A 57201-nucleotide genomic window follows, 5' to 3' on the forward strand; every position below is an offset into this window, starting at 1 on the left:
GCCCTGCCTGACCATCGCGGCGCTGAACGGCACGCTGGCCGGCGGTGCCTTTGGGATGGTGCTGGCCTGCGATCTGCGCCTGGCAGTGCCGGAGGCGAAATTCTTCTACCCGGTCATGAAGCTGGGCTTTCTGCCGCAGCCGAGCGACCCGCAGCGCATGGTGGCACTGACAGGCCCATCGCGGGCGAAGATGATCCTGATGGGAGGAGCGAAGATCGAGGCATCCGAGGCCCTGGCCTGGGGCCTGATCGACCGGATCGTTCCGGCAGAGGATCTGATCGCCGCGGCACGGGGTCTGGCAGAGGACAGCAGGGCTGCCGCGCCGGATCACGCTGCGGCGATCAAGGCAATGATCGATCAGCCATAGACCGATTGCTTGCCGAAATGCTTGCACAGCATGTAATAGATGACCGGCCGATACTTGCTGCGGTTCGACCGCCCGTATTTGTCGATGACTGAATTGATCGCTTCCATCAATTGCGGGCCGTCAGCCAGCCCCAGCTTCTTCATCAGGTAGTTCTTACGAACCCGGTCCAATTCCGAGTCGTCACTCGACGCGATGGTCTCTGCATCGGTATTGTAGATCGACGGACCACAGCCGATGGTGATCTTGGTCAACAGATCCATATCCGGCGTTTCGCCCAGCTTGTCCTTGATATCTTTTGCATATTTGGCAATCAAATCGTCACGTCTACTCATCTTCACTCCCCCAATTGGTTGATGTTGGACAAATGGAGGATGCGGCGATGCGCGGCATTTGGCAACCGCTTAGGAAATCGGCACGATTCATCACCGCGAGAACCCGCCAAGGGCGGTCAACCGGATCATGGGTGCAATATGCCACCCCGTCAGCCCGGAGCAGGGAATCCGCTCCAAAATAGCGGGCAGGGACACTCCGGCCGGCAACCACCGCCATCAGCGCCAGCCAGCGATGACACGGCACGGTAATAGCTGTCCTCGGCAAGCGCGTGCAGCGGCAGCCGGTGCGGCAATGACGGCAAGAAATGCGGTTGCATCGCACTGCTTCATGTGACCTCCTCCCTGTTTGGCGTAGTCTCTGCGCAGCTCGGCGCGCGAGCGCAATCACCCGATGCGGAAAGATCGGATCAGGCGATTTCCGGGACTGTGTTCTTCCCGCAACAAGTTTACCGTTCGGCGGCGGAACAATGTCGCTCTTGTCAGGCTATTGCACGGAAATTTTTTCGCTTCCTCCTGCCTGCCGTCGATGCGATCCTTATTTCCGGCAACCGTTCCCGTTGATATTGTGGTCGCCATCGAAAGGCCCGATCTAGTCAGCCGAACCATGAAGGAGTCCATCATGCGCAAGACCATTCTTTCGGCGATCCTTGCCCTTGGGGCATTCACCGCCCCCGCCCTGTCCGAGACGATCCGCGTCGGCATGTCGGGCGGCTATTTCCCCTTCACCTTCACCCGCGCCGACGAGCTGCAGGGATTCGAGGTCGATTTCATGCGCGCTGTTGCCGAGGAAACCGGTGACGAGGTCGAATTCGTCACGATGTCCTTCTCGGGCCTGATCGGAGCCCTGGAATCGGGCCGTATCGACACGGTCGCGAACCAGATCACCATCACCCCGGAACGCGAGGCGAAATTCACCTTTACCCAGCCCTATGTCTATGACGGCGCGCAGGTCGTGGTGAAGGCGGGCAACGAGGGCGAGATCACCGGCCCCGAAAGCCTCAAGGGCCGGTCGGTCGCGGTGAACCTGGGATCGAATTTCGAGGAATTGCTGCGCAACCTGCCCTATGCGGACGAGATCGACATCCGCACCTATGAATCGAATATCGAGCAGGACACGGCGCTTGGCCGCGTCGATGCCTTCGTGATGGACCGCGTGTCCTCGGCGCAGGTGATCGCGAAAAGCCCGCTGCCGCTGGCGCTGGCCGGACAGCCCTTCGACGAGATCCGCAACGCGCTGCCCTTCCGCGACGACGAGGCCGGAAACGCCCTGCGCGACCGCGTCGATGCCGCGATCACCACGTTGAAAGAGAACGGGAAGCTGGCCGAGATATCGGAGAAGTGGCTGGATGCGGACGTGACCAAGCCACTGGCTGAAGCCGACTGATGCGGCCTCTGGACATCGCCTATATGTGGGATCTCGTGCCGGTGATCGCCGGCTATATCCCACTGACCCTGTTCATGGCGCTGGTCTCGATGGTGGCAGCGCTGGTGCTGGCGGCGCTACTGGCCATCGTGCGGGTGCTGAAGATCCCCGTTCTGGACCGGGTCGTGGCGGTGTTCATCAGCTTTTTCCGGGGCACACCGCTGCTGGTGCAACTGTTCCTGTTCTATTACGGCCTGCCCCAGATGCTGACCTTCCTGACAAATATCGATGGCGTTACGGCGGCGATCTTCGGGCTGACCATGCATTTCTCGGCCTATATGGCCGAAAGCATCCGCGGCGCGATCCTTGGCGTCGACCGCAGCCAGTGGGAGGCCGCGCAATCCATCGGCATGACACAAGGCCAGCTCCTGCGGAGGATCGTTTTGCCGCAGGCGGCACGCACCGCCGCGCCGACCCTGGTGAATTACTTCATCGACATGATCAAAGGTACCTCGCTGGCCTTCACCCTTGGTGTCACCGAGATGATGGGCGCGGCCCAGAAAGAGGCAGCGGGCAGCTTCCTGTATCTGGAGGCATTCCTTGTCGTAGCGCTGTTCTACTGGGCCATTGTCGAGATCCTCTCGGTCGGTCAGCGCCGGATGGAACGGCATCTTGGAAAGGCGGTGGCGCGATGAGCTGCGAGATCGATATCGCCGGGCTGGTCAAGCGTTTTGGCGGCAACGCGGTGCTGAACGGCATCGACCTGTGCCTGAAACCGGGCGAGCGTGTGGCGATCATCGGCCCGTCGGGAACCGGGAAATCGACGCTTCTGCGCTGCCTGAATTTCCTCGACCCTCCCGACGAGGGGCGGATCACGATCGGCGACCTGTCGGTCGATGCGGCAAGGGCAAGCAGGGCCGACATGCTGGCGCTGCGGCGGCGGACCGGCTTTGTCTTTCAGAACTATGCGCTTTTCGCCAACAAGACCGCCCGCGAAAATATCATGGAGGGGCTGATCACGGTCCGGAACTGGCCGAAACCCAAAGCCGAGGAACGCGCCCGCGAGATCCTGCAGCAGATCGGCCTTGGGGATCGCGGCGACAGCTATCCCTCGGCGCTGTCGGGCGGGCAGCAGCAGCGGGTGGGAATCGGTCGCGCAATGGCGCTGGATGCCGAGTTGATGCTGTTCGACGAGCCGACAAGCGCGCTGGATCCGGAATGGGTGGGCGAGGTTCTGGACCTGATCCGCCGCATCGCGGATGGCCGCCAGACGATGCTGATCGTCACGCATGAGATGCAGTTCGCCCGCGAGATCGCCGACCGGATCGTATTCATGGAAGGCGGGCGGATCGTCGAGCAGGGACCGCCCGCGCAGATATTCGGCAATGCGCGGGATGAACGGACCCGTGCCTTCCTGCGCCGCGTGGGCTGACCGGCGCGAAGCGCACTATCGGACAGGATGAATAGTCGACGCGATGCGCAAGCGGTCCGCGGCACAACCTGTAAAAGCGGCGGGTGCTGCACCACGAACTGATGCGGCGCGCCATGAAAATGGCGCGCCGCTTACTACTGTGACAGTTTTCCGTGAAAATCCGGGAAAAGCACTCCGGCTCAGAAAGTAAAGTTCGCGGTCAAGCCAATGCTGCGGCCGATCTCCTTCTGGCTGACGACATATTCGAAATCGCCGCCATAGCTCGCCCGGTCAGCATAATCCTCGTCAAAGAGATTGTTGATCTCGGCCCGGATCGTCAGGTTCTCGTAGCGTGCCGGTGTGTATTCGCCATAGACGTTCACAACCGTGTAACCGTCATAGTTTCGGCGTTCGTCTCCCCAGGGATCGACGCCGTGAAACGGCTCTTCAAAGACATGCTCGATCACGCCGCCGATCTTCATACCGCGGGTGATCTCGTGATTGGCATCAAGCGTCAGGACTCGGCCCGGAACGGTGCCGAAACCACGGATGTCGTTGCTGGTCGGGGCCTTACCATCCACCTCGACATCGATATCCGAATAGCGCAGTGTCGCGGAACCGCCGTCCCAGTTCTGACCCAGAGAGACACGCCAGCCCTCGCTGCGGATTTCCTTAACCTCGCTATCGCTGCGCGCATTGCCGATCTTGGTGCGGAACGCCTCGACCCCGATGGTGGAACCGTCCTGCTCCCATGTCACGCCGAGAATGGCGTTTTGCGAGCGGGCCGAGCGAAGGTTGTCATAAACACCGTCCTCGTAAAGCACGAAACCCTGATTCAGGGGGATGCCGCCAAATACCGTGGAATAGCCAGCGTCGAATGACAGGGAATCGGTCGCATGCCAGGTCAGGTTCGCATTGGCGCTTGCACCCTCGCTGTCGAACTTTTCGGCTTCGGTTCCATAGAAGCGGTTCCAGTCGTAACGCAGGCCGGTACTGTAGTCGATCTGTCCGACCGAGCCGCGAGCCTGCACAAAGACCCCGGTATTATGACTATCTTCCCGGAATTTCGTGTGAATGGCCTCACCGGTTCTTGGATGGATCCAGTAATCGTCAAGATAACCCGTCCGATTATGGAAATCCACCCCGGCAGCAAATTCGGTCTGACCTATCCTGAAGTGGTTTTGCAACACCGCCGAGAAAGATTCAGCCTCGCCAGCCGCCCGGTTGGGATCACGGCCGTCGTCGCGCGGAAGGTCGGTGGCAGTTAGTTCGTTCTTCGATGAAGACAGCAGAAGCTCGGGGTTGAACAGATCGCTGCTGGCCTCGGTCCGGCTGATTTTCAGCGTATGGGTGGTCTGCGTCATGTCGAAATATCGCGGAGCACTGTCACGCCCGACGTAATCCACGACATTCGGGCGGAACGGGCGCAGTGAATCGTCCTTGACCTGAATGCCGCCATATTCAAAGCGCCAGCCATTCGCCTCGGCCCCCAGCTTGACCATGTAGCTGTCGAGATCGGCGCCCGTATATTTCACCGTCTCGCCATCGCCACCCTCGTAGTCGTCGCCGGTGGCGCGCTTGGCATAGATCAGGGCATCGACCGGCCCCTGGCGGCCATACAGGGTCAGCGCACCGGTCGCGGTATCGCCGTTCGACTCGAAACCCGTGGTCAGCTTGCCGCCGAAATTCCGGCCATCTTCAAGCAGGTCCAGGGCCGATTTCGTTTCATATTCGATCGAGCCGCCCAATGCGTCGGGGCCGGCATCAGCCGGAGCAACCCCGGCATCGACCCGCGCGGCCTTCAGCAGACCCGGATCGATCAGGTTCGTGCCGGTGTGATGCCACATGCGGTTGTTCTGCAGCGCGCCGTCAATGGTGACCGCCATCTGCTCCTGGTCGATCCCGTTGACATAGACCCGCTCGGTCAGCGCGATCCCGCCATCCACGATCACGCCGGGCTCCGAACGGAACAGATCGGCAAGTCCGCCGGTCTCCGCCGCTTTCAGATCTTCTTCGTCTACCTCGATCTGGCCGGTGACATATGCATCGCGTGCATAAAGAACAATCGGCTCAAGCGTGATCGGTTGTGCGAGCGCAAGGCCAGGAACCATCGCGGTACTCAATACCAGTGTCGCCCGGGTGATCTTGGGCATGGACTTCCTCCATCGAAACCTGTTGCTGGCTTGCGACAGCGGAAATCCGCATTGCTGGCTTGGCGGGCTTTTTAACCAACGATGACCGCGAATGCGAGATGATTCCGTGCTGCCATTCCGCGGTCATGCAAATCTGCCACAGTCCGGGTCTGCGGTATCCGCGGAAGCAGAACCGCAACCTTTCGACGAAATACGTCAGCCAAGCAACAGGCCGGTCCCCAATCCGATGACCAGCGCCAGGCCCGCCAACGCGAAGGACCGCCAGCGGGGACGGGGTGTTTTGGGCTGGGGCTTAGCATGAGCGTGTTCCCAAAGCATCCGGTCGACCAGCTTTGGCAATAACGGGCCATAGCGGCCCAATGTCTGCGCCACCTGCACCGCGTCCTTCGTCATCGCCCGCGGCCCGAGACTGGCCTTGATGTAATCCGAAACCACGGGCTTGGCCGCCTCCCACATGTTCAATTGCGGATCCAGCGAGCGCGCCACCCCCTCTACGACAACCATGGTGCGCTGCAGCAGGATCAGCTCGGTCCGCGTGGGCATCCCGAAGCGCTCGGTGACCTCGAACAGATAGGCCAGCAGGTTAGCCATCGAGATCTGGCTTGCATCGGCGCCGAAAATCGGTTCGCCGACAGCACGCAGGGCACGGGCGAACGCCGCCTCGTCACGGTCGCGGGGAACGTAGCCCGCCTCGAAATGCACGCGCGCCACGCGGCGATAGTCGCGGCGGATGAAGCCCATCAGGATCTCGGCATAGACGCGGCGCGTATATTCATCGATCTCGCCCATGATCCCGAAATCATAAGCTATGATATCTCCGTCCGGCGCGACCTTGAGATTGCCGTGATGCATGTCTGCGTGGAAAAAACCGTCACGGAGGGCATGCTGCAGGAAAAGCTGGATCACCCGGCGGGCGATATGACTGATGTCGTGACCCGCCGCGATCAACGCCTCGCGGTCGCCCATCGGGATGCCCTCTGCCCAGTCCGAGGTCAGCACCCGGCGCGATGACAGATGCCAATGCGGCAGTGGGATGGCGAAATCCTTGTCCTCGCGGGTATTCTCGGCGAATTCCGAGGCGGAGGCAGCTTCGAGACGCAGGTCGAGTTCACCGGTAACCACCGACTCGAAATGGCTGATGACATCGCGGGGACGCAGGCGGCGGCTGAAAGGAGCGATGCCCTCGATCATTCCGGCAGCGAAATGGAACGCGTCGATGTCGCGGCGAAAGGCGCCCACGATGCCGGGGCGCAGCACCTTGACGGCAACTTCGCGTCCGGTTTCCCGCAGCCTTGCCCGATGGACCTGCGCGATGGAGGCCGCCGCGACCGGTTCCGAGAATTCCGAGAACAGTTCATCGACAGGCTGACCGAGTTCGGCCGCCACCATCTGCTTTGCCGTCTCGGTCGGAAAGGGCGGCAGCCGGTCCTGCAGCATCCGCAATTGGTCGGCTAATTCGGTGCCGACGACATCGGCGCGGGTCGAGAGGATCTGTCCGAACTTGATATAGGCGGGACCGAGCGCCGTGATCGCCCGCGTCACAGGCGGCAGATCGGGATTGCCCCTGTAGCCCATCCAGCGGAACGGCCAGCCCAGCACCCGTGCCGCCAGACGCAGCCGGGCCGGGGCTTCGATCGCGTCAAGCGCCACGCCCATCGCGCCGGTCCGCTCGAATGTCGCGCCGGTCCGGATCAGGCGCAGGATGTTATGCGGACCGCGCATTAAAGTTTCCAGCCGGAATGCAGTGCGGCGATTCCCATCGACAGGTTGCGCCATTGGACGCGGCCGAAACCGGCCTTGCGGATCATGTCGCCAAAGGCCTCCTGATCGGGAAAGCGGCGGATCGATTCGACGAGATACTGATAACTGTCGCGGTCGCCGGTCACCGCCTGCCCCATCGCCGGGATCACGTTGAAGCTGTAGCGGTCATAGGCCCATTGCATCATCGGCACCGGGATCCGACTGAATTCCAGCACCATCAGCCGCCCGCCGGGACGCAATACGCGGAACGCCTCGGCCAGCGCGTCGTCTATGCGGGTGACGTTGCGGATGCCGAAGCTGATCGTGTAGCGGTCAAAGCTGCCATCCGCGAAAGGCAGCCGCATCGCGTCGCCGGTCACCCATGCGAGCCGGTCGGCCAGCTTGGCGGCCTCGCCCCGCTTGCGCCCTTCTACCAGCATGGATTCGGTCATGTCGCAAACGGTAACGCGCGCGCCCGGCGCCCGGTCGAGGAATCGAAAGGCGATATCGCCCGTGCCACCGGCCACATCCAGCAGATGCTGCCCGTCGCGCGGTGCGAGCCAGTCCATCATCGCGTTCTTCCAGACACGGTGAACGCCCACGCTCATCAGGTCGTTCATCAGGTCATAGCGCGAGGCCACGCTGGAAAATACACCATGGACCAGCTTGGCCTTGTCGTCCTCGTCCACGGTCCGGAAACCGAAATGGGTCTGTTTCTTTTCGCTCATCGCGCTTGCCGTCCGCTGTCCTTCGCGCCAGATATGTCAGGCGCATCGCGCGCACAATGACCGGGATAGGCCAAAGGCGCAATGCAGCGAAAGGAAACGGATGCCGGAACTGCCAGAAGTCGAAACGGTCAGGCGCGGATTGCAACCGCATCTGGAAGGCCAGCGCATCGCCCGCGCCGAGGCTCGCCGCCCCGATCTGCGCTGGCCCCTGCCGCCCGACCTGGTGCAGGTGCTGACCGGCGCAACGGTGACGGCGCTGCGCAGGCGGTCAAAATACCTGCTGGCCGATCTGGACCGGGGTGGAACGCTGCTGATGCATCTGGGCATGTCGGGACGGCTTCTGGTCGAGGGCGCGGGGCTGGCCGGATTTCACCGCGACCCATCCATCCTGTCGCGTCATGATCACGTCGTGTTCGTGACCGGGGCGGGCACGACGATCACCTTCAACGATGCCCGCCGCTTTGGCATGATCGACCTGATCCGCGAAGGCGAAGCCCATCCGCTACTGGCTCATCTGGGGTCGGAGCCGTTCGATCCGGATTTCGATACGGGCTATCTGGCGGCGGCTTTCACCGGGCGACGCGCGCCGGTCAAGCAGGCATTGCTGGATCAGCGGATCGTCGCGGGGCTGGGCAATATCTATGTCAGCGAGGCGCTGCACCGGGCGGGCATCGATCCGCGCCGCGCCGCAGGCCGCATAGGCGAGGAACGGATTGCAGCGCTTGTGGGGCATATCCGCGATGTGTTGACGGATGCCATCGCCGCCGGAGGCTCTTCCCTGCGCGATCACCGGCAGGCAACCGGGGAACTGGGATATTTCCAGCACAGCTTTCGCGTCTATAACCGCGAGAACGCGCCCTGCCCCAATCAGGGCTGCACCGGACATATAAGGCGGATCGTCCAGTCCGGGCGGTCGAGTTTTTTCTGTCCCCGCTGTCAACGCTAACATGGCGCATCCTTGCCGATGCAAAGGGAAATTGGTGACAATTCTGCGAATTTCGGGGGCAAGAAGGCCCGACTCCCTGCTTGCAGCCTCATTTTCCCCACCTATATACAGCCGCGAAGCCACGGATTCGTTCCGGGTGTGAATCAATCATAGGGATCGGGCCGCGGGGGCCATAACGGACCCAAGGCTCATCATATCGCCGCAAGAAAGGTTAGAAATACATGTCCAAAGTCATCGGGATTGACCTCGGCACCACGAATAGCTGCGTCGCCATCATGGATGGCAGCCAGCCGAAGGTGATCGAAAACAGCGAAGGCGCTCGCACCACCCCCTCGATCGTCGGCTTCACCGACGGGGAGCGTCTGGTCGGCCAATCCGCCAAGCGTCAGGCCGTGACCAACCCCACCAACACCGTCTTCGCCGTCAAGCGCCTGATCGGCCGCCGCATCGGCGACGAAGCCGTCGAGAAGGACAAGAAACTGGTCCCCTACTCGATCGTGGATGGCGGCAATGGCGATGCCTGGGTCGAGGTGAAGGGCGAGAATTACTCCCCCGCTCAGGTCAGCGCGATGATCCTTCAGAAGATGAAGGAGACCGCCGAAAGCTATCTGGGCGAGGATGTGACGCAGGCCGTCATCACCGTCCCGGCCTATTTCAATGACGCCCAGCGTCAGGCCACCAAGGACGCCGGCAAGATCGCCGGTCTCGAAGTGCTGCGGATCATCAACGAACCGACGGCGGCTGCGCTTGCCTATGGCCTCGACAAGAAGGACAGCAAGACCATCGCGGTTTATGACCTTGGCGGCGGCACCTTCGACATCACCATCCTGGAAATCGACGACGGGCTGTTCGAAGTCAAATCGACCAACGGGGACACCTTCCTCGGCGGCGAGGATTTCGACATGCGGATCGTGAACTACCTCGCCGATGAGTTCAGGAAAGAGCATGGCGTCGATCTGACCAAGGACAAGATGGCGCTTCAGCGCCTGAAGGAAGCTGCCGAGAAGGCCAAGATCGAGCTGTCCTCCTCCAGCCAGACCGAGATCAACCAGCCGTTCATCTCGATGGACAAGGATTCCGGCACACCGCTGCACATGGTCATGAAACTGACCCGCGCCAAGCTGGAAAGCCTTGTGGGCGACCTCATCAAACGGACCATGAAACCGGTTCAGGAAGCGTTGAAAGATGCGGGTGTTTCCAAGTCCGATATCGACGAGGTGGTTCTGGTCGGCGGCATGACCCGCATGCCCAAGGTGTTCCAGGAAGTCACCGATTTCTTCGGCAAGGAACCGCATAAGGGCGTGAACCCTGACGAGGTCGTGGCACTGGGTGCCGCGATTCAGGCTGGCGTGCTGCAAGGCGATGTCAAGGACGTGGTTCTGCTGGACGTGACCCCGCTTTCACTGGGGATCGAAACCCTGGGTGGCGTGTTCACCCGGCTGATCGACCGCAACACCACCATCCCGACCAAGAAGAGCCAGATCTTCTCGACCGCCGAGGACAACCAGAACGCGGTGACGATCCGCGTCTTCCAGGGCGAGCGCGAGATGGCGGCGGATAACAAGCTGCTGGGTCAGTTCAACCTGGAGGACATTCCGCCCGCGCCGCGCGGCATGCCGCAGATCGAGGTGACCTTCGACATCGACGCCAACGGCATCGTGTCGGTCAGCGCCAGGGACAAGGGCACAGGCAAAGAGCAGAACATCACCATCCAGGCCTCGGGCGGCCTGTCCGACGAGGATATCGAGCGGATGGTGAAGGATGCCGAAGCCAATGCCGAGGCCGACAAGGGCCGCCGCGAACTGGTCGAGGCCAAGAACCAGGCCGAAAGCCTGATCCACAGCACCAAGAAGTCGCTGGAAGAACATGGCGACAAGGTGGACGAATCGACCGTCGAGGCGATCGAGCTGGCCATCGGCGCGCTGGAAGAGGCCGTGAAATCGGACGACGCCGGCAAGATCAAGTCCGGCATCCAGAACGTCATGGATGCCTCGATGAAGCTGGGCGAAGCCATCTACAAGGCGCAGCAGGACGGCGCCGATGGCGACGGCGGCAGCAGCGATGACGAGCCGCGCGCTGCCGACGAGGATATCGTGGACGCCGATTTCGAGGATCTCGGCGAAGACAAGAAACGCGGCTGATCCGGGCCGTATCCCTGGACCGGCCCGCGCCAATGCGGGCCGGACTGCATTCCGGGGGTCAGTAAACAGGACATAACATGGCCAAGCGTTGCTATTACGATGTTCTCGGGGTCAAGCGCGGGGCCTCGACAGACGAGATCAAGAAAGCCTATCGCTCGAAGGCGAAGGAACTCCACCCTGACCGCAACAAGGACAATCCCGGCGCCGAGGCCCAGTTCAAGGAGGTCAACGAGGCGTATGATTGCCTGAAGGACGAACAGAAAAAAGCGGCTTACGACCGGTTCGGCCACCAGGCCTTCGAGAATGGCGGCATGGGCGGCGGCTTTGGTGGTGGCCGCGGCGGAGCGCATCCAGGTGATTTCGGCTCGGCCTTTGCCGATGTCTTCGACGATCTCTTCGGCGACATGATGGGCCGGCGCGGCAATGCGGGCGGCGGACGTTCGCGCGCCCAACGCGGGCAGGACTTGCGCTACAACCTGCGCGTATCGCTCGAAGACGCCTATCGCGGCCTGCAAAAGACGATCACCGTCGCCAGTTCGGTCGCCTGTGGCGAATGCAACGGGACCGGGGCCGAAGGCGCGACCCAGCCCGCGACCTGTCCGACCTGCTCGGGCATGGGCCGGGTTCGGGCGCAACAGGGCTTTTTTACGGTCGAGCGCACCTGCCCCACATGCGGTGGCCAGGGCCAGATCGTCAAGAATCCCTGCAGGACCTGCCACGGCGCGGGCCGGGTCGAAAAGGACCGCACCCTGTCGGTCAACATCCCGGCGGGCGTGGAAACCGGCACGCGAATCCGCCTTGCGGGCGAAGGTGAGGCCGGGATGCGCGGCGGGCCGGCAGGTGATCTCTATATCTTCATCGAGGTGAAGGAGCACGAGATCTTCCTGCGCGACGGCAAGACATTGGCCTGTCAGGTGCCGGTCGGCATGGCAACCGCCGCCCTGGGCGGCGAGGTCGAGGTGCCGACGATCGATGGCGGCCGCTCTCGCGTGAAGGTACCGGCCGGCAGCCAGTCGGGACGCCAGATGCGGCTGCGCGGCAAGGGCATGCCCCCGCTCCGCCACGGGGCGGGCGCCAATGGCGAGGCAGGCGACATGCTGATCGAACTGGTGGTCGAAACACCGGTAAATCTGAACGCCCGCCAGAAGGAGCTTCTGCGCGAGTTCGAGGCCGAGAAGGTCGACAACAGCCCTCAATCGACCAGCTTCTTCAACAAGGTCAAGGGCTTCTGGGACGACATGACCCGTTGACCAGGGGGCGTTTCGACGTCCCCTTTAGCGCTTTGTTTATCCCATCCCCGCATGATCCGGGTATGGACATGAATCAACCGTCTGAACCGACAACGCTGCCCCTGTTCGACCCGGCAGTTCTGGACCACCGCGCCGCGAATTCCGCAAGATCGGCGCGGGTCAGCAAAGCTACACCATCCTATATCTCCGACCACCGCGCCCGGCTGCGCGAACGTTTCCTGCAGGGCGGCGCAGCGGCGATGCCGGATTACGAATTGCTTGAGCTTGTCCTGTTCCGCGCCATTCCACGGCAGGATGTCAAGCCGATCGCACGCCGCCTCATCGATCATTTCGGCGACTTCAACCGCGTCCTGTCCGCATCTCCCACACGCCTTTCCGAAATCGACGGAGTGGGGAATGCGGTCATCACCGAACTGAAAATCGTCGAGGCCGCGGCTCAGCGCATGGCGCGCGCCAAGGTCATGCAACGGCCGGTGCTGTCGGGCTGGCAGGCGCTTCTGGACTATTGCCACACCAGCATGGCGCATCGCGAGGTCGAGCAGCTTCGGGTGCTCTATCTGGACCGCAGGAACGTGCTGATCGCTGACGAGGAACAGGCGCGCGGCACTGTCGATCATGTCCCAGTCTATCCGCGAGAAATCATCCGCCGGGCACTGGAACTCAACGCCTCGGCGCTGATTCTGGTCCACAATCACCCATCCGGCGATCCGACCCCGTCGGATTCCGATATCGCCATGACGGCGCAGATTGTCCGTGCCGCCGACAGCATGGGAATCACTATCCACGATCACCTGATCATCGGCAGATCGCGCGAACTCAGCTTTCGTTCGGAAGGTCTGCTGTGATGCCGGAAATGCCGGCCTTGCTGCCAATGCGGCGACAAGCCGCGACAAAACAGCGCAGGGGCCTTTCCATCAGACGCGACAAATTTCCAACATGGGCGGGCCAGAAGGTATTTCGGATTTGGCTTACCCGCTGGACTGACGGGGATTTGAACGCTAGAACCGCCTACGCGAAGGTTGCGATCAAACGCGACCCGGAATGACATATCGGCCAAGCAAATGGCCCGAACTGGAGAATGACCCGTGTCCCACGCAGATGATCACGTAGGCACCCGGAGGGATTTCCTCTACTACGCCACGGCGGGTGCAGGCACGGTGGCTGCCGGAGCCGCCGCCTGGACGCTTGTGAACCAGATGAACCCCTCGGCCGATGTTCAGGCCCTGTCCTCGATCCAGGTCGATGTCAGTGGCGTCGAGGTCGGCACCCAGCTTACCGTGAAATGGCTGGGCAAGCCCGTATTCATCCGCCGCCGGACCCCGGAAGAGATCGAGGCGGCGCGGGCCGTGGAACTGGGCGAACTGATCGACCAGAACGCCGAGAACGAGAACAAGCCGGACGAAGCCGCCACCGACGAGAATCGCTCGCTGGACGAAAGCGGCGAATGGCTGGTGATGATCGGTGTCTGCACCCATCTGGGCTGCGTTCCGATCGGCGACGGCGCGGGCGATTTCGGCGGCTGGTTCTGCCCATGCCACGGGTCGCATTACGACACCGCAGGGCGCATCCGGAAAGGCCCCGCCCCCGAGAACCTGCATATTCCCGTCGCCGAGTTCGTCGACGAAACAACCATCAAGCTGGGCTGAGGAGGGCACCACATGGCCGGTATTCCACACGACCATTACGAGCCCAAATCGGGCTTTGAGCGCTGGCTCCACCGCCGCTTGCCGGTGGTCAGCATCATCTACGACACGCTGATGATCCCCACGCCGAAGAACCTGAACTGGTGGTGGATCTGGGGCATCGTTCTGGCCTTCTGCCTTGGACTGCAGATCGTCACCGGCATCGTCCTTGTGATGCATTACACGCCGCATGTCGATCTGGCCTTCGCCAGCGTCGAGCATATCATGCGCAACGTGAATGGCGGCTACATGCTGCGCTACCTGCACGCCAACGGCGCCTCGCTGTTCTTCTTCGCCGTCTATATCCACATCTTCCGCGGCCTCTATTACGGCAGCTACAAGGCCCCGCGCGAGGTTACCTGGATCATCGGCATGCTGATCTACCTGGCGATGATGGCAACCGCCTTCATGGGCTATGTGCTGCCCTGGGGCCAGATGTCCTTCTGGGGCGCGACCGTGATCACCGGGCTGTTCGGCGCGATACCGGGCATCGGCGAATCGATCCAGACCTGGCTGCTGGGCGGTCCGGCAGTGGACAACGCGACGCTCAACCGCTTCTTCTCACTGCATTACCTGCTGCCCTTCATCATCGCGGCGCTGGTAATCGTGCATATCTGGGCCTTCCACACCACCGGAAACAACAATCCCACCGGGGTCGAGGTGCGCCGGACCTCGAAGGAAGAGGCCGAGAAAGACACCCTGCCCTTCTGGCCTTATTTCGTGATGAAGGACCTGTTCGCGCTTGGCGTGATCCTGGTGGTGTTCTTTGCCATCGTCGGCTTCATGCCCAACTATCTGGGCCACCCCGACAACTATATCGAGGCGAATGCACTCGCTACGCCCGAGCATATCGTGCCGGAATGGTATTTCCTGCCCTTCTACGCGATCCTGCGGGCCTTCACGGCAGATGTCTGGCTGGTGCAACTGGTCAACTTCCTGTCCTTCGGCATCATCGACGCCAAGTTCTTCGGCGTTCTGGCGATGTTCGGCGCGATCCTGGTCATGGCGCTGGTGCCATGGCTGGATACCAGCCGCGTCCGTTCGGGCCGCTATCGTCCGCAGTTCAAGTGGTGGTTCTGGCTGCTGGCCGTCGATTTCGTGATCCTGACCTGGGTTGGCGCACAGCCGCCCGAGGGGATCTACCCCTATATCGCTCTGGCCGGCGCGGCTTACTGGTTCGCCTATTTCCTGGTGATCCTCCCGCTGCTCGGCGTGATCGAGAAACCCGATCCGATGCCCGCGACCATCGAAGAGGATTTCAACGATCACTATGGCGCCAAAGCGCATCCGGCCGAGTAAGGAGAGCCATCAATGACCCTGAGAACCAAGACGCTCACGGCTGTTGCGGCCCTGACCATCTTCGCAACCGGCTATTCGCTGGCGCAAGAGGCCGACACCACCACTGCGCCGGCCGAACAGCCAGTTGAGACGCAGCCGACTCCGGAAAGCGATACGGCCGCCGAAACCCCGACGGCGGAGGATAGCGCTGCTGAAGCTCCCGCAGATGAAGCCGGAGACACAGAAGCCGCCACCGGGGAACCGGCGGAAGAGGAAGCCGCCTCGGAAGAGACGGCCACCGAAGAGCCTGCCGCCGGGCAGGAAGCCGCGGAAGAACCCGCAGCCGAAACCGGAGAGACAGAAGCCAACGCCGAGGAACCGGCGGAAGAGGAAGCTACCTCGGAAGAGATGGTCACCGAAGAGCCTGCCACCGAGCAGGAAGCTGCTGAAGCTCCCGCAGATGAAGCTGGAGACACAGAAGCCGCCACCGGGGAACCGGCAGAAGAGGAAGCCGCCTCGGAAGAAGCGGCCACCGAAGAGCCTGCCGCCGGGCAGGAAGCTGCGGAAGAACCCACAGCCGAAACCGAAGAGGCAGAAGCCACCACCGGGGAACCGGCGGAAGAGGAAGCCGCCTCGGAAGAAGCGGCCACCGAAGAGGAAGGCGGAAGCGCCGGGCATGCCGAAGGGGCGTCGGCGGAGGAAGGTCATGGCGAAGCCGAGGGCGGTGGCCATGGTGGTCATATCGAGGATATCGATTTCAGCTTCGAGGGTCCGTTCGGCAAATATGACCAGTTCCAGCTGCAGCGCGGTCTTCAGGTCTATACCGAGGTCTGCTCGGCCTGCCATGGGATGAAATTCGTTCCGATCCGCACTCTGCATGACGAAGGCGGCCCCGGCCTGCCCGAGGATCAGGTGCGCGCCTATGCCGCCAACATGACCATCATCGACGAGGAAACCCAGGAAGAGCGTCCGCGCCTGCCAACCGACCATTTCCCCACCGTCACTGGTGATGGCATGGGCCCGGATCTGTCGCTGATGGCCAAGGCGCGCGCGGGCTTCCACGGCCCTTACGGCACCGGTCTTAGCCAATTGTTCAACGGTATCGGCGGTCCGGAATATATCCACGCCATTCTCACCGGCTATACCGGTGAAGAGATGGAACAGGCCGGTACGGTTCTTTACGAGAACACCGCCTTCTCGACCGGCTATATCGGCATGCCGCCCCCTCTTTCGGATGATCTGGTCACCTATGAGGACGGCACCCCGGCCACGGTCGATCAGATGGCCCGCGACGTGTCGGCCTTCCTGATGTGGACGGCGGAACCCAAGCTGATGGACCGCAAGCAGGTCGGTCTTGTTTCGGTCCTGTTCCTGATCGTCCTGACGGCCTTGCTGTATCTTACCAACAAGCGGCTTTGGGCGCCCCACAAGGGCAAGAAGATCGACAACTGATCCTGTCTATACGCGGGAATGAACCAGGCGCGCCCCGTTGGGGCGCGTTTTCATTACTGGACAAGGCCGGATCGCATCAGTCACATACCGGAAAGAAGAAAGGCCATGTGATGGCGATATGGAATCTGGGCTCGATCAATATCGACCATGTCTACCGGATGGAGCATCTGCCACGCCCGGGTGAGACGCTTGCCGCAAGCAGCTTTTCCACCGGATTGGGTGGAAAGGGGGCAAACCAGTCCATCGCTGCCGCGCTGGCAGGCGCCGCCACGCAGCATCTTGGCGCGATGGGCAAAGGCGATGATTGGGTGATCGATCGGCTACAATCCGCGGGCGTCGGCACCGGCAATATCCTGCGGCTTGCAGATACCGCGACCGGTCACGCCATCATCCTGCTCGATTCGACCGCGGAAAACTCGATCATCATCCATCCCGGCGCGAATCGCGCGCTTAGCGTCGAAGCGCTGACCGGGGCGATGCGGGCACTGACCTCGAACGACACGCTGCTGATCCAGAACGAAACCAATTGCCAGGCCGAAGCCGCGCAAATCGCCCGCGCCGCCGGGGCAAGGGTGATCTATTCCGCTGCCCCATTCGATCTGGAGGCACTGCGCAAAGTGATGCCGCATGTCTCGATCCTTGCCATGAACGCGGGCGAGGCAGACCAGCTTTTCGCCGCGATTTCCGGGGATCCGCCCGTCGAGGGCCTGCTGATCACGCGCGGCGCCGAGGGCGTCGAGTATCGCGATCTGAAGGACGGCAAAACCTGGCATCACCCGGCATTCCCGGTCGATCCGGTGGATACGACTGGCGCAGGAGACACATTCGCGGGCTATTTCGCGGCGGCACTGGATCGCGGCGACACGATTCCCGAAGCACTTCGGCTGGCTTCGGCCGCCGCAGCACTGAAGGTAACCCGGGCCGGGGCCGGCGATGCGATCCCCTCGCTGGAAGAGGTGCTGAACTTCATTTCCGGTCAGCCGGACATATAGCACCGGCACTTTCGGAGCCCGCTTGACGTTTACGCCCCGGAGTAGCAGGGCCACTTCCCGTCACCGGCTGCCACTCAGTGCGGTCAGCCGATCTCGCCGCGAATACCCCCGGTTTGAGCCCGATCCATAAGCAGATGATCCAGGATGACGCAAGCCGCCATGGCTTCGGCAACCGGCACGGCACGGATACCCACGCAGGGATCGTGGCGGCCCTTGGTAATCAGATCGATCTCTTCACCACGCTGGTTGATCGTGCGCCGAGGCGTGGTGATGGAACTGGTCGGTTTGACCGAGAATCGCAGCACGATCTCCTGCCCGGTCGAAATCCCGCCAAGGATTCCCCCGGCATGATTGGAAAGGAACAGTGGCCCGTCATTGCCCATCCGGATCTCGTCGGCATTATTGGTGCCGGTCAGGCTCGCCGCGCCCATGCCCTCGCCGATCTCGACGCCTTTTACCGCATTGATCGACATCATCGCCGCGGCCAGATCTGTGTCCAGCTTGGCATAGACCGGCGCGCCAAGGCCGGGAGGACAGCCCTCGATCAGAATTTCGACGGCAGCACCGACGCTGTTCTGACCCTTCCGCACCCCATCGAGGTAATCCGACCACGCCGGAACCGCCGTGGCATCGGGCAGGAAGAACGGGTTATCGGGGATCGCGTTCGGATCGAAATTGCCGCGGTTCAGCCGCATCTCACCCATCTGCACCATGTAACCGGTAATTTTCAGCCCCGGCAGCAGATGGGCCAGCACCGCCTGCGCCACGCCCCCGGCCGCAACCCGCGCCGCCGTTTCCCGCGCGCTGGAGCGGCCGCCGCCGCGATAATCCCTGAGCCCGTATTTCAGGTGATAGGTGATATCGGCATGACCGGGGCGGAAACTGCTGGCGATTTCCCCGTAATCCTTTGATCTTTGATCGGTATTATCGATCATTAGCTGGATCGGGGTGCCGGTCGTGCGCCCTTCGAACAGACCCGAGAGGATGCGGACCCGATCGGCCTCCTTGCGCTGCGTGGTGTGTTTCGACGTGCCGGGGCGGCGGCGATCCAGGAATTTCTGAATGAAGCCTTCGTCCAGGGGCACTCCCGGGGGCACGCCATCCACCGTCGCGCCAAGCGCAGGACCGTGACTTTCGCCCCAGGTGGTGAACCGGAATTCACGGCCGAATGTGTTGTAGCTCATGACAAATCTCCGGTCAGGGCCTTGAGTTCATAGATCAGGTCCAGTGCATCGCGCGGTGACAGGCCGTCGGGATGCACATCCTTCAGCCGCTCGTCCAGCGGCGATTCCCTGACCTTAACAGATACCGGGGCCGGAGGCGCGGCGCGGAACAATGGCAGATCGTCGATCAATGCAGCCGGACGTGCCGCGCCTTCGCGTTCGCCGGATTCCAGCGCGTCCAGCACCTGGCGCGCGCGCTCCACGACACTGGCGGGCAACCCGGCCAGACGCGCGACCTGCACGCCATAGCTGCGATCGGCTGCGCCCTTGCGGACCTCGTGCAGGAAGATCACGTCACCTTCCCATTCACGCACCGCGACGGTGGCATTCTCGATCCCGTCGAGCTTCGCGGTCAGCGCGGTCATCTCGTGATAATGGGTGGCGAAGAGCGCACGGCAACGATTGACTTCGTGCAGATGCTCCATCACCGCCCATGCGATGGACAGCCCATCCCATGTCGCCGTCCCACGCCCGATTTCGTCAAGGATGACAAGCGCATGGTCGTCGGCCTGGTTCAGGATCGCCGCCGTCTCGACCATCTCGACCATGAAGGTCGAGCGCCCCCGGGCCAGATCGTCGGCGGCACCCACCCTGCTGAACAACTGGCTGACCATGCCGATATGGGCCCGCCGGGCGGGCACGAAGCTGCCTGCCTGCGCCAGCACCGCGATCAGCGCGTTCTGCCGCAGAAAGGTCGATTTCCCGGCCATGTTCGGTCCGGTCAGCAACCAGATCGCCGGAGTATCGCCCTCGGTCAGCGCGCAGTCATTGGCGACGAAACTTTCCGATTTCCGTTTCAGCGCCCGCTCGACAACCGGGTGCCGCCCGCCTTCGACCACGAAGGCGCGGCTGTCATCGACACGGGGACGGGTCCAACCCTCGCTCATCGCGATATCAGCGAATGCACCGGCAAGGTCGATCTCGGCCAGCGCACGGGCGGCCTGTCCGATCTGCGCCGCCCGGTCCAGCACGGCAGAGCGCAGGCGGGCGAAGATCTCGCGTTCGATCTCCAGCGCGCGGTCGCGGGCGTTGAGGATGCGGGTTTCCAGTTCCGACAACTCGACGGTGGTAAAGCGGATCTGGTTCGCAGTGGTCTGGCGATGGATGAAGGTTTCCGACAAGGGCGGTTTCATCATCTTCTCGGCATGGGTCGCCGTGGTTTCGATGAAATAGCCCAGCACGTTGTTATGCTTGATCTTCAGGCTCTGAACCCCGGCCTTCGCCGCATATTCGGCCTGCATCGAGGCGATCACCCCGCGCCCCTCGTCGCGCAGCTTGCGGGTCTGGTCCAGATCCTCGTCGTAGCCGGGCGCGACAAAGCCGCCATCGCGGGCCAGCAGGGGCGGTTCGGCCACCAGCGCATCATCCAGTAGGTCGATCAATTCGTCATGGCCGATCAGGTTGCGGGCCGCATCGGACAGCACCGCTGCTGCATCCTCCGGCAAGCGTTCGGCAATCGCCGCCCCCTGTGTCAGCCCAGCCCGGATCGCCGCCAGATCGCGAGGCCCGCCCCGTTCCAGCGCCAGCCGTGACAGCGCCCGGTCAATATCGGGGACCCGCGCCAGCGCCTCGCGCAGATCGGTGGAAAGCCGGGCATCGTCGACAAGCTGCGCCACCGCGTCCTGCCGTGCATGGATCAGCGCCAGGTCACGGGACGGGGCACTGACACGACGCTCCAGCAACCGCGCACCGGCGGCAGTCACAGTGCGGTCGATGGCGGCCAGAAGCGACCCCTCGCGCCCTCCTGACAGCGCCTGTGTCAGTTCGAGGTTGCGCCTTGTCGCAGCGTCGATCTGCATCGCCCCGCCTGCCCGTTCCCGAACCGGAGGCCGTAGCAGCGGCAGCTTACCCTTCTGCGTCATCTCAAGGTAATCGACGATCGCGCCCATGGCCGACAGTTCGGCGCGGGTGAAGCTGCCAAACCCGTCCAGCGTTTCGACCCCGTAGAGCGCACAGAGCCGCCGGGCGCCCGCCGTGCTGTCGAATGCGCTGGCGTGGAGATCGGTCAGCGCCGCCCCGGCCTCGGCGGCGAGTTCATCCAGCCCGGCGCCATCCGCCGCCAGCAGTTCACGCGGTGCCAGCCGCGCCAGTTCGGGGGACAAACGCGGCAGGGGACATTCCATCACCTGGAACGCGCCGGTCGAGATATCGACCCATGCCAGGGCCGCCTCTTCCCGCACCTGTGCATAGGCGGCAAGGAAATTGTGCCGCCGTGCTTCCAGCAGCGATTCCTCGGTCAGGGTGCCCGGTGTGACCAGCCGCACGACGTCCCGGGCAACAACCGACTTGCTGCCGCGCTTCTTGGCTTCTGCCGGGTCCTCCATCTGCTCGGCGATGGCGACGCGAAAACCCTTGCGGATCAGCGTCAGCAGATAGCTTTCGGCGGCATGGACCGGCACGCCGCACATCGGGATCGGCTCTCCCTGATGGGTGCCGCGCTTGGTCAGGGCAATATCCAGCGCGGCGGCAGCCTGCACGGCATCCTCGAAGAACATCTCGTAGAAATCGCCCATGCGATAGAACAGGAGCGCGCCCGGATTCGCATCGCGGATCGCCAAGTATTGCGCCATCATCGGGGTGGGCTGATCGCTCATGCCGGTCCTTCTTATCCCTCGTGGGGCTGTTTCTAGCCGCCTGCGCACGCATTGGAAACCACGGTTTCACCTTGCGAAGTGCAGCGGGCATACTATGCTGCCCGGATACCTCGGGGGGCCTGTTCGGGCTGAGACGCGTGATCGCGGACCCGTTGAACCTGATCCGGTTGACCCCGGCGGAGGGAAGGTTTCGCTGCCCTTTCTTTCGACACCGCAAAAGAGGAGGCTCGGCGATGAAAATCCGCATGATTGCCGTGGCACTGCTGGCCGCTACCCCGGCATTTGCACAGGACAAGCCCGTGCTGACCGTCTATGCCGGCGATTACATAGCCAGCGAATGGGGGCCGGGACCCAAGATCGAGGAAGGCTTCGAGGCGTTCTGCGACTGCGACCTGGAATTCGTCACCGGCGACATCCTGCCCCGCATCCTGATGGAGGGCGAAGGCACCGATGCCGATATCGTCTTTGGCCTGAATACCGATGTGACTGCGCGCGCCCGCGCCTCGGGCCTGTTCGCGCCGCATGGGCAGGATATCTCGGATCTCTCGCTGCCGGTGGAGTGGAGCGACGAGATCTTCCTGCCCTATAACTGGGGCGAGACGGCCTTTATCTATGACGAGACACGGCTGAAGAACCCGCCCGCCAGCTTCGACGAATTGCTGGACGCGCCGGAGGATCTGAAGATCGTCATCCAGGATCCCCGCGCCTCGATTTCCGGCCTTGCCCTGCTCTTGTGGGTCAAGTCGGTCTATGGCAACAAAGCCCCGGAAGCTTGGGCCAAGCTGGCCCCCAAGGTGCTGACCGTGACCAAGGGCTGGTCGGAATCCTATGGCATGTTCACCGATGGAGAGGCGGACATGGTGCTGTCCTACACAACCTCTCCGGCCTATCACATCAAGGCCGAGGACGACATGACCAAGCATGCGGCGATCTTTCCCGAGGGGCACTACTTCATGGCCGAACTTGCCGCGCAGGTGAAATCGACCGATCAGCCGGAATTGGCGCAGGAATTCATGGACTGGATCCTGACACCGGAATTCCAGCGGACGATCCCGCTGGCCAACTGGTCGATGCCCGCCAAGCTGCCGCGGGAAGAATGGCCCGAGGTCATGCGCAACCTGCCCCGCCCCGAAAAGACCCTGTTCTACACCGAGGAAGAAGCCGAGGCATTGCGCAAGCCGGCTCTGGACGAATGGCTCCGGGCTTTCTCGCAATAGGTATGGCCTGGAACCACCCCGCCAGTGCCGCGCACGGATGTTAGTGCGAATGCAGATGATCCGGCGCGAACCCGGCGGGATTCTGGTCGCCTCACTGTTGACGTTGCTGATCCTCGGCACGCTGGCAGCGGTGGCGTGGCAGGCTCGTGGCCTGTCGGGGCTGGGAATATGGGACTGGCGGGCCGTTTGGTTCACGGTCTGGCAGGCGGTGCTGTCCGCCGCCCTGTCGGCATTGCTGGCGATCCCCGTGGCGCGCGCGCTGGCAAGACGGCGCTTTCCCGGAAGGGCGGCATTGGTCACGCTGTTGGGCGCGCCCTTCATCCTGCCGGTGATCGTGGCGATCATGGGGTTGATTTCGGTCTTTGGGCGCAATGGTGCGATCAATGACGGATTACGCCTTGTCGGTCTGCCCGAGATAAGCATCTATGGCTGGCAGGGGGTTATCCTCGCCCATGTCTTCTTCAACCTGCCGCTTTCGGTGCGGCTGATCCTGCAAGGCTGGCAGGCGATCCCGGCAGAGCGGTTCCGTTTGGCGGAAAGCCTCGGTTTCGCCCCGGCAGATATCTCCCGGCATCTGGAGCGGCCGATGCTGCGCTCGGTCCTGCCGGGGGTATGGCTGGCGGTGTTCCTGGTCTGCCTGACCTCGTTCACCGTCGCCCTCGCGCTAGGAGGCGGACCATCGGCCACCACGGTCGAACTGGCCATTTACCAAGCCTTCCGTTTCGATTTCGGCTTGGGCCGGGCGGCGATGCTGGGACTGGTGCAGATCGGGCTGAGCCTTGCGGCAATGACGCTGGCACGCTGGATCACGATCCCCGCCGCTTTCGGCACGGGATTGCAGGAATCACAAGGACCGCAAGGACCACCGGGCTGGCACAAGGGGGTGGATATGCTGGCGATCCTGTTGGCGACGGTATTCCTGCTTTGGCCGATCCTGTCCGTCACCGCTTCGGGCTTGCCGCGTATTCCCCTGCTGCCCGCCGATGTCTGGGTTGCCGCCGCGCGTTCGGTGGTAATGGCGGCCAGTTCCACGTTTCTGGCGCTGCTGCTATGCCTGACATTGGCGCTGACCATCGCGCGCGGCAATGCGCATTGGATAGAGATGGCAGGGATGCTGCCCATCGTCGCCTCGCCGCTGGTGCTGGGCACCGGGCTGTTCATTCTGCTGCGCGGATGGTTCTCGACCGACGCGATGGCGCTGCCGGTCACTGTGGCGATCAATGCCATCATGGCCCTGCCCTTCGGCCTGCGGGCGCTGATCCCCGCCGCCCGGACCCTGCACAGCGATTACGGGCGGCTCGCGGATTCGATGGAGATGCAGGGACTGGCCCGGCTGCGCTACCTGATCCTGCCGCGCCTTGCCCGCCCCCTTGGCTTTGCCGGAGGTCTGGCCGCGGCGCTGGCGATGGGAGACCTGGGCGTCATTACCCTTTTTGCAACCGACCAGCCGACCCTGCCGCTGAAGCTCTATCAGCTTATGAATTCATATCGCATGACCGACGCCTCGGCCTGCGCGGTGCTGCTGATGGCGATCAGTTTCACACTGTTCTGGCTGTTCGATCGGGGAGGCCGCCTTGCTTGAACTTTGCGACATAGCCGTCACCCTCGGCGAATTCGCCCTTGCCGCCGACCTGTCGATTCCTCCTGCCTCGCATATGGCCGTGATCGGCGCTTCCGGTTCCGGCAAGTCCACGCTTCTGTCCCTGATCGGCGGCTTTCTGGCGCCCGACCGGGGGCGGATATACTGGAACGGCAATGACATTACCGCCCTGCCCCCCGGCCGGCGCCCGGTCTCTTTCCTGTTCCAGGATCAGAACCTGTTTCCACATCTGAGTGTCGCGCAGAATGTCGGCCTCGGTTTGCGCCCGGACCTGCGGCTGAGCTCCGATCAGAGAGCCCGCCTCACCCGGGCACTGGAAGAAGTCGGCCTTGCAGGCATGGAAACGCGCCGCCCCGCCAGCCTGTCGGGCGGCCAGCAAAGCCGTGTCGCTCTGGCCCGCGTCTTGCTGCGCGCCCGTCCGCTGCTGTTGCTGGACGAGCCATTCGCGGCCCTCGGCCCTGCGCTCAAGGCCGAGATGCTGGAACTGGTGGCCCGGATCGCCGATGAAACGCAGGCAACGGTCCTGATGGTTACGCATGACCCCCAGGACGCCCGCAGCTTTGCCCCGCAGACGATCCTGATCGACAAGGGCACCGCCCACGCGCCAACCGCGACCGGGGATCTGCTCGACAATCCACCACCGGGTTTGCGCGCCTATCTGGGTTAGGCCGCTTTCGGATCAGCAGCGGTCATACCCGCCCGCAAGAAGACAACTGGGCGCGATAGGTTTCTGCCCGGCTGCCCACCTTGTTCGCAACACTCATCAGCCATGATTTCGACCGGTAGGAGCCGCGGGCAAAGCCCCCGCGCCCCTCGTGATAGGCCAGGTATTGCGAGGTCGCATCCCATTTCGAGATACCCAGCCTCTTGTAAGACCCATCCATGTACCAGCCCATGAAATCGGTCGCGTCATCGATATCGTTGCGCCGTGCCCGCCGGTTTCCGGTTTTCTGCTGATATTCCTCCCAGGTGCCGTCCAATGCCTGCGAATAGCCATAGGCGCTGCTTTGACGGCCCACGGGAATCACACCCAGCAGATATTTGTGGGGTGTCCGCGCATCGCCGATGAACTTGGATTCCTGATGTATCGTCGCCATCTGTACATGAACGGGCACGCCCCATCGCCGCTCGGCCTTTTTCATCGCGCGCAGATAGGACGGCCGCTCCGACACGATCGCGCATGCGTTGTCGAGGTTGCGCGGCGCCTTGTAGTTGCCGCCTCCGCACGAGGCGACAAGCGCGACGATCGCGAGTTTCAGAAGCCTGCTCATCACTGCCCTCTTGTCGTTTTCCCGCAATAATACGGGAAAACACGCGAAGGTGAAATCACAAAGCCGGAAGTCAGACCGAGACGACCGCCTTGACGGCACGCTGCCAAGCGGAATACCGCTGCTGGCGCAGGGTCTCATCCATTTGCGGCTCGAACCGCCGATCCAGACGCCACGCCTTGGCATATTCATGCGGGCCGGGGCACAGACCTGCGCGGAATCCCGCCAGCCATGCCGCGCCCTGAGCGGTGGTTTCGGTGTTCACCGGCCGATCCACCGGCGCGCCAAGAATATCCGCCAGGAACTGCATCGCCGGTTCGCTGGCGGTCATGCCTCCATCGACCCGCAGCACGGCATCGCCCGCCTCCGTCCAATCGGCACGCATCGCCTGCCACAGGTCGCGGGTCTGGAAACCCACGCTTTCCAGCGCGGCACGGGCGAATTCCGCCGGGCCTGTATTCCGCGTCAACCCAAAGATCGCTCCCCGCGCCTGTGGGTTCCAATGCGGCGCACCCAGCCCGGTGAAGGCGGGCACCATGATGATCTGCTGGCTGTCATCGGCGCGCTCCGACAGGGCCTGCGTCTCGCTCGCCTCGCGGATCAGCTTGAGCCCGTCGCGCAGCCATTGCACCACCGCCCCGGCGATGAAGATGCTGCCCTCCAGCGCATAGACCGGCCTGCCGTCCAACTGGTAGGCGATGGTCGTCAAGAGCCGGTTCTCGGAGGTCACCGCCTGATCTCCGGTATTCAACAGCGCGAAACAGCCGGTGCCATAAGTCGATTTCATCATGCCGGGATCGAAGCAGGCCTGCCCCACGGTCGCCGCCTGCTGATCGCCGGCCACGCCAAGAATCGGGATCTCGCGCCCGAACAGATCGGCACGGGTAACGCCGAATTCCGCCGCGCAATCGCGAACCTCGGGCAGCATGGCGCGCGGCACGCCGAACAGGCGGCACATATCCTCCGACCAGTCGCCCTTGCGGATATCGTAAAGCAGGGTCCGCGCCGCATTCGTCGCATCCGTCACATGAGATTGCCCGCCGGTCAGTTTCCAGATCAGGAAACTGTCCACCGTGCCGAAGGCCAGCTCGCCCGCCTCGGCCCGCGCCCTTGTGCCCTCGACCTGATCCAGTATCCAGGCGATCTTGGTGGCGCTGAAATAGGGATCCAGCAGCAGCCCGGTCACCGTCCGGACCGCGTCCTCGTTGCCCTCGTCCTGCAATCGCCGGCAGATATCTGCGGTCCGCCGGTCCTGCCACACGATGGCGCGATGGATCGGCTGCCCGGTCCTGCGGTCCCAGATCAGAACCGTTTCACGCTGGTTGGTGATCCCGATCGCGTCGATCCGGGGATTGCCCGCCTTCTCGATTGCCCCGCGCGCCGTTGCCGCGCTCGTTGTCCAGATATCGTCGGGGTCATGCTCGACCCAGCCCGAGCGCGGGAAATGCTGTTCGAATTCCTGCTGAGCGCTTGCCTGCACCTGCAGATCATCACTGAACACCAGCGCCCGCGAAGAGGTCGTGCCCTGATCCATCGCCAGAATGGTCATCTTTCATTCCCTTGTCTTCTTCTTTGCACAAATACCTCCGCCGGAGGCATCCGGCCGCAAAGCCGGGCAAGAGGTGTTTAGGCAAAGAAGAAGAGGGCAGCCAAGCGGCCGCCCCCCCTCCTGCCCGATCACCTATTCCTGCCAGCTTTTTACCAGCTCGTCATAGCTGATCGTTTCCGGCTGCGGCTTCTCGTTTTCCAGCATCAGTTGCGGGGCGATGGTGCCATTCTCCCTGGCGAAGTTGTTCCACCATTCCAGGTCATGCTCCTCGGCCATTTGCGGACCGATATCGCCCTGAATGCCGGCACGTTCCAGTCGCTCCAACACTTTCTCCTGCTCGGCACAGAGGCTGTCCATCGCCTCCTGCGCGGTCTTGGCACCCGAGGCGGCATCGCCGATGGCCTGCCACCAAAGCTGCGCCAGCTTGGGATAATCGGGAACGTTGGTGCCGGTGGGCGACCAGTTCAGGCGGGCGGGCGAGCGATAGAACTCGACCAGACCGCCCAGTTCCGGGGCACGCTCGGTAAAGCTTTCATGCTGGATCGAGGACTCGCGGATGAAGGTCAGCCCGACATGGCTTTTCTTGACGTCCACCGTCTTGGAGGTCACGAATTGCGCGTAGAGCCATGCCGCCTTGGCGCGATCATCCGGGGTGGATTTCAGCAGCGTCCAGGATCCCGCGTCCTGATAGCCCAGCTTCATCCCCTCCTGCCAATAGGCGCCGTGGGGCGAAGGCGCCATGCGCCATTTCGGCGTGCCGTCCTCGTTCACGACCGGCAGCCCCTCCTTGACCATGTCGGCGGTGAAGGCGGTGTACCAGAACATCTGCTGCGCGATCTCGCCCTGCGCGGGAACCGGGCCGGATTCGCTGAAGGTCATGCCCTGAGCCGCCGGAGGAGCATATTTCTCCATCCAGTCGAGGTATTTCTGGATCGCATAGACCGAGGCCGGACCGTTCGTATCCCCACCCCGCGCCACGCAAGAACCGACCGGGCGGCTGTTCTCGTCCACCCGGATGCCCCATTCGTCGACCGGCACGCCGTTCGGGATGCCCTTGTCGCCATTCCCTGCCATCGACAGCCAGGCATCGGTGAAGCGCCAGCCGAGCGAGGGGTCCTTCTTGCCGTAATCCATATGACCGAAGACCTTCTTGCCGTCGATTTCGCGGCCGGTGAAGAATTCGGCGATATCCTCATAGGCCGACCAGTTCACCGGCACGCCCAGGTCATAGCCGTATTCCTTCTTGAACTCGGCCTGGATCTCGGGGTCGTTGAACCAGTCATAGCGGAACCAGTAGAGATTGGCGAATTGCTGATCGGGAAGCTGGTAGAGATTCCCATCCGGCGCGGTGGTAAAGGATTTGCCGATGAAGTCATCGATATCCAGTCCCGGATTGGTGACGTCCTTACCCTCATTCGCCATCCAGTCGGTCAGGTTGCGCGCCTGCTGATAGCGCCAATGCGTCCCGATCAGGTCACTGTCATTGACATAGGCATCGTAGATATTCTCGCCCGACTGCATCTGGGTCTGCAGTTTCTCGACGACATCGCCCTCGCCGATCAGGTCATGGGTGATCTTGATGCCGGTGATCTCGCTGAAAGCCGGGGCGAGCACCTTGGCCTCGTATTCATGCGTGGTGATAGTCTCTGACACCACGTTGATCTCCATGCCCTTGAAGGGCTCGGCAGCGTCGATGAACCACTGCATCTCGGCCTCCTGCTCTTCACGGGTCAGGACCGAGTTGTCGATTTCGGCATCGAGAAAGGCTTTCGCCTCTTCCATGCCCGCCTGCGCGGCCGTTGCCATCAGCGCAAGTGCCATGGCGGTGGTCAATTGTAGTCTCATGGTTTCCCTCCCATATTATTGCCGGATCATGATTGCCCGGCGGTCATCACACCCAACGGAACACCGCCGAGGCGTATATCAAGGCGACAGCTACCCCGCCCCAAAGAGGCATCCCCATCACGCCAAGCCAGATCAGGCAGATGAAAGCCGACCCCAGCAGGCTGATGAACAACCGGTCGCCGCGCGTGGTGATGAGGCCCAGCACACCCTTGCGCGGCGTCTCGGGAAAGCGGATCGCAAGCCAGGTGAAACCGATCAGCAACCCCGCGATGACGGCAAAGAACAATGCGGTCGGCAGGGTCCAGGCCATCCAGCCGCCGGGATTGAGACTGCCGGTCCAGTCCTTCGCCTCGTCGCGTATCGGAACCTGCGTGATCAGCCAGAGGATGACGGCAAGCCAGACCAGGCCGGCGATGCCGAAGCCGAGATTGAGCGAACGGTGCATCATGTCACCCTTTCGATTGCGTCCCGCGGCCACCGGGGGCTGCTTGCCCCCGGACCCCCAGGGATATATCCATGAAGAAGAAGCGCATTCATGTCGCCAGCCATGGCTTTACACCCTCCCCAGGGCGAAGCCCTTGGCGATGTAGTTGCGCACGAACCAGATCACCAATGCGCCAGGAATGATCGTCAGCATCCCCGCCGCTGCCAGCACGCCCCAATCAAGCCCTGATGCCGACACCGTTCGAGTCATCGTCGCCGCGATCGGCTTGGCATTGACCGAGGTCAGGGTGCGGCTGAGTAACAGCTCTACCCATGAGAACATGAAGCAGAAGAACGCCGCCACACCAATGCCGCTTGCGATAAGCGGCATGAAGATCTTCACGAAGAAGCGCGGAAAGGAATAGCCGTCGATATAGGCGGTCTCGTCGATCTCGCGCGGGACGCCGGACATGAAGCCTTCAAGGATCCATACGGCCAGCGGAACGTTGAACAGGCAATGCGCCAGGGCCACCGCGATATGCGTGTCGAACAGCCCGATCGAGGAATAAAGCTGAAAGAACGGCAGGGCAAAGACCGCCGCGGGCGCCATGCGGTTGGTCAGCAGCCAGAAGAACAGATGCTTGTCACCCATGAAGCGATAGCGGCTGAAGGCATAGGCGGCGGGCAAGGCCACGGTAATCGATATCACCGTGTTCATGACCACATAGATCAGGCTGTTGACATAGCCCATATACCAGCTTGGATCAGTCAGAATCGTGCGGTAGTTCGCCAGCGTGGGATTTTTCGGCCAGAGACTGAAGGTGCCGAGGATCTCGGCGTTCGTCTTGAGGCTCATGTTCAGCAGCCAGTAGATCGGCAGCATCAGGAACAGCAGGTAAAGCACCATCACCAGCGCGGCGCCACGGCCCTTGGATTCGGCTACGGCAGCCATCAGCTATCCTCCTTTTCCCTGGTCATGACCGTGTAGAACACGAAGGAAATCAGCAGGATCACAAGGAAATAGATCAGGCTGAACGCCGCCGCCGGACCAAGGTCGAACTGCCCCACCGCCATCTTGACCAGGTCGATCGACAGGAAAGTGGTGGCATTGCCCGGCCCGCCCCCGGTAACGACAAAGGGTTCGGTATAGATCATGAAGCTGTCCATGAAGCGCAGAAGCACCGCGATCAGCAGCACGCCCTGCATCTTGGGCAGCTCGATATAGCGGAACACCTTCCAGCGGCTGGCCTGATCGATCCTTGCTGCCTGGTAATAGGCGTCTGGAATGGATTGCAGCCCGGCATAGCACAAAAGCGCGACAAGCGATGTCCAATGCCAGACATCCATGACCACCACGGTGATCCACGCATCAATGGCGTCGTTCACGTAGTTGTAGCTGATGCCCAGCTTTCTCAGGGTGAAACCCAGAAGGCCGATATCGACGCGGCCGAATACCTGCCAGATCGTGCCGACGACGTTCCACGGGATCAGCAAGGGCAACGCCATGAGAACCAGGCAAAAGGACGCCCAGATCCCTTTTTTCGGCATGTTCAGCGCAACGAAGATGCCGAGCGGAATCTCGATGGCCAGGATGATCGCCGAGAACAGGATCTGCCGGCCCAGGGCGGCACGGATGCGGTCGGAATGGATCACTTCCTCGAACCAGTCGAGACCGGCCCAGAAGAACTGGTTGCCGCCGAACGTGTCCTGCACCGAATAGTTGACGACTGTCATCAGCGGCAGAATCGCCGAAAAAGCAACCAGCAGCAGTACCGGCAGCACCAGAAGCCATGCGCGGTTATTGACGGGTTTATCCATTACGCGGCCCTTTCCTGCCTGGCCGGATTAACCCGCCAATCGTCGAGATAGACATGCGCATGGGCGGGATCGGGGATCACCCGGTTCGCATCAGCCGGGATCGGCTGATCCTCGGGGACAATGACGTTCACATCCGCCTGACCCACGCGTCCGCGGATGATACGATGATGGCCGACATCCTCGATCCGGCGGATTGTATAGGGCAGCCCTTCCTGCCCGGTGCCAAGGCTCAGGAATTCCGGCCGGATGCCAAGCTGCGTCCTGCCCCGCATCGCCCCGTAACCATATGGCAACGGCACCTGCGCCCCTTCGATATGGGCGATGGCGCCCTCGATCCGGGCATCCATCAGGTTCATGCCGGGCGAGCCGATGAAATAGCCGACGAATGTATGCTCCGGCGCGTCGAACAATGCCTGGGGCGTGCCTGCCTGCACCACGCGTCCGTCATACATCACGACGACCTGGTCGGCGAAGGTCAGCGCCTCGGTCTGGTCATGGGTGACATAGATCATCGTATGCCCGAAACGGCGGTGCAGTTCCTTGAGCTGCGTGCGAAGTTCCCATTTCATATGCGGGTCGATCACGGTCAGCGGCTCGTCGAACAGGATTGCGTTGACGTCCTGCCGGACCATGCCGCGGCCAAGGCTGATCTTCTGCTTGGCATCGGCGGTCAGCCCGCGGGCACGGCGGTCCAGCGCGTCCCGCATCCCGATCATCTCGGCAATCTCGGCCACGCGGGCGGCAATCCGATCGGCGGGTAGACCGCGATTCTTCAGCGGAAACGCCAGATTCTCGCGAACGCTCATCGTGTCGTAGACCACCGGGAACTGGAACACCTGCGCGATGTTGCGCTCCATCGTCGACAGACCGGTCATATCGCGATCCCCGAACAGCACGCGGCCCTTCGATGGCAGCAACAATCCCGAGATGATGTTCAGGAGCGTCGATTTTCCGCAACCCGAGGAACCCAGCAGCGCATAGGCGCCGCCATCCTCCCATGTCAGGGTCATCGGCTTCAGCGCCCAGTCCTCGTCTTTCGACGGGGCGGGAAGATAGCTGTGAGACAGGTTTTCCAGCGTTATTCGTGCCATCTCTCTCCTCCCTCGGTGGTTTATGCAGCGGCGGCATAGGGCGCGGCGCGGGCCAGTTCACCCCCCGGCGTGAACAGGTAGATATGCGCCGGATCCAGCCAGACCGTCAGTTCCTGCCCCAATTCCCGGCGCTGCACGCCATCTATCAGCCCGACCCATTTGTCCGGTCCATGGCGCAGATGCAGGAAGGTTTGCGCACCGGTGATCTCGACCGATTCCAGAACAGCGTTCAGGGGCAATGCGCCGGAGACCTGTTCCAGAGACAGATGCGCCGCACGGAATCCGGCCATGTATTCGCCATCGGACAAATCCGCCTGCCACGAAGCCTGACCTATCGCGGCCTGCCCGTCCGACAGCCGCACCGTGGAAAAATTCATCGGCGGATCGCTGAATATCCGCGCCGTCACCGCGTCCTGCGGCGCACGGTAAACCTGCGGGGTCGGGCCGTATTGCGTTACCCGCCCTTCCCACAGGGTCGCGGTGTTTCCGCCCAGCAATAATGCCTCTTCGGGCTCGGTCGTCGCGTAGACGAATATCGCCCCGGATTCCTCGAAGATGCGCGGGATCTCGACCCGCAATTCCTCGCGCAGCTTGTAGTCCAGATTGGCCAGCGGCTCGTCCAGCAGCACCAGCCCTGCCCCCTTGACCAGTGCCCGTGCGAGGGCACAGCGCTGTTGCTGCCCGCCCGACAATTCCAGCGGACGACGCTCCAGCATCGGGGTCAGGCGCATCATCTCGGCCGTTTCGCGCACCCGCCGGTCGATTTCGTTCCGTGCCATGCCCATCAGCCGCAACGGGGACGCGATATTGTCGTAAACGTTCATCGAGGGATAATTGATGAACTGCTGGTAGACCATCGCGACCTTGCGGTCCTGCACCCGTTGGCCGGTTACATCCTTGCCGTTCCAGAACAACCGCCCGCCGGTCGGACGTTCCAGCCCGGCCATCAGCCGCATCAGCGTGGTCTTGCCCGCCAGGGTCGGCCCCAGAAGCACGTTCATGCTGCCGGGCTGCATCGCCAGATCGGTTGGATGGATATGCACCCTGCCGCCGACGGACTTGGCGACACCGCGAAGTTCCAGCGTCATGCGGCAGCCCTCACTTTCATCATCCATTCCTCCAGTGCCGCAACCTGCCGCGCATCCATCCGCAGACCCAGCTTGCTGCGGCGCCAGACGACATCCTCGGCATGGCGGGCGAATTCATGATCCATCAGCCAGCGAACCTCTGCTTCGGTCAGTGTAGCACCAAAATCGCGGCCAAGCGCAGTCGTCCCCCCCGCCTCGCCAAGTATCAGGCGCGCGTCATTGCCATAGGCGCGGACCAGCCGCGTAGCCCAACGCTCTGACAGAAAAGGATAATCCGTATGTAAACCGGCAATCATCCCCGGCACGGCATCGACCGGGAAATCGCCGCCGGGCAAAGGCACCCCCGCCGTCCATGCCGCCCCGGCCCGCGGGAAATGCGGCGCCAGCTTTTCCATCGCGTGCTCGGCCAGCCGCCGGTAAGTGGTGATCTTGCCTCCAAAGACGTTCAGGCAAGGGGCGCCCGCCTCATCTATCGACAGCACGTAATCGCGCGTTGCCGCCGTAGCGGATTTCGCGCCATCGTCGTAAAGCGGGCGCACACCCGAATAGGTCCAGACGATCTGGTCCCGTGTCACGGGAGCCTTGAAATACTGCGACGCGAAATCGCACAGGTATTGCTGCTCTTCCGGGGTGCATTCGGCCTCAAGGGGACTGCCCTCGTGGTCGCGGTCAGTCGTTCCTATAAGGGTGAAATCGTCCTGGTAGGGAATCGCGAAGATGATCCGCCCATCGGCTCCCTGGAAGAAATAGGCCTTGCCGTGATCATACAGCTGCGGCACCACGATATGGCTGCCCCGCACGAGCCGCACGGATTCCGTCGACGGCAGATGCGCCACATCCCGGATGACATGCCCGACCCATGGCCCGCCGGCATTCACCAGAGCGCGGGCACGGAACGCCCGCCCATCCTCCAGCTTGATGCGCCAGAGCCCGGCCTCGCGTGCCGCCTCCACCACTTTTGCGCCCAGCAATATATCGGCACCGCGCTGTGCCGCGTCTCGCGCGTTCAGCGCCACCAGCCGGGCGTCATCGACCCAACAATCGCTGTATTCATAAGCCTTCGACAGCCGGTCCTGTAGCGGTGCGCCCTCTGGCGTGTCGGTCAACGTCAGGCTGCGCGTGCCGGGCAATATCCTTCGCCCGCCAAGATTGTCGTAAAGAAACAGCCCCGCCCGGATCAGGAAGTTCGGCCTGTGCCCCCTGCTCCACGGCATCAGCCAGCCCAGTAACCTGGATACCGGCGTATGCGATTCGAACGTCATATGCGGATCCAGCGGCAGGACAAAGCGCATCGGCCGGCTGATATGCGGCATGGCGCGCAACAGCACCTCGCGCTCCTTCAGCGCCTCGCGAACCAGCCGGATCTCGAGATATTCCAGATAGCGTAACCCGCCATGGAAAAGCTTGGTCGACTTGGAGCTTGTCGCCTGCGCCAGATCGCCCATCTCGGCCAGCCGGACCGACAGCCCGCGACCGGCGGCATCCCGCGCGATGCCGCAGCCGTTAATTCCACCGCCAATGATGAACAGGTCGGTTGTGTCCGACATTGCCCTCTCCCAAACTGGCGATATCCGATCACGCGGCCGTGCGTTCTGTCAACGATAATTTTCGTGGATTTGCGTTTTTATTCGAATTGACAAAAAGCGCGCATGGCGTTTCCGTGTGTTCAGCAAGGGAGGGATGCGATGGCGCTGAATATCCGCCAGATGGAAATTCTGGATCTGGCCCGCTTGACGGGTCGCGTCGGCGTCGAGGAACTCGCCGAACGATTCGAGGTCACGTTGCAGACCATCCGCCGCGACCTGGGCGAACTGGCCGACCAGGGGATGCTGGACCGCGTCCATGGCGGCGCGGTGATGCGTAGCGGCGTCAGCAATATCGGCTATGAGGAACGCCGCCGCATGAACGAGGATGCCAAGGCCGCGATCGCCCGCGCCTGCGCGGCGGAAATCCCCGACAACTGCTCGATCATCATCAACCTTGGCACCACGACAGAGGCAGTCGCGCGCGAGCTTTTGCATCATCGCAACCTGACCGTGATCACCAACAACATGAATGTCGCCAATATCCTCGTCGCCAATGAAAGCTGCGACATCATGGTCGCGGGCGGCGCGTTGCGCCGTTCGGATGGCGGCCTGGTGGGCGATCTGACGACCGAATTCATGGCCCAGTTCAAGCCCGATTACGCGATCATCGGCTCGTCCGCGCTGGATGCCGATGGCGACCTGCTGGATTTCGACATGGCCGAGGTAAGGGTCAGCCGCGCCATCGCCGGACTGGCCCGCAAAAGCTTTCTGGTCACCGATATCAGCAAGCTGGACCGTTCTGCCCCTGTCCGCATCATCTCCATGGCCGAGCTGGACACGGTCTTTGTGGATCGCCCCCTGCCCGGCCCGCTGACGCAGAAATGCCGCGAATGGGAAACCCGGGTGATCGTGGCCGAGTGACCGGCACGCGGATTCGCAGCCGGGGGCATTACCCCCGAAGCATTTTCATTCTGCCGCGTAGCTCTCCAGCGGCGGGCAGGTGCAGACGAGGTTCCGGTCGCCAAAGACATTGTCCACCCGCCCGACCGGAGGCCAATACTTGTCCACCCGGAACGCTCCCGGAGGGAAGCATCCCTGCTCTCGGCCATAGGGTCTGTCCCATTCGGCGACGAGGTCCTCGACCGTATGGGGAGCAAAGCGCAGCGGGCTCGATTCGATCGCGATACGTCCGTCGGCCACCTCGGTGATTTCGTCCCTGATCGCCAGCATGGCGGTGATGAAACGGTCGATTTCGGCCTTGGTCTCGCTTTCGGTCGGTTCGACCATCAGCGTTCCCGCCACCGGCCAGCTCATTGTCGGAGCGTGGAAACCATTGTCAATCAGCCGCTTGGCAATATCGTCCACGGTCACGCCATGCTCGGCAAAGGGACGGGTATCGAGAATGCATTCATGCGCGACCCGTCCCCGGTTGCCCATGAACAGGATCGGATAGGCCGCCGATAAGCGGCTGGCGATGTAATTCGCGTTCAGGATCGCCACCCGGGTGGCCTGTGTCAGCCCCTCACCGCCCATCATCAGACAATAAGCCCATGAAATCAGCAAGATGGAAGCGCTGCCAAAAGGTGCGGCACTGACCGCCCCCGAGGCATCCTCGCGCGGGTCGCCCGGCAGATGTGGCGCCAGATGTGCCTTGACCCCGATGGGTCCCATGCCGGGGCCGCCCCCACCATGCGGGATGGCAAAGGTCTTGTGCAAGTTCAGATGGCTGACATCACCGCCGATCTCTCCGGGCTTCACCAGACCGACCAGCGCATTCATGTTCGCCCCGTCGATATAGACCTGCCCGCCGTGATCATGGGTGATCTTGCAGACCTCGCGAACGGTATCCTCGAAGACGCCATGGGTCGAAGGATAGGTGATCATCACCGCCGCCAGCCTGTCGCCCGCCTTGGCGGCCTTGTCAGCGAAATCCTCAAGGTCGATATCGCCATTCGGCGCCGATTTCACGACCACGACCTTCATGCCGGCCATCTGGGCCGAGGCCGGGTTGGTGCCATGCGCACTGACCGGGATCAGGCAGATATCGCGCTGATCGTCGCCATTGGCGCGGTGATAGGCCTGGATGGTCAAGAGACCCGCATATTCGCCCTGCGCGCCACTATTGGGTTGCATGGAAAACGCGTCATAGCCGGTGATCTGGCACAGTTTCTCATCAAGATCGGCGATGGCCTCGGTATAGCCTGCCGCCTGGTGGCGCGGCGCGAAAGGATGCAGCGCGCCGAATTCCGGCCATGTGATCGGCATCATCTCTGCCGCCGCGTTCAGCTTCATCGTGCAGGAGCCAAGCGGGATCATCGCCCGGTCCAGCGCCAGATCCCGGTCCGAAAGGCGCCGCATATAGCGCATCATCTCGGATTCGGCGCGGTTCATGTGAAAGACCGGATGGGTCAGGTAGTCGCTTTCGCGCAGCAATTCCCACGGTATCGCCGGAACGGTGGCGGATGCTGCCTCCTCCTCGATCCCGAAGGCGTCCAGCAACCGGACGATCACCCCGGCATCGGTGGTTTCATCGACCGAGATCCCGACCCGGTCGCGCCCCACCTTGCGCAGGTTGATCCCCCGCTGCTCGGCAGCCGCAAGGATCCCCGCCTGCCCCACTCCGACCCGCACCGTGACCGTGTCAAAGAAGGCGTCGGGCCGGATCTCGGCCCCGGCGGCACGCAGGGCATTCGCCACTGTCACCGCGTTCAGATGAACCCGCTGCGCGATCGCCCGCAGCCCCTCCGGCCCGTGGAACACCGCGTAGAAGGACGCCATCACCGCCAGCAATGCCTGCGCCGTGCAGACGTTCGAAGTGGCTTTTTCGCGCCGGATATGCTGCTCGCGCGTCTGCAGCGACAGCCGGTAAGCCTTGTTGCCCGACGCATCGACCGAGACGCCCACGATCCGCCCCGGCATCGCCCGTTTCAACTCGTCCCGACAGGACATGAAGGCCGCATGCGGGCCGCCATAACCCATCGGCACGCCGAACCTTTGCGCGGATCCCACGGCGATATCGGCTCCCATCGCCCCCGGCTCTTTCAGCAGGCACAGCGCCAGCAGATCCGTGGCGACGATGGCCAGCGCCCCCGCATCATGCAGGGCGGCGCATTCGGCGGTCAGGTCGCGGATCTCGCCATAAGTGCCCGGATACTGGAATATCGCGCCAAAGACCTGCGTGGGATCCAGATCCTCCTCCTTGCCGCGGATCACCCGGATTCCCAAAGGGGCCGCCCGCGTCTCGATCACGGCGATGGTCTGCGGATGCAGGTTCTCGCTGACGAAGAACCCCCCGGCCTTGGATTTCGATTGCCGTTGCGCCATGGCCATCGCCTCGGCCGCCGCCGTCGCCTCGTCCAGAAGGCTGGCGTTGGCGATGGGCAGGCCGGTCAGGTCGGCCACCATGGTCTGGAAATTCAGCAGCGCCTCCAGCCGTCCTTGCGCGATCTCGGGCTGATAGGGCGTATAGGCGGTGTACCAGGCCGGATTCTCCAGGATATTCCGCTGGATGGCCGGGGGCGTGACGGTGCCGTAATAGCCCTGCCCGATCAGGCTGGTCATGACCTTGTTCTTCGCCGCGACCCCTTCCATCCGGGCCAGCAGCGCAGCCTCGGACAAGGCGGGCCAGTCCAGCGGCTGTGCCTGCCGGATCGCCTTCGGCACGGTCTGGTCGATCAGCGCATCAAGGCTGTCGGCCCCGACGGCCTTCAGCATTTCCGCCATCTCGGCGGGCGAAGGACCGATATGGCGGCGGTTCGCGAAATCGTCAGGGTTGTAGTCGGTGGGATTCCAACGGGTCATGTGTGCCTTCAACTCCAAATCCAAACCCCGAGCCATACTATTGGCCAAGGACCATCCGGCTTCTTCTTTACAAAAATATCCCGGGGTCCGGGGGCGGCGCCCCCGGGCTTGCCCCCCAATCTTATCCGATCAGGTCGCTATAGGCGGCTTCGTCCATGAAGCCATCCAGAACACCGTCCCCGGCTGGCTTGATCCGAAAGAACCATGCCGCCATCGGATCGTCGTTCACATTACCCGGATTATCGGCAAGATCACCGTTCACCGCCGTGATCACACCCGCAACCGGAGCGGTAATGTCGGATGCTGCCTTGACAGATTCGATTACGACGATCTCTTCGCCGGCTTCGACCTCCCTGCCCTCCTCGGGCAACTCGATGAACACCACGTCACCCAGTTGCTCGCTGGCGTGCCTGGTGATGCCCACAACGATCTCGTCACCCTCGGCACGCAGCCATTCGTGGTCTTCGGTGTATTTCAGCATGGGTCGCTCCTCAGCGTTTGTAGGACGGCGTGATAAAAGGTAGCTCGGTGACTGTCACGGGCAGGTATTTACCGCGCAGTTCCGCGTAAAGGGTTGTTCCTGCGGGAATTTGCGGATCGATACGCGCCATGGCGATGGGGCCGCCCACCGAGGGGCCAAAGCCTCCGGAAGTGACCTGTGCGATTGGGTCGGCTCCGTCCTGCTGCGCGAAAATCGGCACGCCTTCGCGAATCGGGGCCCGGGTTCCGGGGCGCAGACCGCGGCGAGCGGCGGCTGGACCGTCTGCCAGCTCGGGCAGGATTCGTCCGGCACCGGGAAAGCCGCCAGCGCGCGCACCGCCCGTGCGGCGAATTTTCGGGATCGACCAGCCCAGGGCAGCCTCGGCGGGTGTTATGGTTTCATCCATGTCATGGCCGTAAAGCGGCATCCCCGCCTCCAGCCGCAAGCTGTCGCGCGCACCAAGGCCGATTGGCGCGACCTCGGGCTGGGCCAGCAGCGCCTCGGCGAAGGAAGTCAGCCGGTCCTGCGGCACCGAAATCTCGAAGCCATCCTCGCCCGTATAACCCGAACGCGAGATCCACAGTTCGGACCCTTGCCAATCCAGGCTGCGGCTATCCATAAAGCGCATCCCGGCGGTATCCGGTATCAACCGGGCCAGAACCGGGGCGGCCTCCGGCCCCTGCAATGCCAGCAAACCACGATCGGTGATCGGGCGGATATCCACGCCAGCCAGAGTCCGCAAATGCGCGATGTCCTGATCGGCGCAGGCGGCATTGACAACCAGCAGATAATGATCGCTCCGATTGGCAAACATCAGGTCATCCAGGATCCCGCCGCGATCATTCGTGAACAGGCCATAGCGTTGCCGCCCCTCGGCCAGTCCCAAAACATCGGCGGGGATCAGGCGCTCCAATGCCAGAGCGGCGGTTTCCAGCTTGTTATCTTGTGGAATAACAATAACTTGGCCCATGTGACTGACATCGAACAGCCCGGCATGGGCACGGGTATGCAGATGCTCTTGCATCACGCCCATCGGATATTGCACGGGCATTTCCCAGCCCGCGAAAGGGACCATGCGGGCACCTTTCGCCACATGCAGGTCGTAAAGCCCGGTCCGGCGCAGTTCCTCGGCCATTCGGCCTCCTTCTGTCTTGCCGGCAGGCCGGCATCGGTTAAGCGGGCTTGAGTTGCCCGCGTGACGATGCCCCCTCTGTCCCTGCCCGTATGGGGGCGCCTGAGATCGTTATCCCTTCGGCGGGCCGAAACACGGCCACTCTCCAGAGCTTTTCGCGGAAAACGGTCCTTTCGCCTGAGAGTTCGCCGGGGCGGCTGCTCCTTCGGCACCGGCCGGGGCCGGATTCTCCCGATTTCCTTGATCCGACTGCTAGCCGCAGCAAAAGCGCAAAGCAAGCCTTTTGTCGTAGATGAATGGCAAGAGGAGCTATGGATCACATCTTGGGAAACACGAAAACCCGGTCACGGCGCAGCATCAGCCACATGAGCGTGCCTGCCGGTGGCAGAAACACACCCGGCACCGTTGCGTTCAGAGCAATTGCTCCTTGATCGGTGGCAAACTCAACCAGCGATTCCCGGCCCAGATAACGGGCGCGCACCACCCGGGCCAGCGCGGCGGTGCCGTTCTCATGTGTCGGGGCAGGGCCTTGACCCGCGCGATCAAAGTCGATTTTCAGATGCTGGGGGCGGATGACAATTTCGACCTCGCTCCCGTCGGGAATACCCGGAGCCAGGAAATCGCCAAAGGGCGTTTCGGTCAGCGCACCCTGCACCACCCCATCCAAAATATTGATATCACTGAAAAATGCTGCCGCCAACCGGTCCACTGGCGCATTATACAGGTTATAGGGGGCGCCCTGCTGCACGATCCGCCCGTCACGCATCAGCAAGATCTGATCGGCCATGCGCATCGCCTCGTCCGGCTCATGCGTGACCAGCAGGACGGCGGTGCCTTCCTCTTTCAGCAGCGCCAGCGTCTCGTCACGGATCCCGTCGCGCAGCCGTTCGTCAAGGCCGCTGAAGGGTTCGTCCATCAGCAGCACGCGCGGCTGCGGCGCCAACGCCCGGACCAATGCGACGCGTTGCTGTTCCCCGCCCGAGAGCTCATGCGGGTAGCTGTCGATATGGGATGACATCCGCACACGTTCGAGCAACTCGCCTACACGGCCCCGATTGACGGAATAACCGCCCCTGAGTCCGAAGGCGACATTCTCGCTGACCGGAAGATGCGGAAAAAGCGCGAAGTCCTGGAACATCAGGCCGATGGAGCGCCGCTCGGGCGGAACGTATGTATTGCCGTCGCAGACCGGTTCCCCATCCACGAGGATCCGCCCGCTATCGGGCCGGTCCACCCCGGCGACGAGCCGAAGCGTCGTCGATTTGCCGCAACCCGAGGGACCAAGCAGGCAGGCGACCTGCCCGGCCTCGACCGAGAATCCCACGTCATCGACGACCCGCTGCCCGTCAAAGGCACGGATCAGGCTCTGAACCTCCAGTCGGGGTGGCGTCGTCACGGTATGGGCGATTCTTTCACTAAGGTTTCCATTGCCCTAGCAGGGGCTGCTTTTCGTCGCAACTGCCCTGACGCCGGCATTTGTGATCACAGCGATTGGTCAGATCGTTGATCCGGCATCGCCGGTATTCCTGACGGGAATCAGAATGGTAGCCCAGTCGTGGTCCGGAGCCAGCCGGGACAGCGCGCCCGCCAGCGTTTCTGTCTCGCTTGCGGCAACCTCGGCCAAGGCGGCGGAGACGAGTTTCAGCGCCTCTGCGCGTGGCATATGGCGGGAAAGATGAAAACCGGCGGCCTCGGCCAGCATCGCACCGCGGTCATTGGCAAATGTCGCGGCGATACGGGCCGGGCAGGGCGCAAGCGTGCCCGCGAGGTCTTGCGCCAGACGCAAAGCCGCGCCGGTGCGGACGACCATGCCGGGCAGTGTCTGCCATTCCAGCGCCAGCGCCGAACCGTCCCGTTCCTGCGCATGGATCATCGCCTGATGCAGCATGCCCACCGCCCCGGCATTCAGGCGGGCGAGACTGACCAGCGCCTCGGCCGCGACAGGGTTGGATTTCTGCGGCATGGTGGAAGAGCCGCCGCCGGTGCCCGCGCTGACCTCGCCGATCTCGGATTGACCCAGCAGGATCAGGTCGGCACCGATCTTGCCGAGCGAGCCGGTAACCAGCGCCAGCCAGCCGCCAAGTTCCACGATCGCGTCACGAGCGGCGTGCCACGGCACGACGGGCGCACCCAGATCCAGCTCGGCTGCCATCGCGGCGCGGACTTCGCCCATGCGCGGAGCAAGTGCCGCGCCGGTTCCCGCCGCCCCGTAGAACGAGATATTCAGCAGGCGTGGCCGCAATTCGGCAAGCCGGTCCAGATGCCGGGTCAGCGGCGCGCGCCAGACAGAGATTTTCGCACCAAGCGTCGTCGGCGCCGCGAGTTGAAAGCGCGTGCGGGCAGGGACGGGCAGAGCGGCATATTCCACGGCCTTGGCGGCAAGCATGTCGTCCAGTGCCCTGATCCGCCCCTCGATGATCGGCAGGGCCTCGCGCAGTTGCAGGATCAGGCCGGTATCCTGGATATCCTGCGATGTTGCCCCGAAATGAACCCATCCGGCATGATCGCCACAGGCGGTCTTCAACGCCCCGACAACCGCCTGCGCACCGATCCCGGCCCGGCCAGCGGCCTCTGTCAGGCTTGCGGGATCGGGATGCAGCGTCTCTGCCTTGGCGGCGATGGCTTGAGCGGCATCCACGGGGATGATCCCGAGCCGCCCCTGCACCCGCGCCAATGCGGCCTCGGACAGCAGCATGGCGGCGATCTGGGCAGAGGCTCCCATCACGCCGCCCAGTTCCTCGTCGCCAAACAGCCCGTCGGTCAGCATCATGCGGCGCGCAATCCCAGAATCTCTCTTGCCTGCTGCCAGCTTGCCACGGGACGGTGATACTTGTCACATAGTTCCACTGCACGTTTCACCAATGCCGCGTTCGAGGGCGCCAGCCTGTCTCGATCCAGCCGGACATTGTCCTCCAGCCCCGTGCGGGCATGCCCTCCCGAGGAAATCGCCCATTCGTTCAGCACGATCTGGTTCGGGCCGATCCCGGCAGCGCACCACGGTGCGTCCTTGCCGAAGAGGCGTTTGACCGTATGGACGTAAAAATCGAACACCTCGCGATCCACCGGCATGGCGTTCTTCACGCCCATCACGAATTGCACATAGGGGGTTTCCCGGATCCGGCCGTCCTTGTGCATTTTCGCAGCCTGGAAGATATGCGACAGGTCGAATGCCTCGATCTCGGGCTTGACGTCATATGCGATCATCTCCGAAGCCAGCCAGTCCACCAGATCGGGCGGGTTTTCATAGACCCGCGTCGGGAAGTTGTTCGACCCGACCGACAGCGAGGCCATGTCGGGCCGCAGCGGTAGCATCCCGCCCCGCGCTTGCCCGGCCCCCGAGCGGCCTCCGGTGGACAATTGCACGATCATGCCTGGGCAGTTTTTCTCAATCCCCGCTTTCAGCGCGGCAAAGCGGTCGGGATCGCTGATCGGCTTGCCCTGATCGTCGCGGACATGGCAATGGGCGATGCTCGCACCGGCCTCGAAGGCCTCATGCGTGGATTCGATCTGCTCGGCCACGGTGATCGGCACCGCCGGGTTGTTCTCCTTGGTGGGAAGCGAGCCGGTGATGGCGACGCAGATGATGCAGGGATTGGTCATGATCGGGCCTCAGATATCGAAGAATACGGTTTCGTCATCGCCCTGCAGGCGGATGTCGAAGCGATAGACCGGGATTCCGTCGCGATCCGAACGCTTACCGATCAGGGTGGCCCGGCGGCGTTCCCATTCGATCAGGCTGATCACCGGATCGGCGGCATTCGCCTGTTCCTCATCGCTGAAATACATCCGCGTGTTCAGCCCGATATTGATCCCGCGCGAGACGATCCACAGGTTCAGATGCGGCGCCATCATACGGCCATTGCGGCCCATCACGGCGCCCGGCTTGACGGTGTCGAAGCCCCATTCACCGGTCTCAAAATCAGTGATCACCCGGCCCCAGCCACGAAAGCCATCCTCCACCGGGCCGCCGCCTTCGGGATGGGCGTAATGCCCCTCGGCATTGGCCTGCCATACCTCGAGCAGCACATCCTTGACCGGCGAGCCCATGCCGTCGATCACCAGCCCCTCGACCCGGATACGTTCGCCCCCGGCATTCGGCCCGGCGATGTCCTGGCCCAGTTCCTGCCGGTAGATGTCGAAACCCGCAGCGCCCGGAGCAAGGCCGATATGGACATAGGGACCGGCGGTCTGCGACGCGGTTTCACGCAGGTAATCCAGCTTCTGTGGCATGTTCAGTTCCCCTCCAGCCGGTTCTCGAACAGGGTTGAGCGGCGGCCCCTCAGCACGATGTCGAACTTGTAGGCGATGGAATCGAGCGGGACCGTCGCGTTCAGGTCCAGCCGGGCGATCAGTTGTTCGATCGCCTCAGGGTCGGGGATGGTCTTGACGATGGGGCAATGCGGGATCAGCGGATCGCCCTCGAAGTAAAGCTGGGTGATCAGCCGCTGAACGAATGCCGCGCCGAAAACCGAGACATGGATATGCGCGGGCCGCCAGCTATTGTCCCAGTTCCGCCACGGATAGGCGCCCGGCTTGATGGTGCGGAAGAAATAATAGCCATTCTCGTCGGTCAATGTCCGCCCGCAGCCGCCGAAATTCGGATCGAGCGCGCCCAGATAGGTATCCTTCTTGTGCCGATACCGTCCCGAGGCATTGGCCTGCCAGATCTCGACCAGCGTATTCGGCACCGGACGGGCATTCTCGTCCAACACCCGGCCATGCAGGATGATCCGTTCTCCCACCGGATCCGCATCCTTGGCGTAATTGCGGACCAGATCGTTATCGAGCGGGTCGATATCATTATGCCCGAAAACCGGGCCAGTGATCTCGCTGACAGAGTTTTGCAATGAAATCAGCGAATAGCGCGGACTGCGCGCGGTCGTCGTCTTGTAATCCGGGGTCAGCGCAGGGGGGTGCAGGGTCCGGTCGCGTTGATAATACTCGGCTGGCTTCATCGGCTGGCCTCCTCTTGCATATCCATTTCGGCATAGGTCTGCTTTGCCAGTTTCAGCGCATGATTGGCGCGTGGCACGCCGGCATAGATGGCGACATGCTGAAACGCCTCCAGCACATCGCGCCGGGATGCGCCGGTGCGGGCGGTGGCGCGTATATGCATCGGGATCTCCTCGAAATTCCCGGTCGCCGCCAGAAGCGCCAAGGTCAGCATCGAACGTTCCCGACGACTGATCCCGTCGCTTGCCCAGACCGTGCCCCATGCGGAATCGGTGATCAGGTCCTGAAAGGGCTGGTCGAATTCGGTCTTGTTCGCCTCGGCGCGGTCGACATGGGCATCTCCCAGAACTTCGCGGCGAACCTGCATGCCCTGGGCGTGACGGTCAGACATGGCCGACCTCCTTGAGAAAACGGGTCAGGATACCGGCATAGACGGCGGGCGCCTCGACGCAGGGCAGGTGGCCTGCACCCGGAATAACATCAAGCTGTGCCCCGGCAATCAGATCGGCGGTCGATTTGACGACATCGGGCGGCGTCGCGCCGTCCAAATCCCCCGCGATCAGATGGACGGGCAGGTCGAGCCGCGCGGCCCTATCGCGCAGATCCGCGGCGGCAATCGCCTTGCAGCAGGCGATATAGCCACCGACCGGTTGACGCTCCAACATCCGCTGCCAGGGCACCGCTGCCCCCGAGGCCCGGAAACCGGGAGAGAACCAACGCTCCATCGTGGCCGGACCGATGCTTGGCAAGCCGCTTTGGCGAATGGCGGCGATGCGGTCCTCCCACATGGCGCTGTCGCCGATCTTTGCCGCACTGTTCGAGATGACCAGCGCCCGCAACAGATCCCCATGACGCACAGCGAGGGACTGGCCGATCAACCCGCCGATGGAGAGGCCGACGAAAACCACATCCGACAGGTCCAGATGCCGGATCAACCCGGCCGCATCATCGGCAAGCTGATCGATACTGTATGGGCCGGGCGTTTCCCCGGACAGGCCATGTCCGCGCTTGTCGTATCGGATCAGCCGCAACCCCTCCGGCAGATGCGGCAGCAGCGCATCCCACAGCCGGAAATCCGTCCCGAGCGAATTGGCGAATGCCACCGCCGGACCGTGTCTGGGTCCATGATCCGCGTAATGCAGATCGACTCCGTTCACATTCGCTGTCAGCATCAGTAAGGCAACCCCACGTAGTTTTCCGCGAAAGCCCGTTGCTGCGCCTCGTTGTCACGCAGGAAGGCGATATCGGCCTGCTGCATCTTCAGGTCGAAGCGGCTCTGATCCGGGTATCGGTGCAGCAACCCGCTGAACCACCAGCTGAAGCGTTCGGCCTTCCAGACCCGCAGCAACGCCCGTTCAGAGTAACGGTCGATGCCTTCGCTGTCGCCTTCTTCGTAGAACTGGCGCAAGCCGTTATAAAGATAATGGACATCGCTAGCCGCCGTGTTCAGCCCCTTGGCACCGGTGGGCGGCACGATATGCGCCGCGTCCCCGCACAGGAACAGCCGGCCCCACCGCATCGGCTCGGTCACGAAAGAGCGCAGCGGGGCGATGGATTTCTCGATGCTTGGCCCGGTGATCAAGTGCTCGGCCATATCGGCGGGGATGCGGCGCCTGAGCTCCTGCCAGAAGGCGGCATCCGTCCAGTCCTCGGGGTGATCCGACAAGGCGCATTGGACGTAATAGCGCGACAGGTTTTCATTGCGCATCGAGCAGAGCGCGAAACCGCGTTCGGAATTGGCATAGATCAGTTCGTGATGCACCGGAGGTGTGCGCGACAAAACCCCCAGCCAACCGAACGGGTAGGTCTTTTCATATTCCCGCCGGGCCGTCAGCGGGATGCTCTGGCGGCTGATGCCGTGAAAGCCATCGCAACCCGCCACGAAATCGCAATCGAGCCGATGCTCCCGACCGTTCTGCTGATAGGTGACGAATGGCCGGTCGCTGTCGGCATCGAGGATGGCGACGTGATCCACCTCGAACTCCGTGCGTGCGCCGGCCGCCTCGCGCGCGTCATAAAGGTCGTGCGTCACCTCGGTCTGGCCATAGACCGTCACCGCGCTTCCCGTCAGGCGCTTGAAGTCGATATGGAACATCTCGCCCGCAACGGCGATCTGCGTGCCCTCATGGATAAGGCCCTCGCGATGCAGCCGGTCGGCCACGCCCGCCTCTTCCATCAGCCGCACCAGGCCGGTTTCCAAGACCCCGGCCCGGATCCGGCTCAGGACGTAATCGCGGGTCTTGCGCTCGAGCACTACCGCATCGATTCCCCGGCGATGCAAAAGCTGGCCCAGCAACAGGCCCGATGGCCCGCCGCCGATAATGGCAACCTGTGTGCGCATGAAGTCCTCCTGTCCAGCAAAGAATTACATATGGAAATCACCAAGTAAAATGAGATAATCATGTTGATTGTTACCAGCTTGGATAAGTATGGACCGCCGTATCAAGATCCGTCACTTGCAGGCCCTGACCGAGATCGTCCGTCAGGGCAGCCTGAAACGCGCCGCCGAACGGCTGTTCCTGACACAGCCCGCCATATCCCGCACCCTGTCCGAACTGGAAGAGATTATCGGCGCCGAATTGCTGACTCGCAGCCGAAGCGGGGTGGCGCTGACACCGCAAGGCGAGTTCTTCCACGGTTTCGCGCAGAGCAGCCTGTCGGCACTGGAACAGGGACTGGCCGGGATCGAGGAGGCCGGGCGCGAGGGCGCCATGCAGTTGCGGGTCGGTGCGCTGCCATCGGTGGCGGCCCGGCTGATGCCCGAGGTGGTCAAACAGCTTGCCAAGCTCGCACCGGAAATACGGCTGGTCATCGCCGATGGTTCACATGGGCATCTGACCGGGTTGCTACGCGCTGGCGATCTGGATCTGGTCATCGGCAGGCTGGGTGCGCCCGAAACCATGCGCAGCCTCAGCTTTACCCAACTTTACCTGGAGGAGGTCGCGGTCGTGGTGCGCCCCGGCCATCCGATCCTGTCGGATCCCGACCTGCGACGGATTACCGATTGGCCGGTAATCTATCCCGCGCCCTGGGCCGCCATCCGGCCCTTTGTCGAGCGCTTGCTGATTGCCGAAGGCATTCCCATGCCGACAAGGCGGATCGAAACCGTATCGGGTGCGTTCGGGCGCGCCTACCTGCCGGGCAGCGACGCGGTCTGGTTCATCTCTGCCGGGGTGGTCGCACGCGAGGTCGAGCAGGGCCAACTGGTGCGCCTGCCGGTCGCCACCGGCTCCACCGAAGGGCCGGTCGGGCTGATGGCCCACGCCGATCAGCCCGAGACCACCGCCCGGCAGCTATTCGTTCAGGCTGTCGGTCGAGCAGTTTCCCGGCTGGAGCTGGCGTGACGAAATGCCCGGCACATGGAAATGATTTCACGGCTTGCCGATATCAGCTAGGCTTCGGCCATGAGATACCTTGTCGCCCTGATACTATGCCTTTCACCGCTGCCTGCCTCTGCCGACCCTCCGGTCGTGGAAAATGTCCGGGCCGAGCAGCAAGGCGATGGCTGGCGTTTCGATGTCACCATTTCGCATCCCGATACCGGGTGGGAGCATTACGCCGATGCTTGGCGGGTGCTGGACATGGATGGAAACGAGTTGGGCCTGAGAATCCTTGCGCATCCTCATGTGGATGAGCAGCCCTTTACGCGTTCATTGTCCGTTGTCGAAATTCCGGAGGATGTCACAATGGTCGAAGTCGAGGCCCGGTGCCTCGTGGACGGATGGTCCGGTGTGAGGACCAGGGTAGAGCTTGACAGAATCAAGTGAATGAAAAGCGCCGGCCACGGAAACCCGCGGCCGGCGCCATTCGAACCAGATCAGCTGAACGTCTTGAGAATGCGTTCAACCACCTTCTCGGCGGCCTCTTCGGCGCTCAGTTCAACTGTGTTCACGGTCAACTCGGCAGTCTCGGGCTTTTCATAGGGGCTGTCAATCCCGGTGAAGTTCTTCAACTGACCGGAGCGGGCCTTCTTGTACAGACCCTTGACGTCACGCTCCTCGGCCACCTCCAGCGGGGTATCGACATAGACCTCGATGAACTCGCCGCCAACCATCAGGTCACGCACCATCCGGCGCTCGGACCGGAAGGGCGAGATAAAGGCCGTCAGCACGATCAGGCCAGCGTCGGTCATCAGGCGCGCCACCTCGCCCACGCGGCGGATATTCTCCACCCGGTCGGCATCGGTAAAGCCCAGGTCGCGGTTCAGCCCGTGACGAACGTTGTCACCATCCAGAAGGAAGGTGTGCTTGCCAAGAGCATGCAGTTTCTTCTCGACGATATTGGCGATGGTCGATTTACCCGAGCCCGACAGGCCGGTGAACCAGACCACGGCGGCCTTCTGGTTCTTGAGGGCGGCATGGGCGTCACGGTCCACATCGACTGCCTGCCAGTGAATGTTCTGGCTGCGGCGCAGGGCGAAACGGATCATGCCCGCCGCGACCGTCGCATTGCTCAGGCGGTCGATCAGGATGAAGCCGCCCAGATCGGGGTTCTGGTCATAGGCCTCGAAGGGAATCGCCCGGTCGGTCGAAATATTCACCGCACCGATCGCATTCAGCCCCAGGGTCTTGGAGGCCAGATGCTCCATCGTGTTGACGTTCACCTCATATTTCGGCTCGGTGACGGTCGCGGTAACGCTTTGGGTGCCGATCTTCAGGATATAGGGGCGGCCCGGCAGCATTTCCTCTTCGGACATCCAGACCAGCGTAGCCTCGAACTGGTCGGCAACCTCACAGGGCTCGTCCGATTTCACGATCACGTCGCCGCGCGAGCAGTCGATCTCGTCCTCGAAGGTCAGCGTGACGGATTGTCCGGCGACCGCCTGGTCGAGATTGCCGTCGAAGGTCACGATCGACTTGACCTTGGTGGTCTTGCCCGAGGGCAGCACCCGGATCGAATCGCCCGGGCGCACAGCGCCCGCACCGATCTGGCCGGCAAAGCCCCGGAAGTCGAGATTTGGCCGGTTCACCCACTGCACCGCCATACGGAACGGATGATCCTGCATCCGCGCATCGCTGATCGGGGCCTCTTCCAGATGTCCCAGCAGCGTCGGCCCCTGGAACCATCCCATATTCGGGCTCTTGGTGACGATATTGTCGCCTTTCAGGCCCGAGATCGGAATCGGCAGGAAGCTGTCCATGCCGATCTGCTTGGCGAAATGCGAGTAATCGCTGACGATTTCATAGAACCGCTCGGCCGAGTAATCGACCAGGTCCATCTTGTTCACCGCCAGCACAACGTTGCGGATGCCAAGCTGGTTCACCAGGTAGCTGTGCCGCCGGGTCTGGGTCAGCACGCCCTGACGCGCGTCGATCAGGATCACGGCCAGATCGGCGGTCGAGGCACCGGTCACCATGTTGCGGGTATATTGCTCGTGCCCCGGCGTGTCGGCGACGATGAATTTCCGCTTGTCGGTTGCGAAGAAGCGATAGGCGACATCGATGGTGATGCCCTGCTCGCGCTCGGCGGCTAGACCGTCGACCAGAAGTGCGAAATCAATCTCGCCGGCCTGCGTCCCGACATTCTTGGAATCGCTTTCAAGGCTGGCAAGCTGATCCTCGAAGATCATCTTGCTGTCGTAAAGCAGCCGGCCGATCAGCGTCGATTTGCCGTCATCCACCGAGCCGCAGGTGATGAAGCGCAGCATGGTCTTGTGCTGGTGCTTCAGCAGATAGGCGTCGATATCCTCGGCAATCAGCGAGTCCGTGACGTAAACGGGGTCTTTGGTATCAAGGGTCATCAGAAATACCCCTCTTGCTTCTTTTTCTCCATCGAGGCGGCGGTATCGTGATCGATCGCGCGGCCCTGACGTTCGGATGTAGTGGTCAGCAGCATTTCCTGAATGACCTCGGGCAGCGTACTGGCCTCGGATTCGACCGCGCCGGTCAGCGGATAGCAGCCGAGCGTGCGGAAACGCACCGATTTCATCTGCGGCACTTCACCCTCACGCAGCGGGAAGCGGTCGTCATCGACCATGATCAACAGCCCGTCACGCTCCACCACCGGGCGTGGCTCCGAGAAATACAGCGGCACGATCTCGATATTCTCGAGGTGGATATACTGCCAGATGTCCAGTTCGGTCCAGTTGGACAACGGAAAGACCCGGATCGATTCGCCCTTGGCCTTGCGGGTATTATATAGCCGCCACAGCTCCGGGCGCTGGTTCTTGGGATCCCAACGATGATTGGCCGAGCGGAACGAGAAGATGCGCTCCTTGGCACGCGATTTCTCCTCGTCGCGGCGGGCGCCGCCAAAGGCCACGTCGAAATTGTATTTGGTCAGCGCCTGCTTCAGACCGTCGGTTTTCCACATATCGGTATGCAGACTGCCGTGATCGAAGGGGTTGATACCCTTTTCCATCGCTTCGGGATTGTGATGCACGATCAGCTTCATGCCTGCGTCTTCGGCGGCACGGTCGCGCAGTTCGTACATGGCGCGGAATTTCCATGTCGTATCGACATGCAGCAACGGAAACGGCGGCGGGGCCGGATAAAAGGCCTTCTTCGCCAGATGCAGCATGCAGGCGGAATCTTTTCCAACAGAATAGAGCATGACGGGGTTGTCGGCATTCGCCACAACCTCGCGCATAATATGGATGCTTTCAGCTTCAAGGCGCTGCAAATGGGTCAGCGTGGCCGGGCTGATTCCTGTGTCAGTGGCGGGCTGGGTTGTCATGGCTATGAACTCATTTCTTATGCGGGGTGGCATTTGGCAGATCTCGGCGGCAATACCAAGGGGGGTGGCGAAATAACGCCCAAGTTTCCGTCAAGAGGTCCAATGATTGGGCAATTTTCCCGCAATTTCAGACCATGCGAGAACAAAACCCGGGCTTCTGCGTACAACACTGTTTCAATCAAAACGTCGGACATCAATACCGTCCTCTACTAGTGCATGCCGTACTCCTTCAGCCATCTTCACGGCTTCGGACGAATCGCCATGCACGCAAATCGTATCGATCCGGCAGGGGATTCGCTTGCCGCTGCCGGTCATGATTGCTCCTTCGCGGATCATCTGTACCATCCGTCGTCCGGCTTCAACCGGGTCGTGCAGCACTGCGCCCGGCTGGCTGCGGTCGACAAGCGAAGCATCATCGTTATAGGCGCGGTCAGCAAAGATTTCTCCTGCATATGCCGCACCCAGGTCGCGGGCGGCTGCCTCCATTCCGGTACCTGCCAGCACCACGAGGATCAATCCCGGATCGACCTTTAACGCCGCCTCGTAACAAATTCGTGCAATCTCGGGCTCATCCGTGGCCATGTTCGACAAAGCACCATGCAGCTTGAGATGCCGAACCTCCGCCCCGACAGACCGGGCAATGCCCTGCGCCGCCCCAAGCTGATAGGCAACCATATTTGCCAGCTCCTCCTTGCCAAGGCGAATGCGGCGGCGCCCGAACCCCTGGAGGTCGGCAAAACCCGGATGCGCCCCAATTCCTACGCCCTTCGCATGGGCACGAGCCATCGTGCGAGCCATCACATCCGGATCCCCGGCATGGAATCCGCAGGCAATATTGGCCGAAGTCACGATATCCAGCAAAGCGGCATCGTCACCCATCCTCCATGGCCCGAAGCCTTCGCCCATGTCCGAATTCAGATCGACGCGCATCATTTATCCTCCAGTTCATCGCCCGCCGTGACACCGCCAATCAACTGAAATGTCAGCAAATCGATCATCGTCGCCGGATCGCGGACCAGTGGGCGGCAACGGGCCACAGCGGCCCGCAGCTGCTGTGCGTCGGTCTGCCAAAGCCTGTCGGCCTCGTCCAGTGCAATCCTCTGGAACAGCAGTTTCGTGCCGGGCGCCGCCTGCGCCGCAATCGGCAGATCGGCGGGAATGATCGTGCCGAGGCGCGGATATCCGCCGATGGTCTGGCATTCAGCCAGCAAGACGAAGGGCACGCCGTCGCCGGTCATCTGCAAGTCGCCCGGCCCGATCAGGTCCGAGGCAAGCCCCGCCGCGTGCTCCGACGCGAATCCGCGGTCGGCGTCGAACCTGACTCCCTGACGGTTACCGCGATCGGAACGGGTGAACTCGGTTTCGAAAAAGGCCGACAGCACCGCATCGGCGAACAGCCTGGTCTGCGGACCATCAACCACCCGGACCGTGCCGCCATTGAACCTTGCAACGGGATCGATCACACGCGGCGGCATGTCGGGGCACGGGTCCGGCCCGACGGGCAGGGCGCCGGGGGTGAGGGGCGCGAAGATCCCGATACTCAGATGTGCGGCCCGGCTGCCAAGCCATTCCTCGCCCGCCATGCCGCCCGCAGGCGTCAGGTAACCATAGCTTCCCGCCTGCATACCGGCGATCTGCAGGGATTGTCCGGGTTGCAGCAGATGCGATGCGTGCCAACGCAGCGGGACCCCATCCAGCCTTGCATCCATCGGCGCTCCGGTCAGGGCAATCCGCATCGGCTGATCAGCTTCGAAAAAGCCGCCCGCGCCCGCCATCTCTATACCCGCCAGCGGTCCATCCGCGCCCAGCAGGGCTGCCGCCTCGATCAAGGCCAGCCGGTCAACGGCGCCGCCGCGCGACAGCCCCTGCGCCAGATGACCCGGGCGCCCCATGTCCTGAACCGTCAGAATCCCATCGGCGCGGCGCAAATGCAGGGAGGTCATCGCAGCACCTTCAGCCGCGCGCCTCCAAGCCCGTCGGCGGCCTGCTCCAGCGCCTCGATTTCAGAGGCGGGGACAGGGGCAAAGCGGATCGCGTCACCTGCCCGCAACGGCATCGGCGTGTCACGCTCGGGACGAAAGCTGCGAAAGGCGCTGCGCCCCACCTGACGCCAGCCGGTTGCCGATGATGCGCCGAACATCACGAGTTGCCGCACCGCGACCACGATGGCTCCTGCAGGAACAGTTGGCGTCAATTCGGACTGGCGCGGCAAATCCCAGGCCTCGGGCAGCAGACCGATATAGGGTTGTCCGGGAGCAAAGCCGATCACCAGAACCCGCAGATCCGCCTCGCAGATCTGCCGAATGGCTGCGTCGGGGCTGCAGCCGACCGCCTGCGCCACTTCGGCAAGCTGCGGCCCGTCCGCATCGCCGAATGCCGCCGGAATCGTCCATCGCCGGGCAGGGGGTGGGGTATCGAGCTGTCCCTGAATGATATGTTGCGCGCGTGCCGACATTTCCGTGGCCAGAACCTCGCGCCGGGTCTTCCCGGGATCGAAGCGCAACAATACCGAGACAAGGCCCGGCGCGATCTCGACCACCCCGGCCGGGGTTTTCGCCTCCAGGTCCGCTGCCAGCAACTGCGTTGCCGCCATCGCCTCGGGCTTTGCCGTCAGGGCAAAGCGCAGCAGCACCCCGTCAATCCCGGCCCAATGCGTCCGGGGCTCAAGCCCGATAGGGATATTGCTTTCGGAGGTCATCAGCGATCCGGTCAAAGCGCATTGCGGGGCATCGGCAATTCGCCCCGGTTATACGGCCCCCAATCCTCGATATCGGGATAGAATTGACGACGCCAGGCACGAACCCTCGGATTCATCCGCCGCCGCCACCAGGGCGGAACCATGGCCACGAAGGTCATCGCCGGATAACCAAGGGGTAATTGCGGCGCCTCGTCCTCGCCATAGGTCTGCAACAGGGGAAACCTTCGGTCCGGCTTGTAATGGTGATCAGAGTGGCGCTGCAGGTTGATCAGCAGCCAGTTCGATCCCGTATGCGATGCGTTCCAGCTATGCCGGGGCAGGATGCGCTCGTATCGGCCCTCGCCCAGATAGCGGCGGGTCAGCCCATAATGTTCGACGTAATTCGTCAATTCGAGCTGCCAGATGGCGATGAAAGCCTGGAACAGGAACAGGAACAGCCCCTGCAACCCGCCCAGCAGCAATGCCAGCACCAGCATTCCAAGCTGGATCGCGCCATAGCGCCAGAACGGGTTGCGCCGGTCGAACGGTCCCTTTCCGCCACGCGCCAGGAACCGCGTTTCGGCGCGCCATGCACTTGCCGGGCCATCGCGAAGCACACGCCAGAAAAAGCGGTAGAACCCCTCGTTATAGCGGGCGGAAACCGCGTCCCGGGGGGTGGCGACCCATGAATGATGAACCAGAAGATGTTCGGTCCGGAAATGCGAATACAGGACCGATCCCAGCAGAAGATCGCCCAGCCACCGCTCCAGCACGGTTTTCTGGTGCAAAAGCTCATGCGCATAGACGATCCCGATCGAGCCGGACAACACGCCGATGCCAAAGAACAGGCCAAGCTTTTCCAGCCCCGAAAGATGCCCCGAGGAGGTCGCATACCAGATCGCGCCGAATATCGCCGCGAATTGCAGCGGGAACCATACGATCGTGACCGCACGGTGCCAGAAAAGCTGCGCAACCTCGGTTTCCGTGTCGGGATTTTCCTCGTTCAGTCCCAGCACTCCGTCCAGCGCCGTGGTCAGATACCATGCATATGCGGGCAAAAGCATCCACCAGAGCCCGCCCTTCACGGCGGCCAAGGCGACAAGGGGCGGCATGATGACCGACATCCAGAACGGGGCGGCGGCGGGCAGGGGGTTGGGTGATTTGCTGCTCATGGCCATGATACTACGCCGCGATTTCCGTACGCGCCACATCCCAAACCTTGCGCATCAGCCCCGGCAGCCCATCCCGGTCGATTTGCCGCAGGGAAACAAGATGGCCCCGCTCCGGCCGGCCGACCAGGTCACCAAGCATGACGCGAAGCGACAGGTTGAAATGTGTGAAAACATGCCGCACTTCGCCGATCTCGTGCCAATCGGCATCACCGGGCGGCGGCAGATCGCGCCCATCCCACCCGGTCGAGGGAAAGGCGAGCATACCGCCCAGCAAGCCTTTGGCGGGGCGTTCTTCCAGCAACAAGCTGTTACCGTGCCGTGCCACCCAGACAATACCGCTTCGATTCGGCCTGGCGATCTTCGGTGCCTTGCGTGGAAGTTCCGCAGCGATGCCCTTTTCGCGCGCTTCGCAATCCGCGATCAGGGGGCAAATTCCGCATGCAGGGTTGCGCGGCACACAGATCGTCGCGCCAAGATCCATCATCGCCTGAGCGTAATCCCCGGGCCGCTCTTGCGGTGTGAGCGTTTCCGCCAGGGCAATCAGTTCGGGCTTTGCGGCGGGAAGCGGGGTCTCAATGGCACGCAACCGCGCCACCACACGCTCGACATTGCCATCGACAACGGTTTCGGGCGCATCATAGGCGATCGCCGCGATGGCTGCCGATGTATAAGGGCCAATGCCGGGCAATGCCTGCAAGCCCTCGCGGGTCCGGGGAAAGCCGCCTGCGTCCGACACGATTCGCGCGCATGCCAGCAGGTTGCGGGCACGTGCGTAATAGCCCAGTCCGGCCCATTCCGCCATGACGCGCGCGTCATCCGCCGCCGCCAGATCGCCGACACTTGGCCAAAGACTGATGAACCGCTCGAAATAGGATTTCACGGCGGCGACCGTGGTTTGCTGCAGCATGATCTCGGACAGCCAGACGCGATAGGGATCGGCCGCGCCGCCGCCCGGCGGAACACGCCACGGCAGGACGCGCGCATGCCGGTCATACCATTCCAGAAGCCGTTCTCCGATCACCTTGCTGTCACGCAATTTTCAGAGCTCCATCCTTTCGGCGCGCTTTCATCCGGGCCTCCTGCTGGTTAAGGATATACATGTGTTAACCGATCAGACAGGCATGGCCCAGATATCCTATAGCCAGCAAAGACAGGCAAGCCGGCGCAAGCGGGGCTTTGAAGCGGCGTCCTCTCTGCTGGCGCAGCGTGTCCAGAAGGCCGCCGAGGGCAGGG

Annotated in this window: 51 protein-coding genes, 1 pseudogene and 2 riboswitches (2 of these 54 only partly in view); of the genes and pseudogenes, 19 read left to right on the forward strand and 33 right to left on the reverse strand. The window is 62.6% G+C overall.

The window, feature by feature from the left end; genetic code table 11:
- Nucleotides 1-367, forward strand: partial view of an enoyl-CoA hydratase/isomerase family protein gene (locus C9E81_RS09580; protein WP_122112100.1) — the 3' portion only. The gene continues 254 nt to the left of window position 1, outside the view; only the last 367 of its 621 coding nucleotides appear in the window; its start codon lies off the left edge, out of view; its stop codon occupies nucleotides 365-367.
- Here the strand turns inward: C9E81_RS09580 and C9E81_RS09585 are convergent.
- Nucleotides 358-699 carry a DUF2853 family protein gene (locus tag C9E81_RS09585; RefSeq protein WP_122112101.1) on the reverse strand — a complete coding sequence of 114 codons (342 nt, stop codon included), beginning with the start codon at nucleotides 697-699 and terminating at the stop codon, nucleotides 358-360. The genes C9E81_RS09580 and C9E81_RS09585 overlap by 10 nt on opposite strands.
- 619 nt (nucleotides 700-1318) lie before the next feature.
- Here C9E81_RS09585 and C9E81_RS09590 point away from each other — a divergent pair.
- From C9E81_RS09590 to C9E81_RS09600, 3 genes are read left to right on the forward strand one after another with little or no spacing between them, the layout of a single operon-like run.
- Nucleotides 1319-2083 carry an amino acid ABC transporter substrate-binding protein gene (locus C9E81_RS09590; RefSeq protein WP_122112409.1) on the forward strand — a complete coding sequence of 255 codons (765 nt, stop codon included), beginning with the start codon at nucleotides 1319-1321 and terminating at the stop codon, nucleotides 2081-2083.
- Nucleotides 2083-2757, forward strand: a complete 675-nt coding sequence (locus tag C9E81_RS09595; RefSeq protein WP_122112102.1) for an amino acid ABC transporter permease — start codon at nucleotides 2083-2085, stop codon at nucleotides 2755-2757. Before C9E81_RS09590 ends, C9E81_RS09595 begins: the two co-directional genes overlap by 1 nt.
- Nucleotides 2754-3494, forward strand: a complete 741-nt coding sequence (locus C9E81_RS09600; RefSeq protein ID WP_122112103.1) for an amino acid ABC transporter ATP-binding protein — start codon at nucleotides 2754-2756, stop codon at nucleotides 3492-3494. Before C9E81_RS09595 ends, C9E81_RS09600 begins: the two co-directional genes overlap by 4 nt.
- Nucleotides 3495-3673: 179 nt before the next feature.
- Here the strand turns inward: C9E81_RS09600 and C9E81_RS09605 are convergent, their stop codons facing one another.
- From C9E81_RS09605 to ubiE, 3 genes are all read right to left on the reverse strand, one after another.
- Nucleotides 3674-5626: a TonB-dependent receptor plug domain-containing protein gene (locus C9E81_RS09605; RefSeq protein WP_122112104.1), complete on the reverse strand. Its 1953-nt coding sequence runs from the start codon at nucleotides 5624-5626 to the stop codon at nucleotides 3674-3676.
- 195 nt (nucleotides 5627-5821) lie between these two features.
- Nucleotides 5822-7348 carry a 2-polyprenylphenol 6-hydroxylase gene (ubiB, locus tag C9E81_RS09610; RefSeq protein WP_122112105.1) on the reverse strand — a complete coding sequence of 509 codons (1527 nt, stop codon included), beginning with the start codon at nucleotides 7346-7348 and terminating at the stop codon, nucleotides 5822-5824.
- Entirely contained in the window at nucleotides 7348-8094 is a 747-nt protein-coding gene (gene ubiE / locus C9E81_RS09615; RefSeq protein WP_122112106.1) for a bifunctional demethylmenaquinone methyltransferase/2-methoxy-6-polyprenyl-1,4-benzoquinol methylase UbiE, read from the reverse strand. Before ubiE ends, ubiB begins: the two co-directional genes overlap by 1 nt.
- Before the next feature lie 100 nt (nucleotides 8095-8194).
- Here ubiE and mutM point away from each other — a divergent pair, with 100 nt between their 5' ends.
- The 8 genes and pseudogenes from mutM to C9E81_RS09655 all read left to right on the forward strand — a co-directional run bounded on the left by mutM (nucleotide 8195) and on the right by C9E81_RS09655 (nucleotide 17835).
- Nucleotides 8195-9040 (forward strand): bifunctional DNA-formamidopyrimidine glycosylase/DNA-(apurinic or apyrimidinic site) lyase, encoded by an 846-nt coding sequence (gene mutM, locus C9E81_RS09620; protein ID WP_122112107.1) that lies wholly within the window; start codon nucleotides 8195-8197, stop codon nucleotides 9038-9040.
- Between the two features lie 221 nt (nucleotides 9041-9261).
- A complete protein-coding gene (dnaK, locus tag C9E81_RS09625) occupies nucleotides 9262-11181 on the forward strand; it encodes a molecular chaperone DnaK (protein WP_122112108.1) in 1920 nt (639 codons plus the stop codon).
- A gap of 77 nt (nucleotides 11182-11258) precedes the next feature.
- Complete coding sequence (gene dnaJ, locus C9E81_RS09630; protein ID WP_122112109.1) at nucleotides 11259-12431, forward strand: molecular chaperone DnaJ; 1173 nt, start codon at nucleotides 11259-11261, stop codon at nucleotides 12429-12431.
- 62 nt (nucleotides 12432-12493) lie between these two features.
- Nucleotides 12494-13276, forward strand: coding sequence for a RadC family protein (radC, locus tag C9E81_RS09635; protein ID WP_166461869.1), 783 nt, complete (start codon nucleotides 12494-12496; stop codon nucleotides 13274-13276).
- Nucleotides 13277-13516: 240 nt separating this feature from the next.
- A complete protein-coding gene (petA, locus tag C9E81_RS09640; RefSeq protein ID WP_122112110.1) occupies nucleotides 13517-14077 on the forward strand; it encodes a ubiquinol-cytochrome c reductase iron-sulfur subunit in 561 nt (186 codons plus the stop codon).
- 12 nt (nucleotides 14078-14089) lie between these two features.
- On the forward strand, nucleotides 14090-15412 hold the full coding sequence (gene petB, locus C9E81_RS09645) for a cytochrome b (RefSeq protein ID WP_122112111.1): 1323 nt from the start codon (nucleotides 14090-14092) through the stop codon (nucleotides 15410-15412).
- A gap of 708 nt (nucleotides 15413-16120) precedes the next feature.
- A pseudogene (locus C9E81_RS23305) lies at nucleotides 16121-16843 on the forward strand (cytochrome c1); the annotation flags it as partial.
- A 110-nt stretch (nucleotides 16844-16953) separates the two neighbouring features.
- Nucleotides 16954-17835 (forward strand): ribokinase, encoded by an 882-nt coding sequence (locus C9E81_RS09655; protein WP_122112113.1) that lies wholly within the window; start codon nucleotides 16954-16956, stop codon nucleotides 17833-17835.
- Nucleotides 17836-17918: 83 nt separating this feature from the next.
- Here the strand turns inward: C9E81_RS09655 and aroC are convergent, their stop codons facing one another.
- On the reverse strand, nucleotides 17919-19019 hold the full coding sequence (aroC, locus tag C9E81_RS09660) for a chorismate synthase (RefSeq protein WP_122112114.1): 1101 nt from the start codon (nucleotides 19017-19019) through the stop codon (nucleotides 17919-17921).
- Nucleotides 19016-21652 (reverse strand): DNA mismatch repair protein MutS, encoded by a 2637-nt coding sequence (gene mutS, locus C9E81_RS09665; RefSeq protein ID WP_122112115.1) that lies wholly within the window; start codon nucleotides 21650-21652, stop codon nucleotides 19016-19018. The genes aroC and mutS overlap by 4 nt, the downstream gene beginning before the upstream one ends.
- 101 nt (nucleotides 21653-21753) lie before the next feature.
- A riboswitch (TPP riboswitch) is annotated at nucleotides 21754-21854 on the forward strand.
- A 31-nt stretch (nucleotides 21855-21885) separates the two neighbouring features.
- On the opposite strand from mutS, the gene C9E81_RS09670 reads away from it, so the two are divergent.
- Genes C9E81_RS09670 through C9E81_RS09680 form a run of 3 tightly spaced genes read left to right on the forward strand, consistent with a single transcriptional unit; the run spans nucleotide 21886 to nucleotide 25136 of the window.
- Complete coding sequence (locus tag C9E81_RS09670) at nucleotides 21886-22869, forward strand: thiamine ABC transporter substrate-binding protein (protein ID WP_122112116.1); 984 nt, start codon at nucleotides 21886-21888, stop codon at nucleotides 22867-22869.
- 49 nt (nucleotides 22870-22918) lie between these two features.
- On the forward strand, nucleotides 22919-24451 hold the full coding sequence (locus C9E81_RS09675) for a thiamine/thiamine pyrophosphate ABC transporter permease ThiP (protein WP_243698591.1): 1533 nt from the start codon (nucleotides 22919-22921) through the stop codon (nucleotides 24449-24451).
- Nucleotides 24444-25136, forward strand: coding sequence for a thiamine ABC transporter ATP-binding protein (locus tag C9E81_RS09680; RefSeq protein WP_122112117.1), 693 nt, complete (start codon nucleotides 24444-24446; stop codon nucleotides 25134-25136). The genes C9E81_RS09675 and C9E81_RS09680 overlap by 8 nt, the downstream gene beginning before the upstream one ends.
- Before the next feature lie 22 nt (nucleotides 25137-25158).
- Here the strand turns inward: C9E81_RS09680 and C9E81_RS09685 are convergent, their stop codons facing one another.
- The 9 genes from C9E81_RS09685 to glpD all read right to left on the reverse strand — a co-directional run bounded on the left by C9E81_RS09685 (nucleotide 25159) and on the right by glpD (nucleotide 35098).
- The gene (locus C9E81_RS09685; RefSeq protein ID WP_122112118.1) at nucleotides 25159-25740 is read right to left on the reverse strand and encodes a transglycosylase SLT domain-containing protein; all 582 of its coding nucleotides are present in this window, start codon (nucleotides 25738-25740) and stop codon (nucleotides 25159-25161) included.
- A 70-nt stretch (nucleotides 25741-25810) separates the two neighbouring features.
- Nucleotides 25811-27286, reverse strand: a complete 1476-nt coding sequence (gene glpK / locus C9E81_RS09690; RefSeq protein ID WP_122112119.1) for a glycerol kinase GlpK — start codon at nucleotides 27284-27286, stop codon at nucleotides 25811-25813.
- Nucleotides 27287-27418: 132 nt separating this feature from the next.
- Entirely contained in the window at nucleotides 27419-29131 is a 1713-nt protein-coding gene (locus C9E81_RS09695; RefSeq protein WP_122112120.1) for an ABC transporter substrate-binding protein, read from the reverse strand.
- 46 nt (nucleotides 29132-29177) lie between these two features.
- A complete protein-coding gene (locus C9E81_RS09700) occupies nucleotides 29178-29441 on the reverse strand; it encodes a DUF2160 domain-containing protein (RefSeq protein ID WP_341802634.1) in 264 nt (87 codons plus the stop codon).
- 243 nt (nucleotides 29442-29684) lie between these two features.
- Nucleotides 29685-30506 (reverse strand): carbohydrate ABC transporter permease, encoded by an 822-nt coding sequence (locus C9E81_RS09705; protein WP_122112122.1) that lies wholly within the window; start codon nucleotides 30504-30506, stop codon nucleotides 29685-29687.
- Nucleotides 30506-31372, reverse strand: a complete 867-nt coding sequence (locus C9E81_RS09710) for a carbohydrate ABC transporter permease (protein ID WP_122112123.1) — start codon at nucleotides 31370-31372, stop codon at nucleotides 30506-30508. Before C9E81_RS09710 ends, C9E81_RS09705 begins: the two co-directional genes overlap by 1 nt.
- On the reverse strand, nucleotides 31372-32463 hold the full coding sequence (locus C9E81_RS09715) for an ABC transporter ATP-binding protein (RefSeq protein ID WP_122112124.1): 1092 nt from the start codon (nucleotides 32461-32463) through the stop codon (nucleotides 31372-31374). Before C9E81_RS09715 ends, C9E81_RS09710 begins: the two co-directional genes overlap by 1 nt.
- Nucleotides 32464-32483: 20 nt before the next feature.
- The gene (locus C9E81_RS09720) at nucleotides 32484-33551 is read right to left on the reverse strand and encodes an ABC transporter ATP-binding protein (protein WP_122112125.1); all 1068 of its coding nucleotides are present in this window, start codon (nucleotides 33549-33551) and stop codon (nucleotides 32484-32486) included.
- Nucleotides 33548-35098 (reverse strand): glycerol-3-phosphate dehydrogenase, encoded by a 1551-nt coding sequence (glpD, locus tag C9E81_RS09725; protein WP_122112126.1) that lies wholly within the window; start codon nucleotides 35096-35098, stop codon nucleotides 33548-33550. Before glpD ends, C9E81_RS09720 begins: the two co-directional genes overlap by 4 nt.
- A gap of 138 nt (nucleotides 35099-35236) precedes the next feature.
- Here glpD and C9E81_RS09730 point away from each other — a divergent pair, with 138 nt between their 5' ends.
- Nucleotides 35237-35998: a DeoR/GlpR family DNA-binding transcription regulator gene (locus C9E81_RS09730; protein WP_122112127.1), complete on the forward strand. Its 762-nt coding sequence runs from the start codon at nucleotides 35237-35239 to the stop codon at nucleotides 35996-35998.
- Between the two features lie 45 nt (nucleotides 35999-36043).
- Here the strand turns inward: C9E81_RS09730 and gcvP are convergent, their stop codons facing one another.
- The 11 genes from gcvP to pobA form a co-directional block, all read right to left on the reverse strand.
- Nucleotides 36044-38878 (reverse strand): aminomethyl-transferring glycine dehydrogenase, encoded by a 2835-nt coding sequence (gene gcvP, locus C9E81_RS09735; RefSeq protein ID WP_122112128.1) that lies wholly within the window; start codon nucleotides 38876-38878, stop codon nucleotides 36044-36046.
- A gap of 121 nt (nucleotides 38879-38999) precedes the next feature.
- A complete protein-coding gene (gcvH, locus tag C9E81_RS09740; RefSeq protein ID WP_208021156.1) occupies nucleotides 39000-39356 on the reverse strand; it encodes a glycine cleavage system protein GcvH in 357 nt (118 codons plus the stop codon).
- A gap of 13 nt (nucleotides 39357-39369) precedes the next feature.
- Complete coding sequence (gcvT, locus tag C9E81_RS09745; protein WP_122112130.1) at nucleotides 39370-40494, reverse strand: glycine cleavage system aminomethyltransferase GcvT; 1125 nt, start codon at nucleotides 40492-40494, stop codon at nucleotides 39370-39372.
- A 152-nt stretch (nucleotides 40495-40646) separates the two neighbouring features.
- A riboswitch (glycine riboswitch) is annotated at nucleotides 40647-40735 on the reverse strand.
- A gap of 72 nt (nucleotides 40736-40807) precedes the next feature.
- Nucleotides 40808-41887: an ABC transporter ATP-binding protein gene (locus C9E81_RS09750; RefSeq protein WP_243698592.1), complete on the reverse strand. Its 1080-nt coding sequence runs from the start codon at nucleotides 41885-41887 to the stop codon at nucleotides 40808-40810.
- A gap of 99 nt (nucleotides 41888-41986) precedes the next feature.
- Nucleotides 41987-43261, reverse strand: a complete 1275-nt coding sequence (locus C9E81_RS09755) for a lyase family protein (protein ID WP_122112131.1) — start codon at nucleotides 43259-43261, stop codon at nucleotides 41987-41989.
- Nucleotides 43258-44091, reverse strand: a complete 834-nt coding sequence (locus tag C9E81_RS09760; protein ID WP_122112132.1) for a 3-oxoadipate:acetyl-CoA acetyltransferase — start codon at nucleotides 44089-44091, stop codon at nucleotides 43258-43260. Before C9E81_RS09760 ends, C9E81_RS09755 begins: the two co-directional genes overlap by 4 nt.
- 9 nt (nucleotides 44092-44100) lie before the next feature.
- Complete coding sequence (gene pcaG / locus C9E81_RS09765; RefSeq protein WP_122112133.1) at nucleotides 44101-44721, reverse strand: protocatechuate 3,4-dioxygenase subunit alpha; 621 nt, start codon at nucleotides 44719-44721, stop codon at nucleotides 44101-44103.
- A gap of 2 nt (nucleotides 44722-44723) precedes the next feature.
- Nucleotides 44724-45446 (reverse strand): protocatechuate 3,4-dioxygenase subunit beta, encoded by a 723-nt coding sequence (gene pcaH, locus C9E81_RS09770; protein ID WP_122112134.1) that lies wholly within the window; start codon nucleotides 45444-45446, stop codon nucleotides 44724-44726.
- On the reverse strand, nucleotides 45443-45835 hold the full coding sequence (gene pcaC, locus C9E81_RS09775) for a 4-carboxymuconolactone decarboxylase (protein ID WP_122112135.1): 393 nt from the start codon (nucleotides 45833-45835) through the stop codon (nucleotides 45443-45445). The genes pcaH and pcaC overlap by 4 nt, the downstream gene beginning before the upstream one ends.
- Complete coding sequence (gene pcaD / locus C9E81_RS09780; RefSeq protein ID WP_122112136.1) at nucleotides 45828-46616, reverse strand: 3-oxoadipate enol-lactonase; 789 nt, start codon at nucleotides 46614-46616, stop codon at nucleotides 45828-45830. Before pcaD ends, pcaC begins: the two co-directional genes overlap by 8 nt.
- Nucleotides 46616-47785: a 4-hydroxybenzoate 3-monooxygenase gene (gene pobA / locus C9E81_RS09785; protein WP_122112137.1), complete on the reverse strand. Its 1170-nt coding sequence runs from the start codon at nucleotides 47783-47785 to the stop codon at nucleotides 46616-46618. Before pobA ends, pcaD begins: the two co-directional genes overlap by 1 nt.
- Before the next feature lie 88 nt (nucleotides 47786-47873).
- Here pobA and pcaQ point away from each other — a divergent pair, with 88 nt between their 5' ends.
- Together pcaQ and C9E81_RS09795 are read left to right on the forward strand one after the other, a co-directional pair.
- Nucleotides 47874-48788: a pca operon transcription factor PcaQ gene (pcaQ, locus tag C9E81_RS09790; protein WP_122112138.1), complete on the forward strand. Its 915-nt coding sequence runs from the start codon at nucleotides 47874-47876 to the stop codon at nucleotides 48786-48788.
- Between the two features lie 60 nt (nucleotides 48789-48848).
- Nucleotides 48849-49211: a hypothetical protein gene (locus C9E81_RS09795; RefSeq protein WP_122112139.1), complete on the forward strand. Its 363-nt coding sequence runs from the start codon at nucleotides 48849-48851 to the stop codon at nucleotides 49209-49211.
- A gap of 50 nt (nucleotides 49212-49261) precedes the next feature.
- On the opposite strand, the gene cysN is transcribed toward C9E81_RS09795, so the two are convergent.
- The 7 genes from cysN to C9E81_RS09830 form a co-directional block, all read right to left on the reverse strand.
- Nucleotides 49262-51184 (reverse strand): sulfate adenylyltransferase subunit CysN, encoded by a 1923-nt coding sequence (gene cysN, locus C9E81_RS09800; RefSeq protein ID WP_122112140.1) that lies wholly within the window; start codon nucleotides 51182-51184, stop codon nucleotides 49262-49264.
- Nucleotides 51184-52119 carry a sulfate adenylyltransferase subunit CysD gene (cysD, locus tag C9E81_RS09805; RefSeq protein ID WP_122112141.1) on the reverse strand — a complete coding sequence of 312 codons (936 nt, stop codon included), beginning with the start codon at nucleotides 52117-52119 and terminating at the stop codon, nucleotides 51184-51186. Before cysD ends, cysN begins: the two co-directional genes overlap by 1 nt.
- 174 nt (nucleotides 52120-52293) lie before the next feature.
- Nucleotides 52294-53049 (reverse strand): LamB/YcsF family protein, encoded by a 756-nt coding sequence (locus tag C9E81_RS09810; RefSeq protein WP_425010633.1) that lies wholly within the window; start codon nucleotides 53047-53049, stop codon nucleotides 52294-52296.
- Nucleotides 53049-54062 carry a 5-oxoprolinase subunit C family protein gene (locus tag C9E81_RS09815; RefSeq protein ID WP_122112143.1) on the reverse strand — a complete coding sequence of 338 codons (1014 nt, stop codon included), beginning with the start codon at nucleotides 54060-54062 and terminating at the stop codon, nucleotides 53049-53051. Before C9E81_RS09815 ends, C9E81_RS09810 begins: the two co-directional genes overlap by 1 nt.
- On the reverse strand, nucleotides 54059-54817 hold the full coding sequence (locus tag C9E81_RS09820) for a 5-oxoprolinase subunit B family protein (protein WP_122112144.1): 759 nt from the start codon (nucleotides 54815-54817) through the stop codon (nucleotides 54059-54061). Before C9E81_RS09820 ends, C9E81_RS09815 begins: the two co-directional genes overlap by 4 nt.
- 11 nt (nucleotides 54818-54828) lie before the next feature.
- Nucleotides 54829-55968, reverse strand: coding sequence for an alkane 1-monooxygenase (locus tag C9E81_RS09825; RefSeq protein ID WP_122112413.1), 1140 nt, complete (start codon nucleotides 55966-55968; stop codon nucleotides 54829-54831).
- Between the two features lie 10 nt (nucleotides 55969-55978).
- Complete coding sequence (locus tag C9E81_RS09830) at nucleotides 55979-57004, reverse strand: A/G-specific adenine glycosylase (protein ID WP_122112145.1); 1026 nt, start codon at nucleotides 57002-57004, stop codon at nucleotides 55979-55981.
- An 85-nt stretch (nucleotides 57005-57089) separates the two neighbouring features.
- Here C9E81_RS09830 and C9E81_RS09835 point away from each other — a divergent pair, with 85 nt between their 5' ends.
- Nucleotides 57090-57201: the 5' end (the start) of a DUF721 domain-containing protein gene (locus C9E81_RS09835; protein WP_122112146.1), read on the forward strand. Its footprint extends 428 nt past the window's final position; 112 of the gene's 540 nt are visible here — the first part of the coding sequence; the start codon lies at nucleotides 57090-57092; the stop codon falls past the right edge of the window.

Origin of the sequence: Paracoccus alkanivorans, from assembly GCF_003697785.1 — a bacterium.
Lineage (GTDB): Bacteria > Pseudomonadota > Alphaproteobacteria > Rhodobacterales > Rhodobacteraceae > Paracoccus > Paracoccus alkanivorans.

Excerpts from the sequence above, each read along its gene's own strand:
- C9E81_RS09810 (WP_425010633.1), bottom strand. The coding sequence starts at position 53,049 with ATGCGCGTCGATCTGAATTCGGACATGGGCGAAGGCTTCGGGCCATGG.
- C9E81_RS09710 (WP_122112123.1), bottom strand. The coding sequence starts at position 31,372 with ATGGATAAACCCGTCAATAACCGCGCATGGCTTCTGGTGCTGCCGGTA.
- aroC (WP_122112114.1), bottom strand. The coding sequence starts at position 19,019 with ATGAGCTACAACACATTCGGCCGTGAATTCCGGTTCACCACCTGGGGC.
- C9E81_RS09815 (WP_122112143.1), bottom strand. The coding sequence starts at position 54,062 with ATGACCTCCCTGCATTTGCGCCGCGCCGATGGGATTCTGACGGTTCAG.
- C9E81_RS09685 (WP_122112118.1), bottom strand. The coding sequence starts at position 25,740 with ATGAGCAGGCTTCTGAAACTCGCGATCGTCGCGCTTGTCGCCTCGTGC.
- C9E81_RS09760 (WP_122112132.1), bottom strand. The coding sequence starts at position 44,091 with ATGACCAATCCCTGCATCATCTGCGTCGCCATCACCGGCTCGCTTCCC.
- cysN (WP_122112140.1), bottom strand. The coding sequence starts at position 51,184 with ATGACCCTTGATACCAAAGACCCCGTTTACGTCACGGACTCGCTGATT.
- gcvP (WP_122112128.1), bottom strand. The coding sequence starts at position 38,878 with ATGACCCGTTGGAATCCCACCGACTACAACCCTGACGATTTCGCGAAC.
- radC (WP_166461869.1), top strand. The coding sequence starts at position 12,494 with ATGGACATGAATCAACCGTCTGAACCGACAACGCTGCCCCTGTTCGAC.
- cysD (WP_122112141.1), bottom strand. The coding sequence starts at position 52,119 with ATGACAACCCAGCCCGCCACTGACACAGGAATCAGCCCGGCCACGCTG.
- C9E81_RS09605 (WP_122112104.1), bottom strand. The coding sequence starts at position 5,626 with ATGCCCAAGATCACCCGGGCGACACTGGTATTGAGTACCGCGATGGTT.
- C9E81_RS09590 (WP_122112409.1), top strand. The coding sequence starts at position 1,319 with ATGCGCAAGACCATTCTTTCGGCGATCCTTGCCCTTGGGGCATTCACC.
- C9E81_RS09795 (WP_122112139.1), top strand. The coding sequence starts at position 48,849 with ATGAGATACCTTGTCGCCCTGATACTATGCCTTTCACCGCTGCCTGCC.
- dnaJ (WP_122112109.1), top strand. The coding sequence starts at position 11,259 with ATGGCCAAGCGTTGCTATTACGATGTTCTCGGGGTCAAGCGCGGGGCC.
- C9E81_RS09715 (WP_122112124.1), bottom strand. The coding sequence starts at position 32,463 with ATGGCACGAATAACGCTGGAAAACCTGTCTCACAGCTATCTTCCCGCC.
- C9E81_RS09700 (WP_341802634.1), bottom strand. The coding sequence starts at position 29,441 with ATGGCCTGGACCCTGCCGACCGCATTGTTCTTTGCCGTCATCGCGGGG.
- C9E81_RS09820 (WP_122112144.1), bottom strand. The coding sequence starts at position 54,817 with ATGACCTCCGAAAGCAATATCCCTATCGGGCTTGAGCCCCGGACGCAT.
- pcaH (WP_122112134.1), bottom strand. The coding sequence starts at position 45,446 with ATGAAGCCAGCCGAGTATTATCAACGCGACCGGACCCTGCACCCCCCT.
- glpD (WP_122112126.1), bottom strand. The coding sequence starts at position 35,098 with ATGTCGGACACAACCGACCTGTTCATCATTGGCGGTGGAATTAACGGC.
- ubiB (WP_122112105.1), bottom strand. The coding sequence starts at position 7,348 with ATGCGCGGTCCGCATAACATCCTGCGCCTGATCCGGACCGGCGCGACA.
- C9E81_RS09600 (WP_122112103.1), top strand. The coding sequence starts at position 2,754 with ATGAGCTGCGAGATCGATATCGCCGGGCTGGTCAAGCGTTTTGGCGGC.
- C9E81_RS09695 (WP_122112120.1), bottom strand. The coding sequence starts at position 29,131 with ATGAGACTACAATTGACCACCGCCATGGCACTTGCGCTGATGGCAACG.
- C9E81_RS09730 (WP_122112127.1), top strand. The coding sequence starts at position 35,237 with ATGGCGCTGAATATCCGCCAGATGGAAATTCTGGATCTGGCCCGCTTG.
- pcaD (WP_122112136.1), bottom strand. The coding sequence starts at position 46,616 with ATGCTGACAGCGAATGTGAACGGAGTCGATCTGCATTACGCGGATCAT.
- mutM (WP_122112107.1), top strand. The coding sequence starts at position 8,195 with ATGCCGGAACTGCCAGAAGTCGAAACGGTCAGGCGCGGATTGCAACCG.
- mutS (WP_122112115.1), bottom strand. The coding sequence starts at position 21,652 with ATGAGCGATCAGCCCACCCCGATGATGGCGCAATACTTGGCGATCCGC.
- ubiE (WP_122112106.1), bottom strand. The coding sequence starts at position 8,094 with ATGAGCGAAAAGAAACAGACCCATTTCGGTTTCCGGACCGTGGACGAG.
- pobA (WP_122112137.1), bottom strand. The coding sequence starts at position 47,785 with ATGCGCACACAGGTTGCCATTATCGGCGGCGGGCCATCGGGCCTGTTG.
- glpK (WP_122112119.1), bottom strand. The coding sequence starts at position 27,286 with ATGACCATTCTGGCGATGGATCAGGGCACGACCTCTTCGCGGGCGCTG.
- dnaK (WP_122112108.1), top strand. The coding sequence starts at position 9,262 with ATGTCCAAAGTCATCGGGATTGACCTCGGCACCACGAATAGCTGCGTC.
- gcvT (WP_122112130.1), bottom strand. The coding sequence starts at position 40,494 with ATGGCCGAGGAACTGCGCCGGACCGGGCTTTACGACCTGCATGTGGCG.
- pcaQ (WP_122112138.1), top strand. The coding sequence starts at position 47,874 with ATGGACCGCCGTATCAAGATCCGTCACTTGCAGGCCCTGACCGAGATC.
- C9E81_RS09720 (WP_122112125.1), bottom strand. The coding sequence starts at position 33,551 with ATGACGCTGGAACTTCGCGGTGTCGCCAAGTCCGTCGGCGGCAGGGTG.
- C9E81_RS09705 (WP_122112122.1), bottom strand. The coding sequence starts at position 30,506 with ATGGCTGCCGTAGCCGAATCCAAGGGCCGTGGCGCCGCGCTGGTGATG.
- C9E81_RS09825 (WP_122112413.1), bottom strand. The coding sequence starts at position 55,968 with ATGAGCAGCAAATCACCCAACCCCCTGCCCGCCGCCGCCCCGTTCTGG.
- C9E81_RS09655 (WP_122112113.1), top strand. The coding sequence starts at position 16,954 with ATGGCGATATGGAATCTGGGCTCGATCAATATCGACCATGTCTACCGG.
- C9E81_RS09670 (WP_122112116.1), top strand. The coding sequence starts at position 21,886 with ATGAAAATCCGCATGATTGCCGTGGCACTGCTGGCCGCTACCCCGGCA.
- C9E81_RS09595 (WP_122112102.1), top strand. The coding sequence starts at position 2,083 with ATGCGGCCTCTGGACATCGCCTATATGTGGGATCTCGTGCCGGTGATC.
- pcaG (WP_122112133.1), bottom strand. The coding sequence starts at position 44,721 with ATGCCACAGAAGCTGGATTACCTGCGTGAAACCGCGTCGCAGACCGCC.
- C9E81_RS09755 (WP_122112131.1), bottom strand. The coding sequence starts at position 43,261 with ATGATGCTGACCGACGGGCTGTTTGGCGACGAGGAACTGGGCGGCGTG.
- petB (WP_122112111.1), top strand. The coding sequence starts at position 14,090 with ATGGCCGGTATTCCACACGACCATTACGAGCCCAAATCGGGCTTTGAG.
- C9E81_RS09675 (WP_243698591.1), top strand. The coding sequence starts at position 22,919 with ATGCAGATGATCCGGCGCGAACCCGGCGGGATTCTGGTCGCCTCACTG.
- C9E81_RS09585 (WP_122112101.1), bottom strand. The coding sequence starts at position 699 with ATGAGTAGACGTGACGATTTGATTGCCAAATATGCAAAAGATATCAAG.
- pcaC (WP_122112135.1), bottom strand. The coding sequence starts at position 45,835 with ATGTCTGACCGTCACGCCCAGGGCATGCAGGTTCGCCGCGAAGTTCTG.